Source organism: Fructilactobacillus sp. X7R9C1, assembly GCF_059901005.1.
In genome coordinates this window covers 1-57671 of sequence record NZ_JBWXVG010000001.1, presented here as the reverse complement: position 1 = coordinate 57671, position 57671 = coordinate 1, and the positions used below count along the sequence as shown (strand labels likewise).

The following is a 57671-nucleotide window of genomic DNA, read 5'->3' as shown; positions in this document are numbered from 1 at the left end:
CCATTACGAAGATTGCACCCTTATGGGTATTGACACCGTTAGTCTCCCTAAACATATTTTTTTCAGCTTTAATTCCATCAGGTCGAATCAACTTCAATAATTGACTTAAGTCATCACTTAAAAAATTTTGTCCTCGTAAAAAAGCGGTTTCAAAATAAGGACGCATTGTAATAATGCTGTCAATGAATGTAAAGACATCCATATCAGGATGAGATTTATGAGAAACTGGATCAACCAATCCTGGTTTTGGATTAGAAACAACTTCATCTAACATTGATTCCATCACAGCGTTAACGGTTTTATTTTTTTGACAAATTTTAACTTTCCAATCCATTACCGCATTATTCATATCCGACATTCCTAAAATATATCTCGCTAATTTTTCGTTGCAAATCAGACACGGAATGAGTACGGTTTCTAGCGCATTCTTTAGCATTTCGATCACAAATCAGACATCTTCTGGGTCTCATTTTGACATCAGTCCGGGAGTAATGAGAATGATTATGATCCATTACGTCAATATCAAACAAACGTCCTAAACGATCATGATCTTCAAAATGAATTGCTCGTTTCTTCAAAACAAGCCCATCACCATCAACCACCAAAAACCGTTCTTTTCCCGCATCAGTGTTCCACCCCATTTTATCGATAATTTTCATATTGTACAACTGTGTTTTAAAGAATCGCTTATAGCCAACATCAAATAAGTTCATGATTTGCGGGTTGTTCTTGATGGGACCCGGAATATTTAACTTGATTGACACAATCGTATCCATTGGATACTGCTCCTTTAATCGAGCCTGTAAGTGTGCTCGTCTGTCTTTGTTAGCAAGTACAGCTGGGATTCCCTGCACTTTCCCAGTTAAAAAAATATTATCTTCCAACTTATCAAACTCCTTAAAAAAACGGCTCCATCTGCCTTACAGATAGCACCGTCTTTAAAATTAATCTTTTACTTGTCGAATTGAATCAATGATCGTTCCGTCCCGATACTCAACCAATCCAACCGTCTTATCAGTATACTTCAGTGGTTCTTCTTTGCCAACGATCTTTTCAGCTTTTTCGGCTAATTCTTGGATGCTGTAAACATGCAAACTCGGAACATCCTTAAATTGCTTAATCAGGTCTGGACGATTAGGATTAACGGCGATTCCAAACTCGGTTACTAAGACATCAATCGATTGCCCTGGAGTAACAGCTGTACTAATATGATCTACCACCGTTGGAATGCGACCTCGTACCAGTGGAGCACAGATGATTGTCATCTTAGATGTAGCAGCATCCTGATGTCCACCAACAGCTCCTCTAATTACGCCATCAGAGCCAGTTAACACGTTAACGTTAAAATCAGTATCAATTTCCAAGGCACTTAAGACCGCAATGTCTAACTGAGCGACCATTGATCCTTTATTATCAGGATCAGCATACCATGACGCATCAATTTCCTGTTGGTTTTTGTTGTTCTTCATTGAATCAGCAGCGGCTTTATCAAAGTCTTGAACATCCATTAACTTATCAACTAATCCCTCTTCAAGCAAATCAACCATTGGTTTAGTAATTCCACCCAAACCAAACGAGGCATGAAGATGATTATCAAGCATTGCTTGTCTTAAGTAACGAGTAACAGCAAGGGCAGCTCCACCAGAACCAGTCTGAAATGAGAAACCATCTTTAAAGTATGGTGAATTAACAATCACTTGATTGACCGCTCTAGCGATGGTCAAATCTTTTGGATCCTTAGTGAAACGAGTAGCGCCAGAGCCAATCTTATTAGGATCACCAACTTTATCCACCTTAACGACATAATCGACTTGTGTTTGTCGAATTGAGGCAGGGGTGTTGGGATAGTCCACCACATTATCTGTTAATAAAACGACTTTATTAGCATAAGCTGCGTCCATTAACGCATACCCTAGTGAACCAAATGCGGCGGGACCTTCCATTCCATTAGCGTTACCACAACGGTCTGAATTAGGAACCCCTAAAAAGGCAACATCAATTTTGATATCACCGTTTTCAATAGCACGAGCACGGCCTCCATGGGATCTGAAAATCACTGGATTTTTAAGAATTCCATGAGAAACTTCGTCACCCAATGAGCCACGCATTCCGGATGTGGTGATGTTAGTAACGGTTCCATTCTTGATGGCTTTAATTGCCATATCATTCATGACGCCAGTCAATGAAGAAGGTGCTAAAGTTAGATCTTTAATTCCAAGGTCCATGATCGCCTTCATCACAAGATTAAAGATGTAATCACCATTACGTAAATGGTGATGAAATGAGATGGTCATCCCATCCCTCACGTTATCTTTAACAACCTGCTTTAAATCATCCTTTAATTTATCATGTCCATCTTGAACCTGGACTTTAGGAGCCGTTCTTTGAAAGACCGGGTTACCAATCCTAGTGGTTTCAAATGGTTTAAAGTGCAGTTCATTCATTAATTTATCGGGTAAATTACGACCTAATTTATTTTCCAATGTAATGACCCTCCTTATCAATCAAGCCAGAAGCTTTAGCTAGTTTCATAACTCTTTCAGCTCTGAGTGCAACTGGTCTATCAACCATCTGTCCGTTCATTGAGATAACTCCTGAGCCAGCTTTTCTTGCTTTTTCAATCGCAGCAAGTACATTCTCGGCGTTCTTAATTTCTTCTTCACTTGGAGCATATACTTGGTTAACTAAAGGAATTTGGCGTGGATTAATAACTGATTTTCCGTCGTAACCCAACTCATGAATATACTCGGTTTCTGCCAAGAATCCCTTCACATTATCCACATCGGTGTAAACCGTATCAAAAGCGGCGATGCCAGCGGCTCTAGCTGCATTTAAAATCATATTTCTAGCAAACTGTAGTTCTAAACCATTTGGATAACGGTGTGTTTTTAAATCCGTTGTGTAATCTTCCGCCGATAAAGCAATCCCAATCATACGATCAGAGGCTTTAGCAATCTCAAGTACATTCATGACACCTTCAGCGCTCTCAATTGCGGCCATTAAATGAGTGGTTCCAACTGGAATGTTGAACTCCTTTTCAGCGTCAACAACTAGACTCTCCATCTCTTCAACCATTGCCGCACTTTCAGTTTTAGGAATTCTAATGACATCGATGCCAGCCTTAACCATCATTTTGACGTCAGCTTCAAAGAAGTCAGTGTCAAGTCCATTAGTTCTAACAACTAATTCTGCATCACCATAATCAACCGTTTTTAAAGCCTCATAAACTAAGTTTCTTGCAGAATCTTTTTCCGCTAACGAAACTGAGTCTTCAAGATCAAACATAATTGAATCGGCGCCATAGATCCCAGCATCTTTGATCATCCCTGGATTGTTACCTGGAACAAACATCATCGTTCTTCTGAGTCGTTCACCATTTTCAGCCATTATAGTGCCTCCCATGCTGGTTGTTCGCTGTCGCCCATGGCCCGTTGAATTGCGGTAATCGTTCGAGCTTTAATTACACAATCTAAAGCTCCCTGGTCAACTGCCTTAATATTGACATTATCTAATTCAAACTTGTTAACAACTTCCTTAATGGTAGCAATAATATCATCACCAAACCGTTTCTTAACATCAGATTCAAGATTAATTTGGATTCCGTTAGTACCCTTACTGACTGTGATCTGAATGTCAGAAGATTCCAGCGTTCCATCCATTGCCGTTTTATTAATTCCCATTGATCTTCATTCCCTTCTTAATTCTTTCCTGTAACGAATCCATATGTTTGGTAATAAACTCGTAAGTTGTTTTTGGGACAATCCCTTTAATTGATGTTAACTCACCATTCTTAATGGCCATCCGAACCGTTCGGGCCGAAATCACTTTTCCGGCTTCATCCTGATCTCGTTTAATAACTTTAACTTTGATTTCAGGCGGGAGAACCTTTTCTAAAATTTGATTATAGATTGAGGTCGTTTTGGAATTTGGCTCCGTTCCAAGAAACCGAACGTTAATGCCAAGATCTTTGGCAATCCAATCTTTAAAGATTAATGCATCAATGGTTGTCTGATACCGCACCTTGTCTGCTTGCGCCCCCAAAAAATACGAAGGAAAAGTGGCATAACTTACTAAGTAATCGCCACCCGGAACAACCATCACATTCTTTAAGTCAGAAACGCCCTCTTGAACAAGTTTTAATCGTTCTTGTGACGTAAACAGTGATTTATCAGTACTTACAACAAATACGTAAACGTTATCACTAACTTCTGACGCTTTTTCAACCAAATATCTATGACCATCGGTAAAAGGATTAGCATTCATGACAATCCCGGCATTATTATCAGTTTTATTAACTTTAGGCAGACTTTTAAGATAATCAGTAATACTATAATCACCGGTCTCTAAAAAGGCCGCATCATCACTTTGAACGAGTTCCTTAAACCCAACGTGTTCGAAACTTTCCGCATACATTGGCTTTGTAAAGACAAAGACATGAAAGACTCCACGTTGTCCCAAACTTGTTAAAAGATTCGAAATTACCTTGTTAAAATAAACCCCATTTTCAGTGTACTTATGACAAACACCAATGTACTTCAAAATGTTTCCAGAATATGAACCAGTACCAACTAATTTATTCCCATCAAAAAGTCCAACGGTATAATCTAAGGGATCAACCTCATCACCAGAAAAATTGGCGATGCCAAGTGATTTCAAAAAATCTCTCCACTGATTAAATTGGTCAGGAACCTCTAAATTAATTTCTCTAGTCTCAATATTCATATCCTCAATAATCTCCCGTTTCTACTAACCCATGATTAACATAATAATCGGAATTACGATGATAAAGAGGACTGAGGTAGATACAACCACGTTTGTAGCAAACTTAACATCACCATGATAAGTTTGTGCCAAAATTGGCAGAACTGCAAGTGAAGGCGTAGCATCTTGAACAATCAAAGTCTTGGAGAAGGTTGGAACCATTGATGCTCCGAGTTTGAACCCAACAAAAATAATTGCAGCCATGACTAATGGTGAAATCACGAAACGGCCTGCTAAAGTCAAAATGACATCTTTATCAAAATGCATGTTTCTAAGACCAAATGATCTCAACATAATTCCAATATAGATTAATGCAAGTGGGGTAACCAGTGCCCCCAAATCAGTTAAGGTTGTTTGGACAAAATTAACCAATAAATGTTCCTGAAGCCATGGAATATACAAAAATGGAATGGCAACAATGAATCCCCATAATGGAGCCGGAATCAAATGGTGCCAATCAAATTTAGCTTTGGAACCATCTTTAGCGGTTGGATCGTCTGCAGCAATTACCCAAACACCTAAAGTCCAAATAATGATCGTATTTACAATATAGTAAACAAGTAAATAAGGGACTGATATCTCACCAAATAAAGCAACGTTTAAGGGCATTCCAATAAAAACGGTATTAGCACCGTTAATACCGGTCATCATCAGTCCTCTTCGACCCTTTTTAACTCTAAATAACTTAACTTCAATCCATGAAATAACGTAGCCTAAAAGGATAGCAAGCACAACATAGATTAATCCAGTTGACAAATTAGCTAGTTGTTCTGGATGAAAATATTTAAGCATTGCCACAAAAATAGAACATGGTAAAGCAACTTTCATAATAATCTTTGAGATTGAACCGGAAAATGATTCTTTAAACCATCCAAGTCCTTGTGTTACATAACCAACTGCAATCATAATTACAATCGCTAGCACACTCTGGATTGATGTAATAAATATTGCCATAATTGTACCTCTTATCCTTTTTCACCATATTTTATAATTGAATTTGTGACTGTTTTAACAACATTTTCATCAAAAACCCCAGGGACAATTTTATCTGGAGTAGGATCAGGAATCATGCTGGCTAACGCGTCAGCAACGACTTCCTCAATTTGGTATGTAACCTTTTTAATTCCACTCTTTAAAAGTCCTTTGAACAGACCTGGGAAAACCAAAATATTATTAACTTGATTTGGATACTTACTAGATCCAGTCGCAATCACTTTAGCACCACCAGCTTTAGCGTCTTGTGGAAGAATTTCCGGAACTGGATTAGCAAGCGCAAAGACAATCGGATCCTTTGCCATTCTTTTAACTTGACTAGTACTTAAAACATTAGCATCTGACAGACCGATAAAAACATCCTGATCATCAATTACATCATCCAGAGTTTGTCCTTCTTTTCCGTTCAAGGATTGGGCAAGTCCAGTTTGATATGAATTATAGTTCTCACTATTTGGCTTAACCACGCCATCGATATCAACCAAAGTAATATTTTTAATGCCAACGTGCTCCAGCAACGAGGCAGTAGCGACACCAGATGCTCCAACCCCATTGACGACGATCTTTAAATCTTTCAACTCTTTACCAACTACTTTACTAGCGTTGATTAATCCGGCCAAAACTACAATAGCAGTTCCCTCTTGGTCGTCATGATAGACCGGAATATCTAATGTTTTACTCAAGATATCCTCTAACTCAAAGCATTTTGGTGCCGCAATGTCCTCCAAATGGATCCCAGCAAAGGTATCTTGAATACTTTTAATGTGAGTGGCCATTTTCTTGGCATCTTCCTGATCAATGGCAACTGGTAACGCATTAACATTGGCCAAGTCTTTATATAACAAAGCCTTCCCTTCAACAACCGGAAGCCCTGCAGCTGGTCCGATGTTACCTAATCCTAGAACTGCTGAACCATCAGTAACAACAGCAAGCAACTTTCCACTCATTGTGTACTTGTCCTTTAAACTAGGGTCTTTTTCAATGGCCTTGGAAATCTTAGCAACACCAGGTGTGTAAGCTTCACTAAGTTCTTCACGGTTTTTTACAGGAAATTCTGATTCCATTTCTAGCATTCCCGTGTGCTTTTCATGAATGGAATAAATATTATCAGCCACGTAAACCCCTCCAATTGTTTTTATTTTCACGCAGACACGATTGCTCATATCCGCTTACATTGTGATTATATTAACCAAAGTGCGTAAAGTCAACCAAGTTAACACTCTTTAACAAACCCAAATAAAAAACGACCTCATTAAAGTGAGACCGCTATTAAAGGGTTAAGTCTAATAATTCACACGATGATATTTCTTACCATTGTGATTTATTATATTCTTTTCACAAACTTCAACAAAATATCGTTAAACACATCTGGCTGTTCAGCCATAATAATATGCCCCGCATCTTCAACAATCTGATAATGACCATTATGAGCCATCCCAGCTGCAACTTTTGCAAAGTGATAATCAAAAAATGGTGATTTTCTTCCCGCTATAATCATCAATGGAACCTTCAAATCACTCAAAATGTCACGCCAATCTTGAAAAGCATGATCCACTAACAACGAATAGTTTAAGTCGGCGTCATATGGATACTTCTGTTTTAACGATTGAATCTTACTATATAAAAGATCATTAATTTTACTATAAGTCGAACGTCCAAATGGCTGCTTCAAAAGTTCAGGAAAATTACTCCAGTCTAAAGCCTTAAATCCGTATGGCCATGACCGATCCGCAATCATCTTAGGACTCTGATCAACGTCTACAATGGCCTTAATTCCCTTATCAGTAAACAAAGAAACGTACGCAAACATGGTTGCTGCTCCCATTGAATTCCCAAGCAAGATTGGTTCTTTTAATTTTAGTTCATTCTGAATCTCATATAAATCCATCGCATGGCGCGACATTCGTTCATCCTTACTAGTACGCTCAGACATCCCCTGATTTCTAGCATCCACGTTAATAACCCTAAAACCGCTTTCGACTAATTTTTGGACAGTAAAGGTCCAAATCTCTTTATAGCCCCCAATTCCGGTAAGAATCATCACGGGTTGATTGCTTTTATTTCCCTCATCATCATAGTCTAATTCCACATTATCAGAAGTATAAAATTTCATTATCGCTTCACCATTTTCTTTAAGATTTATTTTATATGTTAGCACTTCTCTTACTACTAGATTCGTACCAATACCAAAAATTAATTGGTAGTATAATAACTACGAAAGAAGGGATGATATGAAACGGATTACTTTAACATTTCCAGCACCTGGAAATTCAGATACTAAAACCATTAAAGTTAACGATGACAATCAGTACGTCATGAAATTAACTACCTTAGATAATCTGGCTCCAGATGGCCATTCACTTGAAATTGAATTTCTTCCTAAGACAAGTGAAGATTTTCCAGAACGAGGTACTACCATTTATCTAAATGGTTTTGATAAAACGTTCAAATTGTCAAATGGTGATATTCTAGTAGCAAAAAGTATGTAATAAAAAGGGTCTGTTGATTAAGTCAACGGACCCTTTGGTTTTATTTGTGATCTAACTTATCTTGTGCTTTTTGAGCTGCGACGTTCATGATATTCCATGGACGGTCAAAACCTGGTTGGAAGAAGAAGTCAGCATATGCCAAGTCATCAACAGTCATGTGTTGTTGAATTGCTAATGAAATGGTATTGATATTAGCAGTTACATCTCGTTTCGACATGATTTGAGCACCCTCAACTTCACGAGTCTTTGGATCAAAAGTTAACTTGAAGTAGACTTCTGCATTCAACTTATCATCATGAACAAACGGAGGAACCGCAGTGTCAACAACAAAGACGGATTCAACGTCAACGCCAGCTTTTTCAGCAGTAACGTCCTTAAATCCAGTTGAGGCAAACTTGTAATCAAAAACATGAAGTGCTGATGAACCAGAAACTTCAGTAGTCTTACGCTTCTCATCGTTCAGGTTCATGGCAGCTGAGCGACCTTGACGTCTAGCGTTAGAAGCTAAAGCAATGATTTGCTTCTTGCCAGTAGGTGCGAAAGTAACCTCAGTAGAATCACCAACAGCAAAAATATCAGGTTGATTGGTTCTTTGATATTCATCGGTCTTGATCATGCCCTTTTCGTCAAGATCAACTTTACCTTTAAGCCAATCGGTAGCAGGACGAATTCCGGCAGTTTCAATCACTAGATCAGCATCCCATTGGTCACCATTTGTTGAAATAACTGAAGAAACGTTTTCATCATCGTCACCAACGTATTCTTTAACACTTTGGTTCAATGATAATTTTACGCCGTTCTTTTTAAGTTCAGCTTCAAGAATCTTAGTAAACTCTGGATCCAAGTAAGTAGGAAGAATGGTTTTACCAGTATCAACTAAGGTAACGTGCTTACCAGCCTTAGCGAATGATTCAGCTGCTTCAATCCCAATGTATCCACAACCAACGACCGTGACGTTGTTGATACCTGGAGTAACTTCAGCTTCCTTCAATTTAATGGCCCAATCACGTCCACGCATTGCGTAGATATTACCTAATTCCTTCCCTGGAACTGGAAGTTGGAATGGATTAGCACCAACACTTAAAATTAATTTGTCATATTTTTCAGTGCTCTCTTTGCCATCGTTAACGTTTAAAGCGGTTAATGTGTGAGCTTCAGGATCAATATCAGTGATTTCAGTATTAATGTGAACATTTACACCTAATTTTTCCATGCCTTCTGGAGTTGCATAACTTACAGAGTTAACATCTTTTACGACGTTTTGAAGATATAATTCAATTCCACAAGATAGAAAAGATACAAAGTCTCCCTTTTCGTACCATTCGATGTCAGCATCAGGAAAATCCTTTAAAACTCCTCTGACAGCTTCGAATCCACCATGAGATGATCCAATTACAGCTACTTTCATATCTGCTTCCTCCTTCAATTTTTAAATTGTCGTTCTCTATGAACATTTTTATAGTACCACGCAATTACCTAATGAGACTACAAAATGTTCAATATTTAATAAATTATTTGCACACAATTTGATTGAACTACCCATAAGTTAAGCAATTAATAACCGATAAGATAAGTTACTAATAGTATCCATAGTCATCATCTTTTGGTATCATGACGTATAAATTATTAAGGGATGAATTAAAATGAAAAAAATTTATTTTTTGTGTACGGGAAACTCGTGCCGAAGCCAAATGGCGGAAGGATTTGCCAAAAAATATTTCCCGCAAAACTGGCAAATAAAAAGTGCGGGAGTAAAAACTCATGGTTTAAATCCAGTTGCGGTTAAGGTGATGAAAGAACGTGGAATTGATATTTCTCACAACACATCAAAGCTAATTGATAAAAGTTATTTAGTTAAGTGTGATTTAATCGTTACGCTTTGCGGAGACGCTAAAGATAAGTGTCCAGTTACCCCACAATCAGTTGCAAAAATTCACTGGCCACTTAAAGATCCTGCACAATTTAAGGGATCCAAATCAGAAGTAATTGAAACTTTTAGAAACGTCCGCAATCAGATTGACCAATTAGTAAAACAATTGTCAGTTGATGAGACCAAATAAACTAATTATTACACGACAAAGACCTAGATCAACTACTGCAACTGATCTAGGCCTTATTAAATCTTACGATCACTACACATACTAATACTAATTACAAACGTGAAAACAAGTAGTATTAATACATTTAGTTTATCTTACTGCTCTTTTATCACATGGATAACAAATGAAGATTACGAAACTTTGATATCTAGGTACTTAAAAATTTGCTTCCTAATTCTTTGAGATTTAGGACTCATCTCACCATGAATTGCCCGATTTAATTCAACTGGTGAGACATCAACAATTTTTGACATATCAACTTGAGTCAAGTCCTTGTTAATTAAAGCAACTTTGATCTTTTTAAATACTCTTTGAGCATTACGTTCCAATTCAACGTTAGCCATTATTGATCCCTCCTTTCACAATTTATTAATTAAGTTATTGACTATGTCTATCCTTTGGAATAAAATGTAAATATGATGAAAATAATGGACTGTATTTAAACTATTTTCTTCGTGGGAACTAGTTTAGATACTTTTAACCATTGATATTATTCTGGACTGACTGATCAATTACTTAACTAAATTAATTATCAATCATATAAAATAAAATGTCAATGATTTTCTCTATTATTTGAAATAACTTTTTTAACCACCAATTTCAGAAAAGGAGAAACAATTTTGACAACAATTGAACGAATAAAGAGACTTTCAAGAATGCGTGGATGGTCACTTCAGTTAGTGGCCCAGAAGGCTGGGATTGGGATTAACAATATTTATACTTGGAACAAGAAAACTCCTAGTACAAAAAGCCTTGGAAAAGTCGCCAAAGTACTTGGAGTGTCGATCGATTACCTATTAGGAAATACTAATCAACTTAACTATCACAATGATAGTACAAGTGCTAAATCAAAAACTAATGAGACAATTGATCTTCCTCTTATTGGCAGCATTGCTTGCGGAAAACCAATCTTTGCTGAACAGAACGTTACCGCGTACTTTCCAACTTTAAAAGAAGGACTGCCAAGTGGTGAGAATTTCTGGTTAAAATGTGACGGAGACTCGATGGCTCCTACCATTCAAAACGGATCGTACGTTTTAATCCATTATCAACCAGAGGTGGAGAATGGTGAAATTGCCGCTGTCCTATTAAACGATAACGACGAAGCTACTCTTAAAAGGATTAGTACTCAAAAAGACCAAACCGTCTTAGTTCCTGATAATAAGGAGTACCCACCGATTATCTTGAATAAAGATAATCCAGGCAAAATCATTGGAAAAGCAATCCGGATGCAATCTGAATTATAAAAGCTCAATAACACAAAAAGACTATCAAAACTTGTAATTTTGGTAGTCTTTTTGTTTTGTAATACTACTTATAAAGGCGAGTACAGGATTTGAACCTGCGCGCCGGCTATAAACCGGTTCGCCGGATTTCGAGTCCGGTGCATTACCACTCTGCCAACTCGCCAAAATTAACACCACTTAAGTATAATCATAAAAGAACCGATAATCAACTTGAGAAGTGTTTTTAATTTAAAACTTAATCATATTTAATCAGACTGAGAATATCATAGTCTTTAATCTTATCGCGACCCTTTAAGTCCATTAATTCGACAATAAAAGCCGTTCCAACTACTACTCCACCAAGATCTTTGACTAACTCAATGGTAGCTTCAATGGTACCACCTGTAGCTAGCAAATCATCAGTCACAAGAACTCTCTGACCTGGTTTAATCGCATCATCATGCAAATAAAGTGATGACTGACCGTATTCCAAACCATATGTAGCTTTGACAGTTTTACCAGGTAACTTCCCTTTTTTTCTTGCAGGAGCAAAACCAATTCCAAGTTCATAGGCAACGGGACATCCCACAATAAAACCACGCGCTTCGGGACCAACAATCATATCAATGTTCTTGCCCTTAGCATAGTTGACAATTTCGTCAGTAGCTTGACGATATGCTTCGCCACTTTCTAGTAATGGAGAAATATCTCGAAAAGTTACACCTGGCTCTGGAAAATTAGGATAACTTGCTACATAATCCTTTAAATTAAGGACCATAAAAAATACTTCCTTTCTTATTATCAGTTCCCAATCTTATTAATTATTTTCACCAAATCACTTGGGGAAACGTTAAAAAGAGCATCTTCCACCTTTAATTGCTCTTCTCGCAATTGGTACGTGGGAGAAGTTGACAAGCTTTGCTTGTTTGGATTACTGATACCATTCAAAATTCCATCCCGAATGGTGATAAATCCCAGTTCATTAAATACCTGCAACATGAAAACCAGAATATTGGTTGGAACCTGCAAATGGTTTGCAACCTCACTAACATTCTTTGAAATTTGCACATTTTTATTAGTTTCAACGAACTTAAATAGTTTAGCATACTGTGAACGTTCTGGCATCCCTAAATTTAAAATATGATTCTTTTTATATAAATACAATATAATTTCAGGATTTTGGAAATGATTAACAACGCTTTTTAATTCACCAAGTGTTTCAGGACAATCAACAAGATAAACTACCCCATTCGTAATATCTTTTTTAACACCCGAAGCAAGCATAGCTTTAGAATTTTTACCAACATATGATTTTAATTGTTGATACAAGTTACGATGAAAGAAAATATACGTTCCCTCATTTACAAACATTGACTTAGTTAAGGTAGTGGTCCGTTTGTCAATAACAACGGTTCCGTCAACTTTAAGATCATCAACCATCAACTGAAGATTAGTACGACCCTTCCACTCATTTTCATTCAAGGTCGCTGCTACGTTAATATTAGCTGACAATTTAGAAACTTCAGTAGCAACATCACCCATCCCAAAGTCAATTGCAGAAATCCGTGAATGATTGCCAACAGCTTGAAATTTAAGGTGATCATGGGCTTTCCCAATTGCCTGAACATTAGTTAAAGCAATCGGATCAATATCAAATCGGGGGCATTCATTATCAGTCCCAAATGGACTCAAAGTTTGAATTTGTTGAAATAACTTTTGATCAATTTCATCTGGAGTAACTTTAAAATCAATTTTTAAAGTTGGCTTTTGTGATAAATCAACCTGCTGTTTTGCTGCTGACCGTTCAAACCGCGCAGCTAGTGTTTTTAAATTATCAGCTGGAACCGTTAATCCAACTGCCATCGCATGTCCGCCAAATGCATCCATCAGATCGCGTTCACTATCTAAGGCTTTAAAAAGATCAAATCCTTTGACACTTCTTCCGGATCCCTTGGCGATCTTATTTTGGTCATCAACACTGACAACAACCGTCGGCTTATGAAATTTATCTTTAACTCGACTAGCTGCAATACCTAAAACTCCAGTATGCCAATCCTTTCCCACAATTAAAAGGGTTTCTCTCTTCTTATTCTCAGGTGAATCAGCTTGAGCGATTGCCTCGTCCGTAATTGAACTAACTAGTAACTTCCTCTGATCATTTTTTTGCTCAGTCTTCTTAGCGAGTTCATTAGCTTGATCGTCGTCAACCGTAGTAAGCAAATCAACTCCCATATTGGCGTCACCCATCCGTCCAAGTGCATTCAATCTAGGAGCAATGTTAAACCCAATGTCCTGTTCATCAACTTTTCCCAAATCAATTCCAGATCGTTTAATAAGGGCTTTTAAGCCAGGTCGCACCGTCAAATGAATGACATTTAATCCAAACTGAACGAGTGCCCGATTCTCTCCGGTTAACGATACTAAGTCAGCAACCGTCCCGATTGCAGCTAAATCTAGTTTATCTTGAGGAATTTCATCCATTAATGCCGTCGCCAACTTAAAAGCTACTCCAGCTCCAGAAAGATACTGAAACGGATATTTAGGATCGCCCAACTGAGCGTGAACGATTGCATAGGCGTTTGGCAACTTTTCTGGTAATTCGTGATGATCGGTAATAATCACATCACAACTCAATTTATTAGCTTCCTCAATTGCATCAAAGCCAGCAACTCCATTATCAACAGTAACAATTAACGAAGTTCTACTATCAATAATTTTTTGAAAAGCCTTCACATTTGGACCGTATCCATCTTTAAACCGATTAGGAATATAATAACGAACTTCCGCTCCCATCTCGACTAGCGTTTCATATAAAATGGCGGTACTAGTAAGTCCGTCAGCATCATAATCCCCATAAACGGTAATTTGTTCACCGTTTTCAACTGCCAATTCAATCCGATCAACCGCTTTTTGCATATCATGCATTAAAAAGGGATCGTTTAAGTCACTAGTATCCGGGTTTAAGTAATGTTGAATCTTATCGACATTATCATAACCACGTTCAAACAGTAAGCTAACAACTAACGGTTCAAGTCCCAAATCATTAGCTAGTTGATTAACAGCATCTTGGTTAAGATTATTTTGTTTTAGCTCCCAATTATACTTTGAAGAAAGCAAATATGGATCCTCTTTTCACTATTTTTCGTTGTCCTTTTGCTGTTTATTAATTACATCTTCAACGTTTCGATTATCTTGATTAACCTTTTGTTTACTAATTGAATTCTTTAACTGCATCTTTAGAGAATCAATTTGTTTATTTAAATCATTAATTTGTCCCTTTAATCCATCAATGGTTTTCTGTGAATCACGATTTTCTTTTTTCCGTTTGGAACCATTTTTAAATGAACTGATCATTGATAATAAAAACATGATTAAAGCCCCAATTAGTAATGTCAATAATAAGACCAAGATTAACGGCATTTTAACCGTCGTAAAACCAAAGTTAATTTCCGCACTTCCCATATTTAACAAAACAAAAATAGCGACAATCACAATCAAGACCATGCTTAAAATCATTGAAACTTGTTTTTTCATTGAACATTCTCCTCTCCCTTATTAAAGGGAATATCAATAAAATCAAAATCTTTAACTACCTTGGTATTTGGAAAAACTTGTTGAGCCTGCCTCTGTAACTCATGAGCCATTTTAGCAGTATACCTTGCAGAAATGTGCGTTAATAATAATCGTTTTACGTTGGCATCCCTGGCGGTATTAGCAGCCTGGATGTTCGTAGAATGATAGTAATTGTGAGCTAATTTTGCTTCGCCCTTTCCAAACGTACTTTCATGAACTAAAATGTCAGCATTTTGCGCTAACTTATTGATGGTATCAACTTTTCTCGTATCCCCTAAAATGGTAACAATTCTCCCCTTTTGGGAATTACCAATGTAGTCCTTACCATTAATGACTCTCCCGTCACTAAGTTTAACCGTCTTACCTTCCTTAAGCTTTCCGTACAGTGGACCAGACGGAATATTATCCTCCTGCAATTTATCAACAAGCAGTTCACCCGGATGATCATGTTCAACAATTCGAAAACCCCAACTTTGAACTTGATGATCAAGCTTTTCCGCATAAACTGTAAACTTTTTACCGTCAAAAATCTTACCAGGCTGGTCCAACTCTACGTATTTTATTTTATACCCTAACTTAGTCTGCGTCACTTGCAAACTAGTCTGAACGTAATTTTTGATTCCAAAGGGGCCATAAATGGTAACCGGATCATCTCCGCCTTGAAACGAACGACTTGATAATAATCCCGGAAGACCATAGATATGATCACCATGAAGGTGGGTAATAAAAATCTTATTAATTTTTCGCGGTTTTAACGTTGATCGCAAGATTTGTTGTTGAGTACCTTCCCCCGCATCAAACAACCACACGGAATTAATCTCATCCAACAATCTTAAAGCGACACTAGAAACGTTTCGAAACTTACCAGGAACTCCCGCACCAGTTCCAAAAAACTCTAATTGCATATCCTATCGTTCCTTTTTTGACACTCAAATTTTTACACTCGTGAAGAATTACTATACAATTGTAGCATACCACATTAGCAATAATAAGCTGAATCTAGGTGATAACTTTGAGATTAAACGAATTTTACGTCTCATCCGAAGATTTAAATAATTCATATAAAATATACGTTGAAATTAATAAGGTTATTTTACCAGTTTTTGACATTGAATTTTCGCAAAATAAAATTTTATTAGTACCAAGCAAAAACAAACGGTCACTAACCTTGAATCAATTTAATACCCGAACAAGAGAACTTGATGATCATCTATCACTTTTTTGTAAAACAATTGAAACTCCAAAACTATTCGGTTATCGTTTAAAAAATGATGAGCTTATTTTTGGATAATAAAAGACGATACCACAAGTATCGTCTTTTATATTATTCAACATATGAAAAGGTAAAGTCCAAAATTGATACCAGATCGCCATTCTTAGCGCCGGCATCCCGTAGTGCTTGATCAACACCCATTCCACGTAATTTTCGAGCTAATCTTAACACACCTTGTTCATGTTCAGTATTAGCCATTTGAATTACTCGTTCAATCTGATGTCCAGACAGAACCCAAGTTCCATCTTCATCTTTTGTCAAAGTAAACGGCTTTTCATCCTCATCAGGACGGTAAATGACTTCTTTAGAATCATTAAGCTCGTTAGCACCCACAATTGGAAACTTTGGTGCCTTATCAAGTTCACTACTCGTTTCTCGAATGAGATCATTAAGCCCTGAATGAGTAATGGAAGAAATGGGAATAATTTTGCCATTAACGTGGTCATTATGTTCAGCTAATTCACGTTTAAACAACTTAAGATTTTCAGCCGAATCCGGCATATCCATTTTAGAAGCAACGATGATTTGGGGACGTTTCAAAAGACTTTCATCAAAATTAGCCAGTTCATGATTGATTTTTTCATAGTCATCATACGGATCACGTCCCTCAACTCCACTCATATCAACAACATGGAGGATAACTCGAGTTCTTTGAATGTGTCTTAAAAATTCAAAACCTAATCCCACACCTTTGGAAGCTCCCTCAATCAGTCCAGGCAAATCAGCAATCACAAAGTCACTTCCATCATGATTTCGTACAATCCCCAGATTAGGAACAATGGTCGTAAAGTGATATTGAGCTACTTTTGGTTTTGACGAAGTAATTGCACTTAATAACGTGGATTTACCAGCCGATGGAAAACCGACTAAACCAACATCAGCTAATAATCTTAACTGAAGTTCGATCTCCATTTCTTGACCTGGTGCCCCATTTTCAGCAATTTCTGGCGCAGAATTTTTAGGGGTAGCAAAGTGAACGTTTCCTCTTCCTCCACGACCACCCTTTACAACTACAACTTCATCGTTTGCTTTAGTCAAATCCGCAATTGGCTCGCCGGTCTCTGAGTTATAAATCGTGGTGCCATCGGGGACATTTACTACCAAATCCGGTGCACTTGCACCCGTCATCTTTTTGTTAGCACCATTCCCACCGTTTTTGGCTTTAAATTGTTTTTTATACTTAAAATCCATTAAAGTTGACATTCCAGTATCAACTTTGAAAACAACATTACCACCATGGCCACCATCACCACCAGAAGGTCCACCATTTGGTACATATTTTTCCCGACGAAATCCGACCATTCCGTCTCCACCTTTACCGGCCTTAACTTTAAATTTTACTTGATCTACAAACATAATTTCTCCATTTTCATATTAGTTTTTCATCATCTTGGCCACTGGTGCAACGTTCTCAAAGGTCAATTTTACCGTCTGAGCAACCTTCTTTGAAATGCCAACTGCTTGAATGTCTTCGACACTAGCATCCGCAATGTTTTTGGTGGAACCAAATTTTCGCAAAAGTTTATTTCTAGTTTTGGGTCCCACTCCCTTAATACTATCTAATCTAGAAGTCATCGAATTCTTATTATGGAGTTGATGATGATAGTTAATTGCAAAGCGATGCACTTCGTCTTGAACCCTTTGAACTAGATAAAAAGCTTGGCTTTTCGGATTTAAATTAACGTGATGATCATTACTTCCGTAAAGCAAATCAGCCGTCTTATGTTTCTCATTTTTCACCATTCCAGCTACTGGAATGTGCAGATTAAGTTCATTTTCCAAAACATCGGTAACGGCATTCATCTGAATCTCGCCTCCGTCCATTAGGATCAAATCTGGCATTTCAGCGTGTTCCTTTAATAAACGTGTGTAGCGCCTTCTAATCACTTCGCGCGTGCTGGCTGCCTCATCGGCATGATCAACGGTTCTTAACTTATATTTTCGGTACTTCTTCTTATTCGGTTTCCCATCTTCAAATACTACCATAGCAGAAACCAAATCAGCACCCGAAATATGGGAATGATCAAAAGCTTCGATTCGTTCGAGATGACCAATTCCTAAAGCGTCGCCCAATTCATCCATTGCTCCGGTAGTCTTTTTGCGATCCATTTCCATTAACTTAAACTGTTCGTTTAAAACCAATCGCGCATTATGCTCTGCCATGTCCAAAAGGGCTTTCTTCTGACCACGTTGAGGGGTTCTAACTGGCACTCCGATCATCTTCGAAAGAACATCATGGTCGATTGAGTTAGGTACCAAAATTTCTTTGGGTGGAATCCGATCAGAATCGTTATAAAATTGAACAATATAGCTAGTCATCTCTTCATTGGCGGTACTGATAATCGGAAACAATTTTTTCTCACGTTTCATTAAACGTGCCTGCCGAATAAAGAAAACTTGTACAGAAAGCCATCCCTTATCAGCATAAAAATTAAACACATCTCGTGGAGTATTGTCATGTGAAATGATTTTTTGTTTCTCAACGGTCGCATCAATGTAATGCAGTTGATCGCGCAATTCAGCTGCCCGCTCATACTCCATGTTATTTGAAGCCGTATTCATTCGTTTAGTCAGTAGTTGTCTAGCAGGTCCCACACTACCGTTTAAAAATGACTTGATCTTCTTGATTTGAGCATCGTACTCTGACTTAGGTACTTTCTTAAAGCAAGCTCCCAAGCACTGTCCCATGTGGTAGTACAAACAAGCTCGTTTTTGATACCCATTACAACGTCTGAGTGGATACATCTTTTGTAAGAAATTCAAGGTTTCATCTGCAGCATAGACGTTTGGATATGGTCCAAAATAATATCCACCATCATTTTTAACGGTATTAGTAATCAACATTCGGGGATCACGTTCATTAGTAATTTTAATGTAAGGATACCCACTGTGTCCTTGCTTTAAACGAACGTTATAATAAGGCCGATGCTTCTGAATCAAAGTGATTTCAAGCAAAAATGCTTCTTTGTCATTTGAAGTAATGATTGTCTCAAAATCAGCAATGTTTCGCACTAATTTGGCTCGTCTCCCATACTGAGTACTCTTGAAATAAGAGCGAACTCGATTCTTTAGGTTTTTTGCCTTACCAATATAAATAATTTTGCCATCTTTATCTTTCATAATGTAACAACCGGGTTGATCCGGAAGTAACGTTAACTTTCGTTCAATTAAATCAGATGCCATAAACTCCCTCCTTTCCGATAAATACTACTGTTACAATTATAATGAATTAGTTACAGTTTGTATAACAAACTGACATGGAATGATTTTTTTGCTATGATGAGTTTAAAGGAGCGATCGATATGGGACTAAAAATTAGAAGAAATGAAGATCTTGATGCCATGTTCAGTAAATTCGCTAAAGAGAATCCGAAAGATCCTAACCGTACCAAGTTTTTGAATCATAAAAACAAAGAAGACCAGCGCGAATCAAAAAAGAATAAAATATTAGATCAAGACAAAACCAAATAAACACAAAATCAGCTGTTCTCACAGCTGATTTTTTATTACTTAATTTGTTGCTCAATCCAGTTCCAAATTTGATCTGCTCCGACCTTGGTTTTAGCAGAGAACATTATCAGCGGTTCATCTGCTTCAAGCTCCAGCCCTTTTCGCAACGTCTGTTCTTGTTTCTTGATCTTACTTTTAGAAATTTTATCAACCTTAGTCGCTACATAAAGCACGGGAATTCCATAATACTCTAACCAATCACGCATCTGAATATCGTACTCACTCGGGGCGTGTCTACCATCAATTAAATTGATCACTCCCCGGAGCTGTTCACGTTGCGTTAGATAAGTCTCAATCATTTGAGCCCATTTTTCCCGTTCTGTTTTAGAAACCTTCGCATAGCCATATCCTGGAACGTCAACAAAATAGAGTTCATCGTTAACGCGATAAAAATTCAAAGTTTGAGTTTTTCCCGGTTGGCCAGACGTATGAGCGTAATCCTTCCGGTTAATCAACACATTCGTTAGTGAAGACTTGCCAACGTTAGATCGACCCAAAAAGCCAATTTCTGGATATCCAGTAGTGGGATACTGTTTGGGATCAACTGCACTCATTACAAGTTCAACATCATTTACGTCCATTATTATCTCCGTTTAATTACTTTGTTTCGCTTTTTAAGACCATCTTTGGTTCTTTACCACTATTTACTGAATCTGGGGTAACAATCACTTCTTTAACGTCATCACGACTTGGAAGTGAATACATAATATCTCTCATCACACTTTCAATCATAGAACGAAGACCACGAGCACCCGTATTTCTAGCAATGGCTTTTTTTGCCATGGCCTTAAGTGCAGCGTCTTCAAATTTAAGTTGGACACCCTCGAGTGATAAAAGCTTTTGGTATTGTTTTACTAACGCATTTTTAGGTTGAGTCAGAATTTTGACCAGATCATTTTCACTTAACTTATTCAAAGCGGTCAAAATTGGAAGACGACCGATAAACTCTGGAATTAATCCAAAATTCATCAGGTCTTCAGGAATTACTTTTTGCATAATATCTTCATCAGCAACGTCTTGGGTCTCATGATTATCAACCCCAAAACCAATTGTCTTATCACCTAAGCGTCGTCTAACAATATCTTGAATTCCATCAAAAGCCCCACCAACAATAAACAGAATATTCTTCGTATTAATCTTAATAAACTCTTGGCTCGGGTTCTTTCTACCACCCTTTGGTGGAACATTAGCGGTAGTTCCCTCTAAAATCTTTAACAGAGCTTGTTGGACACCTTCACCAGATACATCTCTTGTGATTGAAACATTTTCGGCTTTTTTAGCAATTTTATCAATCTCGTCAATATAAATGATTCCCTTTTCAGCCCGATCAACGTCATAGTCAGCGTTCTGTGAGAGTTTCAAAAGAATATTTTCAACATCTTCTCCAACATATCCAGCTTCAGTCAACGTCGTAGCGTCAGCAATTGCAAAGGGAACGTTTAAAATTTTAGCAAGTGTTTGGGCCAGATAAGTCTTCCCCGATCCAGTTGGTCCAATCATCGCAATATTACTTTTCTGAATCTGAGCATCATCATAAGCATGTCGTTCTTGGTTACCATCTTCACTTTCATCATTATCTTCAGAATCATTCAAAGCCTTAATTCTCATATAATGATTAAAGACAGCCACCGCTAGCGTTTTTTTGGCTTCATCTTGACCAATCACATACTCATCAAGTTTTTTAACAATTTCACTTGGGGTAAGCACATTGATGTCTTCAGCATTGGTCTTGTTTAATTCATCACTCATGATCTGTTCACACAAATCGATACATTCATTACAAATATATACACCGGGTCCAGCAACAATTTTTTTTACTTGGTCCTGTGACTTTCCACAAAAGGAGCAAGTAATGGTCTCATTTTGATTTGAATCATCATACATGGTATCTCTCCTTTTTGTTAATTCGTTGTTAATTCGTCTCGTTGCCTGCAATTTGAAACTATACCATACTAATAGAACCTTTTAAAATAATTTGCTCTACAAAAAAAGACCCGCTCTAACAAGCGGATCCCATCTTGTATAAATTATTTCTTATTTTCTTTACTGGAATCCTTTTTTTCAGAAGCCTTCTTGGTAGTTGATTTTGGTTCTTCTTTAGCACTGTCAACCACAATGTCAACGGCTTTTTGAATACCAATATCATGTTTTAACATGTCATCAGATAATGCATTACGAACGGCTGTTTCTTCCATTCCGTATTGTTTAGCGAGGTTGCTAACTTCTTTTTGAATGTCTTCTTCACTAGGATCAATCTTTTCAGCTTTAACAATTGCTTCTAAGACCAAATTAGTTTTAACTCGACGATCTGCACCATCAGCAAATTGCTTCTTTAAGTCCTCTGGCTTAGTACCAGTGAGTTTGTAGTACATTTCAGCGTTAATACCCTGCTGCTGCATTCCAGCTAAGTACTGGTCCATCTGACGTTGAACGTCATCATTAATCATAACTTCTGGAATATCTTTAACACTAGCATTATCTACTGCTTCACTAATAGCCGTATTTTCCTTGGCATCGTGAGCGGCTGATTCTTTTTGTTCCTTAAGTTCTTTTTTAACTTTGTCTTCCAATTCAGAAAGAGTATCAACATCTTCATCAACATCTTTAGCAAAGTCATCATCAAGCTTAGGAAGTTGTTTCTCTTTAACTTCATGGAGTTTAACCTTAAAGGTAGCTTCTTTGCCAGCTAATGACTTTTCTTGATAATCCTTAGGGAAGGTAACTTTTACTTCGACATCATCGCCAGCCTTTTTTCCAATCAATTGATCTTCAAATCCTGGAATGAATGATCCTGAACCAAGTTCAAGAGAATAGTTATTTGCTTTTCCACCTTCAAAAGGCTTGCCATCAACAAATCCCTCAAAATCAATGGTAACAGTGTCACCTTTTTTGGCAGGACGATCAACTAGAACAAGTTCAGCTTGAGATTGACGCATTTTATCAATCTTAGCATCAACGTCTTTCTTGTAAACTCGAGTACTTTCCTTTGGAACGCTTAGTCCTTTGTATTGACCAAGTTTAACATCAGGTTTGACACTAACAGTAGCCTTTAAGACCCAAGGCTTCCCTTTTTCAATTGAATCAACACTAACGTCAGGTTGACCAACGGGTTCAATGCCAGCGTCTTTAATTGCTTCACTGTAAGCATCTGGTAATAACAAATTCAAAGCATCTTGGTATAAAGCTTCTTCACCATACATTTGGTTAAATACTTGTCTTGAAACTTTACCCTTACGGAATCCAGGAACTTTAATATTTTTCTTATTCTTTTTGAAAGCTCGATCTAATCCTTCTTTAATCTTATCAAGACCAATTTCAAAAGTTAATTCCCCATCATTGGTACCCTTTTTCTTCCAATCTGCCATAACATTTCCTCCAACATGAAAAATATTTACACACTTTTCCAAGTAATAGTATTCAAATAATATTCTAACTTAAGCGTCCTCAAAAGTAAACAGCGACGCTAAAACGGCCATAGCAATAAAAAAAGAGATTGAAGACATTGTCTTCAATCTCTAAATAAAAATACTAATTAATCATCGATTTCGGTAACAACACCGGCACCAACGGTATGTCCACCTTCACGAATAGTGAACTTAGTACCCTTTTCAATGGCAACTGGCTTAGTTAAGTCAACGTGGAAAGTAACGTTGTCTCCAGGCATTACCATTTCAGTTCCCTTGTCTAATTCGATAACACCAGTAACATCAGTGGTGTGGAAGTAGAATTGAGGACGATAGTTTGAGAAGAATGGAGTATGACGTCCACCTTCTTCTTTGGTTAAGATATAAACTTGACCAGTGAACTTCTTGTGGGTTTGAATTGAACCAGGTGCTGCAAGAACTTGTCCACGAACAACTTGGTCACGATCAATACCACGAAGTAATGCACCGATGTTGTCACCGGCTTCACCCTTGTCAAGAGTCTTTCTGAACATTTCAAGACCAGTAACAGTAGTCTTCAATGTGTCAGGAACTAAACCAACAATTTCAACTTCGTCGCCGACTTTGATGCTACCACGGTCAATACGGCCAGAAGCAACAGTTCCACGACCAGTGATGGTAAATACATCTTCAACAGGCATTAAGAATGGCTTGTCGTCATCACGTTCTGGAGTTGGAATGTATTCATCAACAACATCCATTAATTTCATGATGTTTTCTTCTTGTTCTTTGTCACCTTGAAGTGCTTTCAAAGCTGAACCACGAACAACCGGAACATCGTCACCATTGTAACCATATTCTGAAAGCAACTCACGAATTTCCATTTCAACTAAGTCGATCAACTCGTCGTCATCAACCATGTCAGTCTTGTTCAAGAAGACAACAATGTGGTCAACACCAACTTGTCTAGCAAGCAAAATGTGTTCACGAGTTTGTGGCATAGGACCATCAGTTGCGGCAACAACAAGAATGGCACCATCCATTTGAGCAGCACCAGTGATCATGTTCTTAACGTAGTCAGCATGTCCTGGGGCGTCAATATGTGCATAATGACGCTTTTCAGTTTCGTATTCAACGTGGGCAGTATTAATAGTAATACCACGTTCCTTTTCTTCTGGTGCAGCATCGATATCAGCAAAGTCTTCAGCCTTAGCCAAGCCTTTTTCTGATAATACTTTAGTGATTGCTGCAGTTAAAGTAGTCTTCCCGTGGTCAATATGGCCGATAGTACCAATATTAACGTGGGGCTTTGTTCTTTCATAATGTTCTTTTGCCATTTATGAAACCCTCCTGTCATTTTCGTAAGACAAACATCAGCAAAACGCCAATGTCTCTTTATCATTAATTATACTACATTTCCCCTAAAAGGCAAAATTACCACCCTTTTGGGAATTCACTTTCATATTATATCCACTGACAAATTATTTGTAAACCAGATATAGACAATTTCTTAAATTACTTTAGTAATAAATTCATGATTTTATCAATTTTCACTAACCAATGATCAATTGATCCCATTTTTTCATCATCCACTACCATATTCGGATTAATGATATGTCGATGAATAGCGGTTACCCATTCATCAGGTTCCTTAATCACATTATCAATAAACGGATACAAAATTTGAGCATCATATTCGGCCGCGTTAGAAATTTGCTGATAACGAATTGGATCATTTTGTCCGTAGCGTTCCCTAATTTCCTTTTGCATTGCTTGATACGCACTAGAATCCAATTCATCAACAAGCTGTGATGGTGTTAAAGTATACGTTTTTCCATCCATCCAAATATATTTAACTGGTTTATCATACTTTAACTTAGCTAAATTATTAAGTAACTGATTTCTCCATACTGGATTGACGTCTGGATCTACTAGGTTAAACTGTGCACCCTTCAAATATTGCTTATACGGGAGTTCTTCAGCCTTTTCCATTATGTCGCGCTGCTTGATTCCCGTTTGTCCACCCATGTGCATAAAATGCTTCAAGTTGGCCCGGTTAGATTCAGCCTGCTCAGAGTCATTGATTCTCTCTAAAGATTCGATTTTGCCTTTGACATCATCCTTATCTAATACATCAATTGAATCAACAATTATTCGTAATGGGATAAACTTCCGGTTTTTTAAGTAAATATTTATTAATAATTTAACGTCATTTTCAACAAAATAATTAAAGTTATCTTCTAATAATCGATATGATTCAACGTACTTTTTTTCATTAAAGAGCGAGTGTCCCAACAAATCAATCACATTGTAATCGTCAACTTCATCATACAAAGCCAACAATTCCTGTGAACTTTTCTGATAATGTTTTTTCCTAAAGTCTGTTTGTGCTTTTTTTAATCTTGCCTTTTGATGATCATTCAATCTATTATCCTCACATAAGAAAACAAAAAAATTGAGCCGGGGCTCAACTTCTTTAGTCTTCTTGATCGTTTTTATTGTTAGCTTTTTTTCTTCTATGGTGTTGATTGACTTCCATAATAACTGGAAGAATCACTGGTCTTCTCCCAGTTTTTTTGTATAGAAATTGTCCAAGGTCTTCTCTAACATCCTGTTTTAAATGACCCCAGTCAAACTCCTTGTTATTAAGGTTATTCTGGACTGCTTCAGATACAATAGCAGCTGCTTCTTTAAGCAAGGATTTATCAGAATTAACGTAAACAAATCCCCGAGCCATGATTTTGGGCTCTGAAATAATTTTTTTCTTCTTGCGGTCGATAGTAACAACTGCCACGAAGACACCATCTTCCGATAACACTTTTCGATCTCGTAATACAATGTTTCCAATGTCTCCGACACCAATCCCATCAATCATGGTGTCAGAAGCTGGGACAGCTTCTGACAAAAACATGTTTTCACCATCAAACTCAATTACATCACCTTTAGCGGGTAAAATAACGTGTGATGGTTTCATCCCAACTTCCTCAGCTAGCTCTTTTTGTGCTTCCATTAATCGATACTCACCTTGGATTGGAATTAAGTAATCAGGATGAATTAAATTAAGGAGCAGTTGAAGATCATGCTTGCTGGCATCCCCTGAAATATTCTTTTCATCAGCAATGCTCATGACCTCTCCACCAGCTTTATAGATCATATCGCGAGTCTTAGCCCATGGAGTGTCCATTGCACGGGATGGACTGGTAGCAATCAAGACCAGGTCACCTGGCTGAATATCAACGTCTCTGTCTCGGTTATCAGCCATTCTTTGAAGTGATTCCATTGGTTCACCGTTCTTACCGGTTTGTAGAATCAAAACTTCATGCGGATTCATTTGCTCTAACTCTTTTGCAGATTCAATAAACAAATCGTCAGAAGGTAACGTTAACTTGCCAAGTTTCAACGCAGTATCAATAACCTCTTCTAGACCCTTACTGGTTAGATAAACTCTCCTACCTGACTTAGACGCAGCGTTTAATACTTCTTGAATTCTTAAAATATTATTAGCAAGACAGGCAACGATCACACGACCCTTCTGATAGTGAAAGGTTTCATAGAGATAGTCTCTGATCTCTTTCTCGTCAGTACTCTCTTCCGGATTGTCAGCATTTCTTGAGTCACTTAAAAGTGCCAATACGTGTTCTTTACCAATATCAGTAAGAGCTGAATAATCCGTTTTGTACCCGTCAGCAGCAGTCTGATCAAACTTAAAATCACCAGTATAAACAATGTTTCCGAGTTCAGTACTAATCACGATCCCAACTGAGTCAGGAATTGAATGGGTAGTATCAAAGAAACTAACCGTGCCATCCTCAAATACAATTTCGCTTTTACTATTAATGACGTGAAAATCATTAAATTTCTTAGTCTTCTTATTATCGGCAACCGCCAACTTTGCCAAACCAATCGTTAACTCCGTTCCAAACACGGGAACGTTAAATTCACTTAAAAAATATGGAAGTGCACCAATTGCATCTGCGTGACCGTGGGTAAGAAAAACCCCGACAATTTTATCGGCGTTATCCCTTAAATACGAAAAATCTGGGATTACAAAATCAATTCCTAACATTTCGTTTTGAGGGTATTTTAGTCCACAATCCAAAATAAAAATACTATTATCATTAATTTCAATGGCATAAAGATCCTTGCCATTTTCTCTCACTCCACCCAGTGGAATGATTTTGATGTTCTTTTTCATAATTACTTGTTCCTCTCAAAAAATTACTTACGATTAAAATTAACTATTTTATGCGAAGCTTGGCCTCTAAGCGCTCATGATATCTGTTAACAGTGTAACATATTTATATTAAGCACTAAATTATTTATGTATAAAAAAAGAGCGGAAAAAATCCGCCCTATTAAAATCAAGATTAACGACGTAATCCTAATTCCTTGATTAATTTACGATAACTTTGTACATCATTGTTACGTAAGTAAGCAAGAAGATTTCTTCTGTGACCGATCTTCTTCATAAGTCCACGTTGTGAATGAAAATCCTTTTTGTGGGTCTTCATGTGTCCATTAATTTCATTAATATCAGCAGTCAGTACAGCAATTTGTACTTCTGTCGAGCCCGTGTCACCATCGTGTTGAGCAAACTTTTTAATAATATCGTTCTTTTGTTCTTTAGTTAAAGCCATTATTACATTCCACCTTTCTAATCTAATCCCTCAATCTGAGTAATACGTCAGTGACTCGCAAAACTAAGATTAAGTTACTTATTTAATATAACCTAAAAGAAAGCGTTATTCAAGTTATCATTAAAAAATTAGTCTTGTTTTTAGTGCTATTGCAATTAATCAATGGATTTTGTATAATTAGGAACGTCAAAAGATGTGAATAATTGAATTTATTTCACAAGGTGGAGGTGAACTTAATGCCAGTAATTAAATCTGCTATCGAACGTATGCGAACTAACGAAGAAGCTAGAAAGAAAAACGCATCTCAAAAGAACGAAATGAGAAGTGCAATCAAAAAATTCGAAAAAGCTGAAGCTTCTGGTGCCGATGATTTAGATAGTGTATACCGCAGTGCTGTTGCAGCAATTGACCATGCAAAATCTAAGGGTCTTATCAAAGCTAATAACGCTAACCGTAAGAAGTCTCATTTAGCAAATAAACTTGCTAAAAACGATAACTAAAAAAAGAATCCGATTAATCGGATTCTTTTTTTATACTCTGATTTAGTTTAACGGCAAACATTTCAAACAACAATTCTGGATCAATACTCGTACTTTTCAGTTGCTCTTCAATTTCTACCAAACTAATATATGCATCTCGTAGATATTCTCTAGGATACTTGCGATTGTTCCTGATTGCTAATTTTACTCGATACGGATGGACCCGTAAAGAACTTGCTAAATTCCCCTGACTATAGCCAAAATAATCTAAAATTTTAACTTGCAGTAATAATCTGAACTGACTAACTAAAATTGCATTGATTTGAATTGGCTCATGCTTCTGAGAAATTAAATCATGATAAAACTCGATTGCTTGCGTTGTTTTACCACTCATTAAATAATTAATTAAATCAAAAACGTTTTGATCCATCGATTTTGATACTAACGAATCGACCGCATCAAGCGTTATTTTTTTATCATTGATTTTGTATAAAAATAGTTTATCTAATTCATTCATAACACTAGCCAAATTACCCGAAGTTCGAGAAAGAAGTTCTTCAAGTGCATTTCGATCGATCGAATATCCACTGTTCTTAATCTTACTTTGCACTAACTGCTTAATTTCCCTTTCAGAAAACCGATTTAAGTCGATTACTTCCGCACGTTTTAAAAGCTCCTTACTAACCTTTTTTCTAGCATCTAACTTTTGATATGGAGCAAAAAAAGCCAAAGTTGTTTCATCAGGAGCATTCTTCAAATAATTTATGAGTTCTTCTGAATGATGAACGGTTTTGCTTTTATTTTTTTCACCGGTTAAAAAATACGGATTCTTAATGAAGACTAGTCGTTTTTTCCCAAAAAAAGGAATTGACATCGCATCATTTAGTGCAACGGAAAGCGATGTTTCTTCCATATCATAAGTAGCAAAATTCATTGTCCGTTCATCATTTGGGATCAGAGACTTTAGTTTCTTTTGAATTATATCGATCCAATAATCATCATTTCCAAGGATTAAATAAATTGATTTAGGATCACTATCAATCTGATTAACTTGTTCTACGACACTCAACGACGTGCCACCTTCCACTTTGTTTCAAATTTTCCAATTTTGTTATTATTTTTGAATTTATATCTAATCATACCATTCTTTTTGGTACTGATAATTGCAACATGTTGTTGGTTCATTGTATCAATAGTTTCCTGATTTGGATGATTATAACGATTATGACGACCCGCAGATATCAGAGCAACTTTAGGATTAATTGCCCTGATAAATCTAGGATCGGATGAAGTCTTACTTCCGTGATGACCTAGCTTGATCACATCAACTCGCAAATCAGGATATTTTTGGATAATCTTAAGTTCTTCCTCTCGGTTCAAATCACCCATAAAAATCCACTTCAAACCGCCAATTTTACCAAAAAGTACCATGGAATCTTGATTTTCACCAGACCCACTTTTCATCGGATGAACAACTTGAAATGGGGAATTTTTAATTCGATTTCCAGTCTTGGCATCAAGCAACTGAAACTGTCCTTGATACGGTCTAATTCGCCTTAAAAAGCTTTGATTATTAGTCATCCCCCACGGAACATAAACCCGATCAACCTTCATTTTACTTAAGAAGGCCGGCAAATCACCAACATGATCAGCATCTTGATGACTTAAACAAACATTATCAAGTTTTGAAATCCCAATGCTTTTTAAATATTGGATTGAAGTATCATTGGCTTGATAAATTTTGGCCCGCTTCTGTTTGCCAAAGAAATTAGGCTTTCCGCCAGTGTCAATCAACGTAATCGAACGATTAAATGGCTCTCTAACAAGAAAACTATCCCCTTGACCAACATCAAATGCATCAACTTCTCCATTCATTGGAAAATGAATCATCACAAAACCAATGCTAAAAAATAACACTAAAAGAATCATTCGCTTCATAGTTACTTTTTCAATGAGTAGTAAAGAAATTATTACCATTAATAAAACGATCCATACGTTTAGTTTCCCGATCACCAAATTTCCTGGAAGCCTTGAAAGAAAATTTAAAAGCTGGTCAAATGTCTTTAAGGTTGTATCAATTAATGAAACAATCAAATCAAATTTTAAAAATGACAGCAAATATCCAATTAACACAATCGGAAATATAAAGGTTGAAAAGAAAGGGACAAATAACAGATTGGCAAATAAAGATAATGCATGCCATTCATACATATGGTACAAAATAATTGGCACGCTAATTAAGTTAAGTAGGATAGTTTGTTTTAAAAACCCACAGTTTTTCGTCAGGATTAACCCAAGTGATAATAAATATGAAAGCTGACATCCAAACTGAAAAATAAACAATGGATTAATCAGCAAGTTGATCATCACCGCACTGGACCAGATATCTAAGGGAGATATGTCAAGATACACTTTATCTAGACCCAAGCGTTCTTCGGCCATTATAATTGCCCGAAGTAAACTAGCTCCTGCACCAGCAATTACAAAGTAAAATGGAAGAAAAATGATTAAGAATGAATTAACCTGCTCCCTTCTCAATCGCAAAGTCGTCATAATCCACGTAATCAAACCAATTAAATAATAAACGTGCATCCCCGAAATTGTGAATAAGTGGATGAGGCCCAAGCGTTGGACCCCGGTCAGTTCTTCTCTAAAATCACTACTCCGACTTCCATAAATGATACCCAAAACGTACATCCGTAGATGTTTAGGTAATTGATCACACGTTTTAATCATTTGAAACCTTAAGTCGTGAACCCGATCACCTAAACCTTGATTGCTACAAATCTGACGGTATTTAATTTGATCACATTTAATTTCACTCACAATTCCCTTAGCGCGATTAAAACTCTTGGAGTCAAATTGAGCAAAATTGGGTGGTGAATCAATCAAACTAAGTTGGCCATCAATAATAAATTCGCTGGTGTGATTAAGATGAAGCAAAGCATCTTTTTCACTCTTATTTTTTACAAACCCATAAATTAATACCCGCTGTTTTAGCCGGGGAATTTCTACAACTCCACTATACGTATCTCCATGAAGCTGTAATTCATCTGGATGGACCTTAGCTATCCAAGTCGAAGTCGTTTCTGTCTTAGGTATCACCCTAACTTGTCGGTTAATGTGATTTTGCCAAATTCCAAAAAATATCAGTGGAATTAGCAGTGAGATGACACTTTTTGAAAAGAAACGGGGAATTCTTAAAAGAAAGATACGAATCAACCATAAAATTAATAAAACAATTCCAATTACGTGATTTCCAAAAAATGCGAATGCACCAAGCACCCACAAAATGGATGTAAAAACCAAAAAATTCTTTTTAATTATTTATCGACGGATAAGAATGATTCAAACGGTAGATTATTAACATCATTTTGATTAACATCAACTTTTTCTAAAGAGACATGTTTCATGTCCAATAACTTTTTAGCATACTCACTGTTATGATAATTTCTTAAATACTTGATTTTAATGATCCCGGCCTGAAGTAACATCTTTGTACACTGCAAACAAGGTACATCAGTGACGTATAACTCAGCATTATCAGTTGACTCACCAAACTTAGCACATTGTAGAATGGCATTCATCTCGGCGTGGATTGTTCTTTGACAATGACCATCTACTAAATAACACCCTTCGTCAATACAATGGACATCTCCTGATACTGAACCGTTATATCCACAAGCAATTACTCGCTTATTTTGCACCAATACCGCACCGACAGATCGTCGATTGCATGTACTTCTGGACGCAACTAACATCGCTTGCAACATGAAATATTGGTCCCACGGAATCCTCTTCTTTTTCATAACTGTCATCACCTTCACTAGAATAGTTAAATCTAGTATACCAATATTTATCTATCACAGTTGCTTCAAACAGTAATCGAACTTTTCAAATTTGCAACGGTCTTATCACCAAATCCAGGAACGTTTTTCAAGTCCTCAGGCTTTTTAAATGGGCCACTTTGTTTCCGATAAGCAATTATTTTATCAGCCTTCTTATCACCAATCCCATTTAGCTGTTGAAGTTTAGCTTTATCTGCTTCATTAATATTAACCTTTCCGCTATCAGAACCCTTATCACTTCCAGCCGAATTGCCTGATGAATCACTAGCAACTTGATTGGTCTTTGGTAATCCATTAATTTCTCCACGAATTGGGACATAAACAACCTGTTGATCAGACAATTTTTGCGCCAAATTAATGTGTTTAGCATCCGCTGAACGATTAAAACCACCTGCTAATTCAACTGCATCAGAAACACGCATGTTTTTACCAACCTGATAAACTCCTGGTTTATTAACTGCTCCCTTTACATCAACATACACTTGTTGGTGATCATCATTCCCATTGCCTGCCGAATTCTCTGCGGTTGATTTAGTAACGTTTTTTCTGCGATTTGCTTTGGCTGTTGTTTGCAAATTAGTACGTGGTGCCTGCCCGCTACTATTTTGAGATGCAAAAACACAATATCCCAGCAGTCCCACCACAATAATTATCAATCCTCCAATAATTCTGTACTTGTATTCCTCAATAAATTCATATAGCTTATCCATCTTTCTCTCCTTTCACATTTAAATACGAAAAAAACACAGCTTTTAGCTGTGTTTTTGATTTAAATAATTCAAAGCGTCATCAAAAGATGTGACCGGAACAATTTTCATTTTAGGGGCATACCTTTTGGCAGTTGCTTTAGCCACTTGGTAATTAGTCTTATGACCTTGCTCCATTCTTAAAATTGGCTCAGTCGGTTTAACGTATGGACAAAAGAAAACCTGTGCGCCACTCTTATTAGCAGCAATTATTTTCTTATCCACTCCACCAATTTCGCCCACTTGACCATTGGCGGCAATCGTCCCAGTTCCTGCAATTCGTTTGTAATCGTAATTCGTATGTTTTAATTCACTATATACTTGAAGGGCAAACATCAGACCACCAGAGGGTCCACCAATTTTTCCTGGGTTAATATTGGCCTTAGGATCAGTTTTAACACTCATATCATCAATCATTCCGATTCCAATCCCATAAAACCCCTTGACCAGTTGTTTCTTTGTGCCGATCGCCTGTTTATCTTTTCCATTCCGTTTAAAAGTAATTTTAAGTTGCGCATGCTTGGGTAAACTTTGAATGTACTTTACATATTCGGGACCCTTATATAATTTTTTCCCATTTATTGATTCAACTAAATCACCAGGCTTCAATTTATTGGCGAAATCAGATTGTGGATAAACGTTTAATACGTACACACCATGATAACTTTGCTTAATTTTACCATGAGCTTTGTGGTAGCCAACATAAATTGCATTATTGATAGCCGTCTTCATATAAATATCTTGTACGTTATCATACTCTTGATTACTTTGATTTCCCATCACATCTGACGTTTTCTCAATTGAAACATGGGGATTCACTTTTGAATACAAGTAAGTGATTGGTCTAGCCTGCGACATTGAAACTGCAGTGATCATAAACTTATTCTTCTTATTTGGTTTAATTCCTTGAATTTTAACCATTGATTGAATGTTAACGGCTTCACCAGGCGCTTCAATCAAAGCATTAAGCGGCCAAAAAAGGAACCACAATATAAAAATAATGATCCCTAGGAAAATCAAAAAATATCGGTTATGTTTAATCCATTTCCAGATTGTCTTCACTGATTTCTCTTCTCCTTTAATGCCTCACACACAACGTTAGGAACAAATTTTGATACATCTCCACCAAAATGATTAATCTCTTTAACCATTGAAGACGAAATCAATTCATAATCATGGTTGGCAAACAACAACACGGTCTCAATTTGCGAATCCAACATTTGGTTTAAACTAGCAATTTCCTGTTCGTTTTCAAAGTCTTTAGTATCCCGAATCCCTCGGATCAGGATATTGGCATGTTCTGCTTTTAAGAAATCAACCGTTAAATTAGAATAGACCTTAACAGTAACGTTTGAATAGCCAGCCACACACGTTTCAACCATTTCTTTCCGTTCTTTAGGGGTAAACAACCCCACTTTACTCGAATTGTCGCCAATGGCAACGACAACTTCGTCAAATAGTTGCGTTGCTCGCTTAATAATATTCAAATGTCCATTGGTAATGGGGTCAAAGCTACCCGGATAAATGGCTTTTTTCATAATTTTTCCCTTTATATTAAAATTTGATAGATTGATATCACCGTTAAACCATAATCTTTTTGTTTAATGAGGCGATAGTTTTTAACATCATCAGACATATCAGTTTGATTGTCAGTCTCACAGATTACCATCCCATTATGACTTAACAAACCACTATTGCTAATTTCTTCTAGTTGTTTAACCATCTGTTGCTTTTTATATGGGGGATCCAAGAAAATATAGTCAAAGAAATGACCTTCTTCTTTCAATTTAACCAGTGCTGATTCGGCATTCATCTTCCACACAGAAAAATCAGCAGCATTCGGATCAATCGCAACGTTCTGTTTAATAGTTTTATACGCAGCATACTGTTTATCAACTAAAACGGCATGATCCATTCCCCTAGAAATGGCCTCAAGGGAGACGGCTCCTGATCCGGCATATAAATCCAGAAAACTACCGCCATCAAAGTATGGTCCGATCATGTTAAATAACGCTTCTCGCACTTTGTCGGTTGTTGGGCGCGTCCGATTCCCAGGGACTGGTTTAATTTTACGTCCTCCAAATTTTCCTGAAATTATTCTCATTTTTGTTTCCTACTCTTCAACGTTATTTTCAGCATTAATCTCACCAAAAGTAAGTGCCAAGTCAACGGTTTTAGAGACACCAACCTTTTTAACAAACCTAAGTTTACTAATTTCTTGGATAGTCGTATCTAAATCAGAACTATCAACAAAAATAATAACATAATGCATCTTTTTCGATACAAATCGAATATCACCAAATCTCTTTAGGTTTTTAATTTGACGAATCGAGTATGTTGAAACAATCAATTCCGTTCGGTCAGTTAATTTGGCCATGATTTCACCTTACTTCACTTTTTTATTACTACGTTCTCTTTTTTCTACTCTACTAATATAAAGGACTAGTCCAAGACAAATGGAAAGTGCCGTTATACTTGAACCCCCGTAACTGATAAATGGAAGTGCAACTCCAGTTAAAGGAATCATACCAACCGCACCACCAGCATTGAATAGAGTCTGAATAAAAATGTAGGCAGCAGTTCCATAACAAATCGTACTATAAAAAGTATCGTTAGTTCGACTGCCAACTGCGATAATTCTTAAAACGAGATACAACAAGAGTCCCAAAACGACTAAAATACCAACGATCCCAAGTTCTTCGCCAATAACTGCAATTATAAAATCAGTATTTGGCTCTGACAAGTAACCCATCTTTTGAATACCGTTACCAATCCCGACACCAAACCAACCACCGTTACTAATTGCATAATAAGAATTCACCAATTGATGCCCGGTAGTCTGAATGTACTTAAAGGGGTCGGAAAAACTAATTAATCGTTGAAACTGGTAACTATGAAGATGATCTAAAATTCCATCAAAGGGTTTAATCCAAATCCTAAAACCTAAAATAAAGATGCCAATTACAACAATCCAAATTCTTGAAGCCTTAAAGTTACTTCCGGCTGCCAGAATCATCATTAAAATAATGAATAAGTTAATTGCAAAACCACCGGTATCAGGTTGGAAGAAAATTAAAACGAGCATGATAATTGGAAGTAGGCTTGGCTTAGAAACAGTTCTAAACTCTTTAAATAACCCAACGTTCTTAAAGAATGGTCTTTCGTGTGCTAAAACATTTGCGTAATACAAGATGAATAACGGCTTACAAAATTCAGCCGGTTGAATACTAACTGGTCCAATTCTGATCCATCCGGCTGCCCCATTCGTACTAGTACCAAAAAACTTCAAAAACACTAAAACAACGGCCATAAAAACCATTGCTAACACATAGAACTTTAAGTTACCCTCAAGCAATTTACTTCTTAGCCTTGAAAAAAACAACAGAACAATAAAACCAACAAACACAAATATCGATTGCAGAATCAGATAACGAAACGCCATATTAGTATGAGCGCTTAACCCTTCACTAGATGAAAAGACCATGACGATCCCAATCAAACTCAGTAATAGGTATGGCACCATAATGTACCAGTCTAGCTGTTTTAAGTATTTAATCATATTAATCTCCAACTGAATATGTAAAATTCATGAATTAATACCTTTCATTATACTAGTATCACCAAATAAAAAAAGACTATTTAACAATGGTTAAATAGTCTTAATTATTTTAATTAATTGTGACGGCGCTTCTTAGCTGCCTTTTCACGTTCATTAGTATTTAAAATTCTCTTTCTTAATCTGATATGATCTGGAGTAACCTCACAAAGTTCATCCTCGTTTAGGAATTCAAGTGATTCTTCAAGAGTCATATGAACTGGTTCCTTAACCTTCGCAATATCTTCGGATCCAGCTGCACGAACGTTGGTTTGATTACGACCACGAGTAATATTAACCGAAATATCATTATCTCGTGCGTTTTCACCAACAATCATACCCTCATAAACATCGGTACCAGGATCAGTGAAAATCTTACCACGGTCTTGAACGGCCATGATGGCATAAGTAGTCACCTTACCTGAATTAATTGAAACTAAGGTTCCGTTACGACGACCAGGATTCCAATTTTTGATGGCTGGAAGATATTGACTGAATGAATGGTTCATGATTCCGTATCCACGAGTCAATGATAAAAATTGAGTGCTGTACCCAATCAAACCACGTGATGGAACTAAGAAAGTCATTCGAACCTGACCATTTCCAACGTTTTCCATGTTTTTCATTTCACCCTTACGTTGTGACAAGGTATCAATGATTGAACCAGAATATTCTTCTGGGGTATCAATCTGAACGGATTCAAATGGTTCACACTTAACTCCGTCAACATCCTTGTAGATAACTTCAGGACGGGAAACTTGAAGTTCGTAACCTTCACGACGCAAAGTTTCAATCAAGATTGAAAGGTGAAGTTCACCACGTCCGGAAACAACCCATGCACCAGGATCATCAGTGTCTTCAACTCGAAGAGAAACATCCGTATGAAGTTCCTTCTTCAAACGATCACCAAGTTGACGAGCAGTGAGATACTTACCGTCTTGACCAACAAATGGTGAAGTATTGGTTCCAAAAGTCATTCGAAGGGTTGGTTCGTCAATTCTCAAAACAGGAAGTGGTTCCTGCTTATCAGGACTAACAACGGTTTCACCAACGTTAATGTCTTCCATTCCAGAGACAGCAATTAAATCTCCGGCCTTAGCCTCATTGATCTCAACTTTTTGAAGACCAATGAATCCCATCAATTTAGTAACACGAAACTTCTGAGTGCTCCCATCAAGTTTCATGAGAACAACATTATCCCCAACCTTGATCTTACCTCTGAAGACACGGCCAATACCAATTCGACCAACGAAATCGTTATAATCAAGCATTGCAACTTGGAATTGTAATGGATCGTCTGAATTATCGATTGGTGAAGGGATGTTTTTGATAATGGTATCAAAAACCGGCTTCATAGTGTGTTCCTGCTTTGAAACGTCAGGATCATAACTTGAAGTTCCGTTCATAGCAGAGGCATAAACCACTGGGAATTCCAGTTGTTCTTCATCAGCACCTAATTCAATGAATAAATCAAGAACTTCATCAACAACTGCTTCAGGTCTTGCACCAGGTTTATCAACTTTGTTGATTACAACGATTGGAGTCAAATGTTGTTCCAAAGCCTTCTTTAAAACAAAACGGGTCTGTGGCATTGTTCCTTCAGCTGCATCAACAACCAAAAGGACACCATCAACCATTCGCATGATACGCTCAACTTCTCCACCAAAGTCGGCATGTCCTGGAGTATCCAAAATGTTAATTTGCTTGTCGCCATATTTAACGGCAGTATTTTTTGACAGAATGGTAATTCCACGCTCACGTTCAATCGCGTTAGAATCTAACGCACGATCTTGAATCTCAGTGTGATCATTCAATGTGTCAGATTGTTTTAATAATTCATTAACCAAGGTCGTCTTACCGTGATCGACATGGGCAATGATGGCAATGTTTCTAATATCGTCTCTTGTTTTCAAAAATGTTTCCTCCTCAAAAAAGCAATTCAAAAATTTGCAATTTGATAAGTTAATAACCCAACTTCGATAAAAAAGCTGTGAATCCATCACAGCTTTTGATTAACGCTTCGTCGAAATTTTCAGAATATCTTTTTGCGCCTTTTTTGTCGCTAACAAAACTGTGTTTGATAATAGCATATTTATGGGCTTGCCGTCAATAGTAGAAACGGTCATCCCAAGCGTTTCAGCAAGAACACGACCAGCAGCAATATCCCAAGGCCTTAAATGCGAAATATAACCGATTGTCTCCCCGCAAAGAGCAGCAACGATTTCGATCCCAGCACTACCATAAATTCGATAACCAGAACTAGCCTCTGCAATTTCTTGCATATGATAAACATCCCTAATAACAAGCGGACCACTCATTCCAATCAACCCATTTTCAAGAGAACCGTTAACTGGAGGATTCATTGTCTCAGAATTAACATAGATACCAATATCAGGGCCACCATGATACAACTTGTTATTTATAACATCATAAATGAACCCGAGGGTTGGTACGCCATCGACATAATAGGCAATCATCATTGCGAAGTGATTACGTTGCTTTACAAAATTCATCGTTCCATCGATTGGATCTACAATCCAAACCCGTCCGTTTAAATTGTCAATTTTGTCACCTAAGCCCTCTTCACCGAGAACTTTACTGTCAGGTTTAAGTGCTTTTAGCTGTTTTACAAAAAACTTTTCGTTGTCTTTATCAATGTTTGTAACTAAATCTTTCCTTCCAGTTTTTTCATCTACGTCTAAATGACCATTTAATCTTTCCATGACAAACGCACGTGCGGTTTTTAAGATTTGGCAAACATCTTGATCAATTTTATTTAAATCATCTACTGTTGTGATGGAAATCATTCCTTTCGCTTAATGGTCTTTAAATCCGAGTTTCCTTTTGCTAATTTAATAACATGGTATACATCTAAACCAGACTGCTTTTCAAAATCTCTTTGTAAATTATTTTGTTCGACTCTTGCCGGATTAATCTCACAGAAGCGTCGATAACTATCCATTAGCTTCTTTCGATTAACTCCCTTATTATAAGCCATTTCAATATTTTCAAAGAAATGACAAACATCAATTAATTCTTTTCGACTCCAATCATCAACAATGGGATAAGAATAACTATCATTAGTTTTTCGAGGCATTTTTTCCTCCATTAATCACGGCTGCAATAATATTATTGGCCCATTCAACGTCTGAGTTTAACTTTTTTTGTTCGTCCTCTGAAAGCTGAAGTCGAATCGATTGAGCTGCTCCATTTCGATTAATTAGTTTGGGGCTAACATCCAGCTTTAGCTCATCTTTTTCTTTATCAACATTTACAACTGAACAAATTAACGATTGACCCTCATACATTGAAACAAGTAATCTAACAATAGCTTTACTTTGGATCATTTCATTAATAACGACCCCTTGATCATCAATCACTTCCTGAACTTGAGTAATGATGTCACTACTGTAGTTGTTACTATCATCAGCCAGGTATGAAAGCAAGGTTGCAGGACCAATGTAAACCCTACTCCAGGCGACTAAATTATTAGTATTTAATCCTAAGACATTGACATTAATATCATCAGCACTAACGTCAAAATTCCTCTGGAGTTCATTCTTCAGTAGCATTTCTTGGGGAAGAGTTCCAACACCAATGATATTTTGATTATCAAGTCCAGAAAAACTTGCTGCAAAATACGTAAAAACTTCATCATGTGGGGCATCAATCACTATTTTACCGCGAAATCCATTTGAGACACAGTCATTGATTAAATTCCTTAGTTTATCAATTTCCGGTCTCAAGTCTTCTGCAATTTGAGTAGCATCCGTCAACTTGGGATTATAGAAATCAATGTTTGGCAAATACAATAATGCATCGAAATTATTTAATTCTGGCTTACTTGCAATCTGGATTGACAAGTTATGACACATCTTACTAGAAAAGACGGTTGATCGAACTTGTTCACTGTCGTCTACTTGGATAGTAACGGGAAAGTCTAAAACAATTAAAGCGTTCAAAAGTGATAAGATCCTGGTTATGCTTCCTTTAATTAATATTTTTGGTTGCATTCCAATTCCTCCATTCTTTGTTTTTAAAGAATTTATTAATTTTTTGCTTGTTAATAAAATACCATTTCAAATTTCTTTTTGCACATAAGAGTAAATTAAAATACTGAAATACCATGAAATTAACTGGTTTTGCGATTTATGATAAAATAACTGGTAGAAGTTGACATGAATTAGGAGGTAAACCGTTATGTACTTAATGAAAGACATAACTCGAGAGGGAAATCCTGTGTTACGGGAACAAAGTCAACCCGTTAAATTTCCACTTAGCGATGAAGATCGTAAATTAGGCGAAAAAATGATGAATTACTTGGAAGTTAGTCAGGATCCTGAACAATGTAACAAATACCATTTGCGAGCAGGAGTTGGTTTGGCAGCTCCACAAGTTGGACAATCCAAATCAATGGCTGCTGTTTTAACCCCACCAGAAGGCGAAAACCAAAAATCGCCCTTCAAGGCAATTATGATAAATCCAGTTATTATCTCAAACTCCGTTCAACGTGGGGCATTAACTGAAGGTGAAGGATGCTTATCGGTCGATCGTGATGTCCCTGGTTTTGTTCCGAGGGCAGACCGTGTTACGATTAAATATCAAGATTTGAACGGTAAAGTTCATCAAGTCAGGTTAAAACACTACCCAGCCATCATTGCTCAACATGAAATTGATCATCTTCACGGAACTCTGTTTTACGATCATATCGACAAAGATGATCCATTTTCCAAAACCGAAGATGAAGTATTTTTTGATTAATATTGTTTTTTTGTGGGAGACGTTACTACGTCTCCCTTTCTTTTTCATTTAACTTATCCAAATCACTTAAATATTCATGAGTTGCAGGATTAATAACATTGGCTACATCAAAAACCATTACGCTTTTGTTCAACCAACAGTCAGTCACAATCAACGTTTTTTTATGATTGGAATCAATAAAACCATCTGAAATGGCATATTCAGATAGTTTTTGATTAAAAAGGTCCCGTAAGAGATCCGCATCATCATAGCCCTCTTTTACAACGCAACGATATTCAAAAACCATCACTCCCCTACCCCAGAAATCAGACAGTACTTGTGACCCAACGTAACTTTGCACAATTTCACGTTTGTCTTCAACCTCAAAGTATTTGACCACTTTATAGATTTCGCCATCAACGCTATGCTTCATTTTTAACTGATACCTTTTGGTTGGTAGAGTGACAAAAAAATAGTGCAAACAGTTATAAATTAAAAAAGCAACGACAATTGCAACGACCAATTCTAAAAATATTTTCACTGTTCTTCTCCCATTATTGATTATTAGGTAAATTTATAGATCAATTCTAACATGAAACATGTTTGTCGATTCACATGATTCTATACTTATTTACCATAATATGCTAAAATATGATTAATTGTTGCGTTCCTGCAACCTAATGTACGAAAAATAACATTAAATCAACAAAAAAGGAGTAATTATATTGATTTACAAGGTTTTATATCAAGATGAAAATAATTCTAACCCTAAACGTGAAGCAACTAAAACGATTTACTTAGAAGCTAAAACCGTTGCTGACGTTAGAACTAAACTTGAACAACACACAAAGTACAACATTGAATTCATTGAACCGCTCGAAGGGAAGCACCTTGAATTTGAAAAAAATGATCCCGGTTTTAAAATTACGGAGTTTAACTAGTTATGAAGAAATTAAACATCAAAAATAACGAAACTGCTATTTATGGTGTTGGTGGACTCGGAGAAATTGGTAAGAATACTTATGGTGTACAATTCCAGGATGAAATCATCTTAATTGATGCTGGAATCAAGTTCCCAGAAGATGATCAATTGGGAATTGACTATGTCATCCCAGATTATCAGTACTTAATTGATAATAAGGACAAAATTAAGGCACTTGTAATCACCCATGGTCATGAAGATCATATCGGTGGTGTGCCCTTTCTTTTAAAGGTTCTCAACGTTCCAATTTACGCTGGCCCGCTAGCATTAGCATTAATCAAAAACAAATTGGAAGAGCACGGCTTGTTAAAACAGGCTGAACTTCACGAGATTAATGATAAGTCAGTTTTGAAATTCAAAAAGACGAGTGTTTCTTTTTTTAGAACCACTCATTCAATACCAGATACAATGGGAGTCGCTGTTCATACGCCTGACGGTGTCATTGTGGAAACGGGAGATTATAAGTTCGATCTCACGCCTGTCACTAATCAGCCGCCTGATTTACAAGCCATGGCCAAACTGGGTGAGGAAGGTGTACTCTGTTTGATGGCTGACAGTACCAATGCCGAAAAGCCGGTCTGGACTAAGTCAGAAAAATGGGTTGGAAAATCCGTTCGTCATATTTTTGACGAGGTCAAGGGCCGTATTATTTTTGCTACCTTTGCTTCCAACCTCTCAAGAATTAAAACGGCTATTGATACAGCACTAGCTCATGATCGTAAAATTGCTGTATTTGGTAGAAGTATGGAAGCAGCCATTGTCAATGGTAGAAAGCTTGGTTACCTAGACGTTCCTGACAGTGCCTTCGTCGATGCTCAAGAGTTAAAGCACTTACCGGCAGATAAGGTTATGATCCTGTGTACCGGCTCTCAAGGTGAACCCATGGCTGCTTTGGCTCGAATTGCTAACGGAACTCACCGACAAATTTCGATTCAACCAGGTGATACGGTTGTCTTTTCAAGTAACCCAATTCCAGGTAACACATTAAGTGTCAACCGGGTCATTAATGAGCTTGAAGAAGACGGCGCTAAAGTCATCCACGGTAAGATTAATAACATTCATACTTCTGGACACGGTGGCCAAGAAGAAGAAAAACTAATGCTTCGTTTAATGAAGCCAAAGTTCTTTGTTCCGATCCATGGGGAATACCGAATGTTAAAGATCCACACTAAACTTGCGCAAGAATGTGGGGTCCCTGCCGACCATTGTTTTATCCTAAAAAATGGCGAAGTACTTGCTTTAACAAAAGATAGTGCTCGTGTTGCTGGATACTTCAATGCTGGTGATGTTTATATTGATGGCAATGGCGTTGGAAATATTGGAGACAAAGTCCTAAGAGATCGTCAACTTCTTTCAGAAGAAGGTTTAGTAGTGGTGGTTGCTACCATCAACTTAAAGAACCAGGAAATCCAATCTGGTCCTGACCTTCTCTCACGTGGATTCGTTTATATGCGCGAATCAGGTGAATTACTTGATGAAGGACGAAAGTTAGTCTTTAGAACCATCCGTCGTGCCATGAAGAATAAAAATGCAGACGAAAAATCAATTAGTAAAGCAATTGTCAATGATTTATCAAACTTCTTATATGAAAAAACACAAAGAAGTCCCCTAATCTTGCCAATGCTAATCATGAACAATTAACAATAAGGGCTGAATCCAATTGTTTGGATTTCAGCCCTTATTTTAGTCTCATATATTATTATTAGTCTTAATAACAAAAAGGTACGCTTAGTAAGCATACCTTTTTTAATTATTTATACTTAACGATTTTGTCAATTTCATCTAATTCATCTTGAGTAAAGTCAAGATTATCTAATGCCTTCAGGTTATCATCTAAATGATCGACTTTTGACGCACCAGTGACCACACTGGCAATCGTTGGATCGTGTAATAGCCATGCTAATGACATTTGGGCAAGTGTCTGGTCACGATTCTGTGCAATATCGTTTAATTTATTTAGTTTATTAACAGCACTTTCATCACCATTAGCCAAAATAAACTTGTTAGTCTTATGCAATTTAATGTTACTTGGAATTCCCTTTAGATACTTACTAGTCAAAAGGCCCTCTGCCAAAGGACCGTAAGCAATAAAGCCATCATGATTATCTGCTAAGGTCTTAAGGGTCCCATCATCTTCAGGCTCTCGATTAAGCATATTATATGAACTCTGGTTAACTACAAACGGAGTCTTCAGTTCCTTAAATAATTTAATCATTTCAGCAGTCTGATGGCCATCATAATTAGAAATTCCAATGTAAAGTGCTTTACCTGCACGAACTAATCCATCAAGGGCTTCAGCAGTCTCTTCTAATCGAGTATTAGGATCAAATCGATGGGTATAATAAATATCCACATAATCAAGTCCCATTCTTTGAAGACTTTGATCTAGCGCAGTAACGAGGGTCTTCTTTGAAGAATAGTTACCATAAACACCTGGCCACATATGAAATCCAGCTTTAGTGGTGATAATTAATTCATCACGGTAAGGCTTTAAATCGCGTCGATAAACTTGGCCAAACATTCTTTCAGCAGCACCTGAACCGGGCCCATAGTTATTAGCTAGATCAAAGCTAAAGATTCCCTTGTTGAAAGCATGGAGCATTACCTTTTCACTATCTTTAAAATTAGCATCGTCACCGAAGCTGTGCCACATTCCAAATGATAATGCGGGTAACTGCAGTCCCGTTGTTCCTGCACGTCTTACTTTCATATTATCGTAACGATCATCTTTTGCTCTAAATACCATTAGAATCCCTCCAAATTTATATTACTTAAACAATTTACTTGTTGATTGTTCGTTCTCAATTAATTTTAAGGCATCACCAATCAGCTTGCCAACTGAAACGATCACCATTTTGTCAACTCTCTTATTCTGTGGAACGACAATGGAATCGGAAACGATCACCTGTTTAATGGCTGGATCGGAAAGATTTTGTCTCGCTTCTTCAGTAAGAACCGGATGAGTAGCAACTACATAAACCGCTTTTGCTCCCGCATTCATAATCGCTTGAGCAGTGATTTTCATCTTCTCACCCGTCACAATCATATCATCAACAACAATTGCCTTTTTACCCTTTACATCACCAATAATCGTACTAGGAACCTGACTTAGATCCTCAGGATTTCGATTATCAACAATTGCAATCGGAAGGTTCAAGTAGCCAGCCATTCCTCGTGCCTTGGCGACACTATTATAATCGGGTGAAACCACAACGGCGTCATTACTAATATCATGTTCTTTTAGGTAATTACCCATTAACTCAAGTGACCGCAAGTGATCCACTGGGATATCAAAAAATCCCTGAATTTGTGCCGCATGCAAATCAAGAGTAATGACTCGATCTACCGCACTAGATTCAAGAAAAGTAGCAATTAATTTTGCAGTAATTGGTTCTCTTGAACGCGCTTTTCGGTCAGATCTTGAATATCCATAGTACGGGATTACCACGTTAATAGTATGGGGACTAGTTCTTCGAACCGCATCAATCATAATCATCAGTTCCATCAAATTATCATTAACAGGATCAGAAAGCGATTGAACGATGTACACATCATCTCCACGAATACTTTCATCAATTGAAATTTGAATTTCACCATCACTAAAATGATTGATGGTTGCTTTACCAAGGTCCATTCCACTATATTCAGAAATCTTTTCTGCTAACGGACGATTCGAATTCAACGCAAATATCTTTGCCGACTTTTTTTCTTTTTTTGTTTTCACCATCAAGTTTCCCCTCATAACCAACTAATTACTACCTACATTATAATCGAATTTAATTCATTTATCATTATTAAAATTTTGAGGGGTAATTCCCTGCATCCCAATCATGGGATCAATTGTATTTTCAATAATCTGATCCTCCGATAAAATAAAATCTGAGGGAGTTTTCTTTTTAAAAGTCGGTCTACCCTTTTTTGAATTTCCAATTACCTTTGGAGTAAACTCTTCGTCAATCACGTATTGTAACCGTTGCTTCAAAGTCGTTTTCCGATTAACCGATTCATTTTCAATACATTCTTCAAATGAATTTGGATCTCCAATCATAATCAACATTTTCGAAGCTCTAGTAACTGCAGTATACAATAAATTCCTTTTAAGCATCCTCTTATACTGAGGAACAATCGGTAAGATAACCATTTCAAACTCACTACCCTGAGCTTTATGAATCGAGGTACAGTAGGCAAGTGTTAACTGATTCCAGTCATTTCGAGTATAGGTAACCTCATTTTGATCAAACGCAATGACCAGTTTATCTAGATAATGCTTATTATCGCTATTAACTTCAATTCCAACGACTTTACCAATATCACCGTTAAAAATGTTATTCTCAGGGACATTTACAAGTTGAAGAACCTTATCGCCAATTCGATAAGTGGTTCCCCTAAAGTCAACTTCTTTCTGAGAGTCAGCCGTTTTAGGATTCATAATGTTTTGAATCTCAACGTTTAAACGATCAATCCCTGCAGTTCCACGATACATTGGAGCCAGTACTTGTACATCTGTAGAACTAAATCCTTTCGTTTTGGCCTTATTAACAATCTGCTTAATTACCGAATCAACTTGTTGGGTATTACAATTAATAAAGCTACGATCCCTTTGGTTTTTTAAAAGTGTTTTGGGCATCTCACCATTCTTGATATCATGGGCTAATTCTACAATGGTTGATCCGTCATTTTGACGGTGAATTTGGTTTAATTCCACGCTAGGAATTGTGTGAGAACGGAGTAAATCATAAAAAACCTGACCGGGACCAACCGACGGTAACTGATCTTTATCACCAACAAAGATCACCTTCATACCGTTTGGAACCGCCTGGCATAAAATTTTAAATAAGTCTGTATCCACCATCGACATTTCATCAACGATTAACAAACCACCCTCCAAATCATTGGCAGCTTCTTCATCGCCATGACCAGTAAGACCTAGCAAGCGATGAATGGTACTGGCAGGAATTTTAGTTGACTCACTCATTTTCTTGGCAGCTCGCCCAGTAGGAGCTGCTAATAATACCGGATATGCTTGTTCTTTATAGTCATTAATATCTAAAGATAAATCATTAGCTTTGGCAAACGTTCTAACAATTCCGTTGATAATAGTCGTTTTCCCAGTTCCAGGACCACCAGTAAGCAAAAATGCAGGGTTTATCATTGCTTCATTAATGGCTTTTTTCTGAGAGTCGTCATACTCAATTCCGACCTCACTCTCAACTTTGCCAATTATCTTAGAAAAATCATTAGGTTGATCCTCCCCCTTTTTGCCACCCTGCTCAATTCGCTTGATGTTTTCAGCAATGCGTATCTCGTCATCGTATAGATTTTTTAAATAAATTTTATCTTCATCAACGACAATTTTTTGGTCTTTAGCTAAATCATATAATTCTTCACCTAACTTCTTATCGTCAATACTCTGCGTTCGATCGGTTTCAAGAATTCGAGTGCTTTCTTGCATCAATTCTCTAGTGTCAGAATACGTATTACCACTTTTAATGGATAAAGAGTCAAGAGCTGTCAGTAATCCGGCACGCAACCGTCCTTTATCGTTGTAATCTACTCCAACCTTATTCGCAATTCGATCAGCACGCTTAAAGCTAATTCCAGAAATATCTTCAACGAGTTGGTAAGGATTATTCTTAATGACTTCTAAAGCCTGCTCTTTATACTTTTTAAAGATGGCAGAAGCTAAGCTACTGCCGAAGCCATAACTATTCAGCCCAACGATGGTTTGTTCAACCCCATTATTTTCGTGAATTGCTTTTGTAATTACATCCTTTTGCTTCTTGGTTAATCCAACTGAATTTAAAACCGCCGGGTTTTCTAAAACCTTCTCAATTAAATTCGTTCCCAATTTGCTAACAACTTTTTCGGCAGTCTTCGGCCCGATACCAGTAAATTCATCACTTGATAAATAATTAACCAAACCCTTTTTGGAAGTTTGACCAACCCGCTCGTAATTTTCAGCTTGAAATTGCTTTCCATACTTAGGATGGTCAACCAACTTCCCAATAAAACGATAGGTGACATCATCACTAATATCCGCAAAGTTACCAGTGATAACAATTTCATCTTCATGCCAATCTACATTGGTTTCATTAACCTTTACCAGCAAAACTTTGTAGAAACTATCTGAACTTTCAAAAAAAGTTGTCTGAACTTGTCCCTTCACAAATGGTTGCTCGTTTTGAGATGAATTATTCAATTTTTCGTTCGTTTGAAATAAATCCATGGATTCAGACAATTATTTTCTCCTATTTTTTGGAATCATTTGGTTTCGAGTCATCAGGGTGCTCATTTTTTTGTTTATTTAATTGAACGACTTTTTCAATGTCTTTTATCTGACTTTGTTTGGCATCAAAATTTTTCTTATCGTACTTTTCGGCTTTCTTGAAATAATCATCAAATGGTTCACCAATCACCATCGCAATTAATCCCCGATCGAAATTAGCTTTCCCATCATTTGGATTACTTTTTAGAACTCGATCGTAAAAATCGGCTGCTTGATCGAAATCACCAAGTGCCATTAGGCACTCCCCCATCATTCGATTAATTTCAGAATCTTGCTTTGCTAATTCTTGAGCCGTTAATAAAAACACTAAAGCTCTCTTATAGTCCTTTTTCCCCATATAACTTTGAGCCAACATCACGTAAGCGTCTTTTTTTAACTCAGGATCATTCACCTGCTGAAACTGTTGAATGGCTTTTTCATATTCACCAGCAGAATAATATACGTTACCTAAACCATATAACAGCGTGCTTTTTGCTTTTTTATTTGAATCGCCAAATAAACCCAAAGCCTTCATTAATAACTCTTCAGCCTGGGTATAACTTTTAAGCTCAACTAAAAACACACTTAAATCATAGTAAGTTCGGTAGTCCTTGGGGTGATCATCAATATCTTTTACTAACTTATGAAGTGTTTCTTCCGCTTGCTTTTGACGGGGATCTTCCGTTGGTTTATTTTCTCGTCCATTATCTGTCATAGCCATCCTCCTATTACACTAAATCTGATTTTTCAACTTTCCTGTCTAAATAACTGGTGTTATTCCAATCCACCAATCGATACGTTTTTCCATGATTACTAGTTTCAATAACGGTAGTACTTGTATTAGCCAATCCACCACGCTTACGTAAGTCTTTTAGTGGGACCCCTAATAATGAATTAATCAAAGCATTTAGAGCTGCTCCATGACTAACAATTAAAATATTATCGTTACTATTGTAATTTTGCGTAATTTCACCAATTTTACTTTGCATTCGTTTAATTAATGCAGGGAAATCCTCCCCACCAATTGCTTCAGGACGATATTGATCTGGATGGTTACGAAAGGCATCAAATTCTTCTGGGAATTTCTTTTGCACATCAGTAAATTTCATTCCTTCCATCTTACCGAGATGAAACTCTTCCAAGCGACTGTCCAGTGAAATGGAGACTGGAGATTTTAACCATTTTTGAATATGGAAAGCGGTAATTCGTGCTCTTTTGATAGGGCTTGCATAAATATGTGCAAATTGAACACCCGAAAGAAATTTACCCGCTTGATCCATTTCATGGTAACTTTCGTCAAGAAGCGGTGAATCACCTCCGGCACCTTGATACCTACTTTCAAGATTCCATTCGGTCTTCCCATGTCTCACAAAATAAAGTCTCATTTAAATCCCTCACACACATTGATATAGCTTTATTATGCCAGTTTAGAATTAAATTATCAAAAAAGTCCGACTCAAAACGAGTCGAACTTTGTTTAAATATTATACATATTGTAGTTCATGATCATTTTTAAACGCGGCATCAATCGTAGCGGTTCCTAAACATTCTTGACCGTCATAAAAAACCACTGCCTGTCCGGGAGTAATTGACCGAACTGGTTCATCAAAAGTTACCTTAACATGATTATTATCGTCATCAATATGAACGGTAACCCCAGTATCCTTTTGACGATACCTAAACTTAGCCGTGCAGTGAAAATCATTTCCTCGCGTATTGGAATCAATCCAAGAAAGACCAGAAGCAGTTAAATAATCAGCATATAAATGTTCATTGTCATAACCCTTTCCAACGTACAGAATATTCTTAGAAAGATCCTTACCAACAACAAACCAAGGTCGATTATCATAACCATCTCCACCAATACCGAGACCTTTCCTCTGACCAATTGTATAATACATCAGCCCATTATGATGACCCTTAACTTCACCATCAAAGGTCATCATTTTACCTGGTTTAGCAGGAAGATATTTGCTAAGAAAATTATTAAAGTTGTTTGGACCAATGAAACAAACTCCCATTGAATCCTTTTTGTCGGCTACCCAAAGGTTAGCTTCTTTAGCAATTTTTCTAACCTCAGGTTTAGTCATCCCACCAACTGGAAACATTACTCGATCCAGTTGATCCGCTGAAAGTTGACTTAAAAAGTAAGTTTGATCTTTATTAAGATCTGTAGAACGTAATAAGTGGTTGTGTCCCTCTTTATCACGTTTCAACTGAGCATAATGCCCCATTGCAATATAATCGGCACCAAGATCCATTGCATACTCGAGAAAAGCTTTGTACTTAATCTCAGTATTACAAATTACATCAGGATTAGGAGTACGTCCGCGTTTGTATTCCGCTAAGAAATACTTGAAGACTCGGTCCCAATACTCATGTTCAAAGTTAACAGAATAATATGGGATGCCGATTTCGTTAGCAACATGAGCAACGTCCTTGTAGTCTTCAGTAGCGGTACAAACACCATCAGCATCGGTGTCATCCCAGTTCTTCATGAAGACTCCAACCACATCGTATCCCTGTTGTTTTAAGAGGTAGGCGGCAACTGAAGAGTCAACACCACCACTCATACCAACAACAACACGTGTTTTACTGTTATCTTGCATAACATCACCATCATTCTTTAGATTCTGAAAATCTACGATTTGAAGGTCGCAATTCCAGTATTTACTATCATACTCTACTAACTAACATTCCTGCAACTTTTCACTCTTCTACACTTTTTGAAATACTTTTCTTAAAATCATATTCTGCATAATGAAATTAAACTGATCACGTTCTTCTTGATGATTATCATTAGAAAAGATATCCACATCATTCATTTCATTACCATCAACGACTGCCATCTTAAATTCACTCATATCAGAATTAATTGTAATCTTAAGCTTGATCGCCCTTTTATTGAATGGAGACTCTGGGTCAATGGATTTCTTATAGGAAAAATTACCACTTTTAGTGGTGTTAAAACCAAGGTCAAGTAAAGTGTATTGTTTGATTTCTGGGTTTAACTCATATTTGTCAGTTCCACCCTTTAACTGGACTACCTTTGAAAATGCCATTACTTCTTGTTTCCCTTCTTCAAGCGATGAACAATCGCCGTAATCTCAGTAACTAATTTTTGAATGTCTTCATCAGTGGTATATGCCCCAAAACTAACTCGAATGGATTCTGAAAGTCTAGGACTATCTTTTCCAAACATTGCAGTTAAAACATGAGAAGGTTCTAAACTACCAGCGGTACATGCTGATCCACCCGACACGGCAATCCCAGCTAAATCCAAATTAGTCTGCATAACATAGGTAGAAATTCCCTTGATCCAAATGTTTAAGACGTGTGGCAGGGTATTATCACTCATCGATCCGTTTACGTCGATGTCAATCCCGTTATTAGTTAATCCATCAACCACTTCGCGCTTAAATCGCCTAAAATCTTCTCTTCGTTGCTTTTTCTTTTCACTAGGAAGTTTTCTAACGGCCGTCGCAAATCCTGATATTTGGGGAATATTTTCGGTTCCGGCACGTCGTTTGTCTTCCTGATCGCCACCCATAATATAACTGGTAAAATTAATTCCATTTCGTCGATACAAAAAACCAATCATTTTTGGACCATTTAACTTATGAGCCGATGTAGATAGTAAATCAATATGATCCCTTTTGACATCAATATCAAGTAAACCATAAGCTTGCACAGCATCAGTATGAAACCAAGCCTGATGATCTTTAAGTAGTTCCCCAATTTCATGAATCGGATTCTTACTACCCACTTCATTATTTCCCATCATGATTGAAACCAAAATCGTGTCATCATCAAGCGCATTCTTCAGATCAGTTAAAGAAATATTACCTTGCTTGTCAACCGGCAAATAAGTAACTCTAAATCCATGATCTTCTAAATATTTCATTGGTTTTAAAATTGCTTCGTGTTCAATCGAAGTTGTAATAATGTGATTACCAAAACTCTTTCGAGCCTCAGCGGTTCTAATTACTGCCGTGTTATCACTTTCGGTTCCACCACTTGTAAATACGATTTCGTTATCGTCCGCATTAATACTTTTAGCAATCACATGTCGACTATCTTCCAAAATTTCTTTGGATTGTCTCCCAAGCTGATATAGAGTTGAAGCATTTCCAAAATTGTTTTTAAACTTATCATACATATCATCCAGCACTTCGCTGGAGACTGGTGTGGTTGCGGCGTTATCTAAATAGATCTCACCCAATTAAATCATCCCTCTAAGCTTCTTTAGTATTCTTAAATAAATATAATAGCATCTGTGCCGAACGTTTTCCCGCGTCAACAACAAACTCGTCAAAACTCTGATTAGCGTTTTCATCACCAACATCTGACATCGCTCTAATAACGACGTACGGAATATTAAACTGGTGGGCAACTTGTCCTACTGCGGCGCCTTCCATCTCAGCCGATAAGGCGTCTGGAAAGTTTTTCAGAATTTCATCGATCATTTTTTGTCCAGCAATGAATTGATCTCCGGTAACAATCAAACCTCTTTTAGGGTTAATTCCGGTATCTTTTGAAGCATCGGTAATTTTATTAATCCAAGTGTTAGAAGCGTCAAATCGAGCTGGCTGACCGGGTAATTGACCGTATTCATATCCTGCAGCAGTAGCATCAACGTCATGATAAGCAGTTTGAGTAGAGATTACTAAGTCCCCAACGCTCAGTCCTTCCCCAATGCCAGCTGCTGATCCAGAATGAATGATTACATCAACATCAAAATTCTCAAGTAAAAGAGCCGCTGTAATTCCTGCTTCAACTTTGCCAATCCCAGATTTTACTAAGACAACTTTTTGACCATCGATGGTCCCTTCATAAAACTTGATGCCATTAATATCTTTTTCTCTCTCATTTTTTAATGCTAATTTTAAAGATTTAATTTCTTCATCCATTGCACAAATAATTCCAAATGTTTTCATTTTCCCAAATTCTCCTAAATTATCCAACGAATCTCATAATTGCTAGCACGAGCACAATTAATAACAATAATAATAATATAACGACATTCAATCTTCTTCCGAGTCGTTTACGTTTGTACTCAGAAGCATCTTGTCTTTCTCTTTCATATGAGTTCGGTTGATCGGTATAATAATTCCCCGAAGATTCATCGGATTGACCCTTATTAGCACGATGAAACAATCGGTCAAACCAGCTTCGCTTTTTCAAACGGGCATGCCGAGTCTCTTGATTTTCTGATTCATTATCATAACGAGTACGGGGATCTCTTCTCCCGCTATCACCATACATGCGCTGATACTCAGATCTAGTCATTTCAGACCGATCTTTTTCCCTATCATTAACTACCATATATTGACCGCCTATTTCTGCATCAGTTCCCAGTATTGGATTGCCATAATTGTCTTAGCATCAATGATTTTGCCACTTTTCATCATTTGTTTGGCTTCATCTAGCGTATACTCATTAATTTCTAAAAATTCACCAGGATCTCTAGGTAACTTTGTCTTCACTGGGGTTAATCCCTCCACTAAGTACAAATACATATACTCATCAGAAATTCCAACTGATGGATAAAATGAATAAAGCTCTTTAATTTCCTTAGCGTTATATCGAACTTCTTCATTTAATTCCCTTTTAACGGCATGAATCGGTGAATCATTGTCGCGATCATCCAATTTACCTGCAGGGATTTCAATCATCACTTGTTTTGCTGGGGCGCGCCATTGTTTCTCTAAAATCATTTTATTGTCTGAGGTGATTGCAAGCATTGCTACTGATTTACAGTGGTGAATAATCTCTCTAGAGGCCAGCTGTCCATTTGGAAGCTTAACTTGCTGTTCTTCTACTTGAGCAATTGGTCCATTATAAACCGGTTTACTACTAATTACTTTTTCTTCAAAATCCATAATAATCACCTTCCAAAAATAGTTTAACCATAATATAACCCCAATGCAATTGCTTTAATCTTGATGTAAAACCACCTTAGCAGCCTGGAAACCGTGTTGTCCCATGGCTTTTACAAAATCAACTTGATCACCAGGCTTAATTTGCTTTGGATTTCCAGAAATAATTCCAGTAATATGCATGAAAATGTCATCAGAATTAGGAACCTCAATGTACCCAAATCCCTTATCCCTTTCGTAACTTTTAATCGTACCTTTCATTTCGTTTTACCCCTTTGTTAATAAAAAATCGGGATCAAATCCCGATTCCATTACTTTTCTTCAAATCCGTCTGTTGCTGTTTCTGGAAACTCTTCTTTAACAATCTTAGCACAACGACCACAGAACTCTGGGTAATCTTGGTCAGAACCAACATCCTGCTTAATGAGACGACAACGAACACAGGTCTCACCTTTGGCATGCTCTACTTTAATTGCTAAATTATCATCAAATCGATCCGCATCCGAGTCAACTTCATCAATTGATTTAACCTCTAATTGAGAAACCATCAAGATTTGAGCAATATCCACACCTAAATCGTTAAACAGCTTCTTAGTTGCATCATCAACATACAAAGTCAATTTAGCTTCAGACGGTTTACCAATGACTTTACCATCTCGAGCCAGTTCCATGGCTTTCAACACGTTCTTTCTCAACTTCATAAATTGATCCCACTGATGACTAATTTCATCTTCATTGTCAAAGTGCTTAACTTCTGGCATTTCAGCCAACTGAACAAATTCTTCTGGTTCATTTAAGAAATTCCAAATTTCCTCGGTCGTGTGGGGGATGATTGGAGTCATTAATTTCGTTAAAGCAACTAGGACCTCGTATAAAACCGTTTGCATTGAACGGCGTCTGTGACCATTCTTAGGATCAATGTACAAAATATCTTTTGCAAAATCCAAGTAGAAAGCCGACAAATCACTAGTAATAAATGACAGTAACTCCTTGTTAATACTCATGAAATCGTACTTGTTGTAGTCATCTTTAACGTTTTTAATTAATTGATTCAAGCGAAGCATCATGTACTGATCAGCATGGTTCATGTCTTCATACTTAACCGAATCTGATTCTGAATCAAAATCACTTGTATTAGCTAACATATACCGAATTGTATTTCTGATCTTTTTATAACTATCAGAAACGACCTTAAAATTACCCATTGATACCCGTACATCAGCTGAAGTATCAACAGTGGTAACCCACAAACGAACAATGTCAGCTCCCATTTGCTTGATAACATCACTTGGGGCGATCGTATTTCCAAGTGATTTACTCATTTTGTGACCTTTTTTATCCAGGGTAAATCCTTGTGATAAAACATGTTTGTAAGGTGCAATGTCGGCATAGGCAACACTTGTAATCAGACTAGAGTTAAACCAACCACGGTATTGATCGGATCCTTCAACAACGAGATCAGATGGATACGTCAATTCAGGGCGTTCAGCCAAAACGCCCTGATGAGAAGTACCCGAATCGAACCAAACATCCATAATGTCATTTTCTTTGGTAAACTTACCATTTGGTGAATGCTCACTAGTAAATCCGTCTGGTAAAAGATCATTGGCTTCCCTTTCAAACCAAATATCGGAGCCATATTTACCAAACAAACTAGCAACGTGTTCAATCGTCTCATCAGTAATGATTGGTTCTCCATCTTCACCATAGAAAATTGGTAGTGGAACTCCCCAAACTCGCTGTCTAGAAATGACCCAGTCACCACGATCACGAATCATGTTATAGAGTCGCTTTTGTCCCCAATCAGGGTTAAATCCAACCGTATCGATGGCATCCAAGATTTCTTTTCTAATCTTATCAACTGAGGCAAACCACTGTGGGGTAGCACGATAAATGACCGGCTTTTTGGTTCGCCAGTCAAAGGGATAACTATGTTTATAAGGCATGTAATGAATTAACTGTCCCTGTTTTTTTAACTTATCCAAAGCAATTTGGTTAGCATCCTCATAAAAGACGCCTTTAAAATCAGGACCGGCTTCTTTAGTAAGATACCCCTTAGCATTCACGGGTGCAAACACATTCAAGCCGTACTGCATCCCAATGTTATAGTCGTCCTCACCAAACCCAGGAGCAGTGTGAACTAACCCAGTTCCGGAGTCATTAGTAACAAAATCGCCGTTCATTACAACCAATTGACGGTCTTTATCAAACGGATGTTGGGCTTTAATGTTGTTTAAATCCTTCCCTTTGACCGTCTTTAAGGTTTTGATATCTTCCCAGCCGAACATTTCTGCGTCTTTATCAAGCAAATCGGTTCCGATAACATATTTTTTCGGGTCATCATCGTGTTGAATAATCGAATAGTTAAAGTCGGGTTCAACGGTAATTCCCTCAGAACCAGGAATCGTCCAGGGCGTCGTAGTCCAGACAACCATATAAGTATCATCATCTAAAATTCCATTTCCATCAATCACTTTTTCAGCAAAAAATGCCGACGGAGAAGTCACATCATGATACTCAACTTCTGCTTCCGCTAGTGCGGATTCCGATGACCAAGACCAAATTACCGGCTTAAGTCCTTTATAAATCAAGCCTCGATCAGCCATTTTACCAAAAACACGTACTTCAGCCGCTTCATATTCGGGCATTAAAGTAAGGTATGGATTATCCCAGTCCGCTGAAACACCTAAACGTTTGAATTCATCACGCTGTTGGTCAACTTGTTTTAAGGCATAATCGTGACAAAGTTTACGAAAATCATTCGTAGACATCTCTTTGCGATTATAGCCCTTCTTTTTAAGTTGCTGTTCAATTGGTAGTCCATGAGTATCCCATCCCGGAACATAAGGAGCACGGTATCCATTCATGGATTTAAATCGAACAATAATGTCTTTGGTGATTTTATTCATGGCGTGTCCCATATGGATATCACCGTTAGCATACGGAGGTCCATCGTGTAATACAAACGATGGTTTGCCTTCATTCAGTTTTTGCCGTTGTTGATAAAGTTGATTATCTTCCCATACTTTTTCCCGTTCAACCTCTTTAACGGGAAGATTTCCTCTCATTTTAAACTTAGTTTTACCCAAGTTTAGCGTATCCTTAATTCTCATAGTATCCTCCTCAAAATAAAAAGACCTCGCCCTAATAGGGACGAAGTCTTCGTGGTACCACCCAAATTCAAAATTAACAAC

Annotated in this window: 60 protein-coding genes and 1 tRNA gene (1 of these 61 running past the window's edge); 9 read left to right on the top strand and 52 right to left on the bottom strand. The window is 37.2% G+C overall.

Annotated features, from left to right (window positions below; genetic code table 11):
* The 9 genes from citG to AC6UD0_RS00265 form a co-directional block, all read right to left on the bottom strand.
* On the bottom strand, positions 1–349 hold the start of the coding sequence (gene citG / locus AC6UD0_RS00305) for a triphosphoribosyl-dephospho-CoA synthase CitG (RefSeq protein ID WP_500699431.1). The gene continues 539 nt to the left of window position 1, outside the view; 349 of the gene's 888 nt are visible here — the first part of the coding sequence; the start codon lies at positions 347–349; its stop codon lies beyond the left edge, outside the window.
* On the bottom strand, positions 342–884 hold the full coding sequence (gene citX / locus AC6UD0_RS00300; protein ID WP_500707060.1) for a citrate lyase holo-[acyl-carrier protein] synthase: 543 nt from the start codon (positions 882–884) through the stop codon (positions 342–344). Before citX ends, citG begins: the two co-directional genes overlap by 8 nt.
* 60 nt (positions 885–944) lie before the next feature.
* Positions 945–2444: a citrate lyase subunit alpha gene (gene citF / locus AC6UD0_RS00295; protein ID WP_500707931.1), complete on the bottom strand. Its 1500-nt coding sequence runs from the start codon at positions 2442–2444 to the stop codon at positions 945–947.
* Between the two features lie 28 nt (positions 2445–2472).
* The gene (gene citE, locus AC6UD0_RS00290) at positions 2473–3387 is read right to left on the bottom strand and encodes a citrate (pro-3S)-lyase subunit beta (RefSeq protein ID WP_500693864.1); all 915 of its coding nucleotides are present in this window, start codon (positions 3385–3387) and stop codon (positions 2473–2475) included.
* Positions 3387–3680: a citrate lyase acyl carrier protein gene (citD, locus tag AC6UD0_RS00285; RefSeq protein WP_500693865.1), complete on the bottom strand. Its 294-nt coding sequence runs from the start codon at positions 3678–3680 to the stop codon at positions 3387–3389. The genes citE and citD overlap by 1 nt, the downstream gene beginning before the upstream one ends.
* Positions 3670–4722, bottom strand: coding sequence for a [citrate (pro-3S)-lyase] ligase (gene citC / locus AC6UD0_RS00280; protein ID WP_500707782.1), 1053 nt, complete (start codon positions 4720–4722; stop codon positions 3670–3672). Before citC ends, citD begins: the two co-directional genes overlap by 11 nt.
* 24 nt (positions 4723–4746) lie before the next feature.
* Positions 4747–5715, bottom strand: a complete 969-nt coding sequence (locus AC6UD0_RS00275) for an AEC family transporter (protein WP_500707780.1) — start codon at positions 5713–5715, stop codon at positions 4747–4749.
* A gap of 11 nt (positions 5716–5726) precedes the next feature.
* On the bottom strand, positions 5727–6917 hold the full coding sequence (locus AC6UD0_RS00270; RefSeq protein ID WP_500701143.1) for an NAD(P)-dependent malic enzyme: 1191 nt from the start codon (positions 6915–6917) through the stop codon (positions 5727–5729).
* Between the two features lie 161 nt (positions 6918–7078).
* Positions 7079–7867, bottom strand: a complete 789-nt coding sequence (locus AC6UD0_RS00265) for an alpha/beta fold hydrolase (protein WP_500707779.1) — start codon at positions 7865–7867, stop codon at positions 7079–7081.
* 118 nt (positions 7868–7985) lie between these two features.
* Here AC6UD0_RS00265 and AC6UD0_RS00260 point away from each other — a divergent pair, with 118 nt between their 5' ends.
* Complete coding sequence (locus AC6UD0_RS00260) at positions 7986–8243, top strand: hypothetical protein (RefSeq protein WP_500693870.1); 258 nt, start codon at positions 7986–7988, stop codon at positions 8241–8243.
* A gap of 40 nt (positions 8244–8283) precedes the next feature.
* Here AC6UD0_RS00260 and AC6UD0_RS00255 read toward each other — a convergent pair whose 3' ends face one another.
* A complete protein-coding gene (locus tag AC6UD0_RS00255; protein ID WP_500693871.1) occupies positions 8284–9651 on the bottom strand; it encodes an FAD-dependent oxidoreductase in 1368 nt (455 codons plus the stop codon).
* Positions 9652–9886: 235 nt separating this feature from the next.
* Here AC6UD0_RS00255 and arsC point away from each other — a divergent pair, with 235 nt between their 5' ends.
* The gene (gene arsC / locus AC6UD0_RS00250) at positions 9887–10303 is read left to right on the top strand and encodes an arsenate reductase (thioredoxin) (protein ID WP_500699426.1); all 417 of its coding nucleotides are present in this window, start codon (positions 9887–9889) and stop codon (positions 10301–10303) included.
* Positions 10304–10473: 170 nt separating this feature from the next.
* Here arsC and AC6UD0_RS00245 read toward each other — a convergent pair whose 3' ends face one another.
* The gene (locus AC6UD0_RS00245) at positions 10474–10686 is read right to left on the bottom strand and encodes a helix-turn-helix domain-containing protein (protein WP_500693872.1); all 213 of its coding nucleotides are present in this window, start codon (positions 10684–10686) and stop codon (positions 10474–10476) included.
* Between the two features lie 276 nt (positions 10687–10962).
* Here AC6UD0_RS00245 and AC6UD0_RS00240 point away from each other — a divergent pair, with 276 nt between their 5' ends.
* Positions 10963–11589, top strand: coding sequence for a helix-turn-helix domain-containing protein (locus AC6UD0_RS00240; protein ID WP_500695563.1), 627 nt, complete (start codon positions 10963–10965; stop codon positions 11587–11589).
* A gap of 74 nt (positions 11590–11663) precedes the next feature.
* On the opposite strand, the gene AC6UD0_RS00235 is transcribed toward AC6UD0_RS00240, so the two are convergent.
* From AC6UD0_RS00235 to rnz, 5 genes are all read right to left on the bottom strand, one after another.
* Positions 11664–11752, bottom strand: a tRNA-Ser gene (locus AC6UD0_RS00235).
* A 72-nt stretch (positions 11753–11824) separates the two neighbouring features.
* Entirely contained in the window at positions 11825–12346 is a 522-nt protein-coding gene (locus tag AC6UD0_RS00230) for an adenine phosphoribosyltransferase (protein WP_500695562.1), read from the bottom strand.
* Positions 12347–12369: 23 nt separating this feature from the next.
* A complete protein-coding gene (gene recJ / locus AC6UD0_RS00225; protein WP_500707777.1) occupies positions 12370–14685 on the bottom strand; it encodes a single-stranded-DNA-specific exonuclease RecJ in 2316 nt (771 codons plus the stop codon).
* 18 nt (positions 14686–14703) lie between these two features.
* Complete coding sequence (locus tag AC6UD0_RS00220) at positions 14704–15102, bottom strand: LapA family protein (RefSeq protein WP_500693882.1); 399 nt, start codon at positions 15100–15102, stop codon at positions 14704–14706.
* Positions 15099–16046, bottom strand: coding sequence for a ribonuclease Z (rnz, locus tag AC6UD0_RS00215; protein WP_500707776.1), 948 nt, complete (start codon positions 16044–16046; stop codon positions 15099–15101). The genes AC6UD0_RS00220 and rnz overlap by 4 nt, the downstream gene beginning before the upstream one ends.
* Positions 16047–16153: 107 nt before the next feature.
* Here rnz and AC6UD0_RS00210 point away from each other — a divergent pair, with 107 nt between their 5' ends.
* A complete protein-coding gene (locus AC6UD0_RS00210; RefSeq protein WP_500693884.1) occupies positions 16154–16432 on the top strand; it encodes a hypothetical protein in 279 nt (92 codons plus the stop codon).
* 33 nt (positions 16433–16465) lie between these two features.
* On the opposite strand, the gene obgE is transcribed toward AC6UD0_RS00210, so the two are convergent.
* Both obgE and uvrC read right to left on the bottom strand, forming a co-directional pair.
* Positions 16466–17770 carry a GTPase ObgE gene (gene obgE / locus AC6UD0_RS00205; RefSeq protein ID WP_500695559.1) on the bottom strand — a complete coding sequence of 435 codons (1305 nt, stop codon included), beginning with the start codon at positions 17768–17770 and terminating at the stop codon, positions 16466–16468.
* Between the two features lie 18 nt (positions 17771–17788).
* Positions 17789–19597 carry an excinuclease ABC subunit UvrC gene (gene uvrC / locus AC6UD0_RS00200; protein ID WP_500693886.1) on the bottom strand — a complete coding sequence of 603 codons (1809 nt, stop codon included), beginning with the start codon at positions 19595–19597 and terminating at the stop codon, positions 17789–17791.
* A 119-nt stretch (positions 19598–19716) separates the two neighbouring features.
* Here uvrC and AC6UD0_RS00195 point away from each other — a divergent pair, with 119 nt between their 5' ends.
* Positions 19717–19884, top strand: a complete 168-nt coding sequence (locus tag AC6UD0_RS00195) for an SPJ_0845 family protein (RefSeq protein WP_500695557.1) — start codon at positions 19717–19719, stop codon at positions 19882–19884.
* Between the two features lie 35 nt (positions 19885–19919).
* Here AC6UD0_RS00195 and yihA read toward each other — a convergent pair whose 3' ends face one another.
* The 7 genes from yihA to rpsO all read right to left on the bottom strand — a co-directional run bounded on the left by yihA (position 19920) and on the right by rpsO (position 27943).
* Positions 19920–20504: a ribosome biogenesis GTP-binding protein YihA/YsxC gene (yihA, locus tag AC6UD0_RS00190; RefSeq protein WP_500707774.1), complete on the bottom strand. Its 585-nt coding sequence runs from the start codon at positions 20502–20504 to the stop codon at positions 19920–19922.
* Between the two features lie 16 nt (positions 20505–20520).
* A complete protein-coding gene (gene clpX / locus AC6UD0_RS00185) occupies positions 20521–21807 on the bottom strand; it encodes an ATP-dependent Clp protease ATP-binding subunit ClpX (RefSeq protein WP_500707772.1) in 1287 nt (428 codons plus the stop codon).
* A 143-nt stretch (positions 21808–21950) separates the two neighbouring features.
* Positions 21951–23288 (bottom strand): trigger factor, encoded by a 1338-nt coding sequence (tig, locus tag AC6UD0_RS00180; protein ID WP_500696611.1) that lies wholly within the window; start codon positions 23286–23288, stop codon positions 21951–21953.
* 167 nt (positions 23289–23455) lie between these two features.
* Complete coding sequence (tuf, locus tag AC6UD0_RS00175) at positions 23456–24643, bottom strand: elongation factor Tu (protein WP_500693891.1); 1188 nt, start codon at positions 24641–24643, stop codon at positions 23456–23458.
* 178 nt (positions 24644–24821) lie between these two features.
* Positions 24822–25730 carry a hypothetical protein gene (locus AC6UD0_RS00170; protein ID WP_500707771.1) on the bottom strand — a complete coding sequence of 303 codons (909 nt, stop codon included), beginning with the start codon at positions 25728–25730 and terminating at the stop codon, positions 24822–24824.
* A 52-nt stretch (positions 25731–25782) separates the two neighbouring features.
* Positions 25783–27501: a ribonuclease J gene (locus tag AC6UD0_RS00165; protein WP_500707769.1), complete on the bottom strand. Its 1719-nt coding sequence runs from the start codon at positions 27499–27501 to the stop codon at positions 25783–25785.
* Positions 27502–27673: 172 nt separating this feature from the next.
* Positions 27674–27943, bottom strand: a complete 270-nt coding sequence (gene rpsO, locus AC6UD0_RS00160; RefSeq protein ID WP_500693894.1) for a 30S ribosomal protein S15 — start codon at positions 27941–27943, stop codon at positions 27674–27676.
* 236 nt (positions 27944–28179) lie between these two features.
* Here rpsO and rpsT point away from each other — a divergent pair, with 236 nt between their 5' ends.
* On the top strand, positions 28180–28443 hold the full coding sequence (rpsT, locus tag AC6UD0_RS00155; protein ID WP_500695552.1) for a 30S ribosomal protein S20: 264 nt from the start codon (positions 28180–28182) through the stop codon (positions 28441–28443).
* Between the two features lie 13 nt (positions 28444–28456).
* Here the strand turns inward: rpsT and holA are convergent, their stop codons facing one another.
* From holA to AC6UD0_RS00090, 13 genes are all read right to left on the bottom strand, one after another.
* On the bottom strand, positions 28457–29491 hold the full coding sequence (holA, locus tag AC6UD0_RS00150; RefSeq protein WP_500693896.1) for a DNA polymerase III subunit delta: 1035 nt from the start codon (positions 29489–29491) through the stop codon (positions 28457–28459).
* On the bottom strand, positions 29488–31527 hold the full coding sequence (locus AC6UD0_RS00145; protein WP_500707767.1) for a DNA internalization-related competence protein ComEC/Rec2: 2040 nt from the start codon (positions 31525–31527) through the stop codon (positions 29488–29490). Before AC6UD0_RS00145 ends, holA begins: the two co-directional genes overlap by 4 nt.
* Before the next feature lie 218 nt (positions 31528–31745).
* A complete protein-coding gene (locus tag AC6UD0_RS00140) occupies positions 31746–32231 on the bottom strand; it encodes a ComE operon protein 2 (RefSeq protein ID WP_500707765.1) in 486 nt (161 codons plus the stop codon).
* Positions 32232–32296: 65 nt separating this feature from the next.
* Positions 32297–32980: a helix-hairpin-helix domain-containing protein gene (locus AC6UD0_RS00135; RefSeq protein ID WP_500693899.1), complete on the bottom strand. Its 684-nt coding sequence runs from the start codon at positions 32978–32980 to the stop codon at positions 32297–32299.
* 42 nt (positions 32981–33022) lie between these two features.
* Complete coding sequence (locus AC6UD0_RS00130) at positions 33023–34078, bottom strand: SepM family pheromone-processing serine protease (RefSeq protein ID WP_500707052.1); 1056 nt, start codon at positions 34076–34078, stop codon at positions 33023–33025.
* Positions 34075–34554: a pantetheine-phosphate adenylyltransferase gene (coaD, locus tag AC6UD0_RS00125; protein ID WP_500693901.1), complete on the bottom strand. Its 480-nt coding sequence runs from the start codon at positions 34552–34554 to the stop codon at positions 34075–34077. The genes AC6UD0_RS00130 and coaD overlap by 4 nt, the downstream gene beginning before the upstream one ends.
* An 11-nt stretch (positions 34555–34565) precedes the next feature.
* Positions 34566–35120, bottom strand: coding sequence for a 16S rRNA (guanine(966)-N(2))-methyltransferase RsmD (gene rsmD / locus AC6UD0_RS00120; protein ID WP_500693902.1), 555 nt, complete (start codon positions 35118–35120; stop codon positions 34566–34568).
* A 9-nt stretch (positions 35121–35129) separates the two neighbouring features.
* Positions 35130–35393 carry a YlbG family protein gene (locus AC6UD0_RS00115; RefSeq protein WP_500693903.1) on the bottom strand — a complete coding sequence of 88 codons (264 nt, stop codon included), beginning with the start codon at positions 35391–35393 and terminating at the stop codon, positions 35130–35132.
* Positions 35394–35402: 9 nt separating this feature from the next.
* A complete protein-coding gene (locus AC6UD0_RS00110) occupies positions 35403–36575 on the bottom strand; it encodes an FtsW/RodA/SpoVE family cell cycle protein (RefSeq protein WP_500707764.1) in 1173 nt (390 codons plus the stop codon).
* Between the two features lie 113 nt (positions 36576–36688).
* Positions 36689–38524, bottom strand: a complete 1836-nt coding sequence (typA, locus tag AC6UD0_RS00105; RefSeq protein WP_500693905.1) for a translational GTPase TypA — start codon at positions 38522–38524, stop codon at positions 36689–36691.
* 99 nt (positions 38525–38623) lie between these two features.
* Positions 38624–39415 (bottom strand): inositol monophosphatase family protein, encoded by a 792-nt coding sequence (locus AC6UD0_RS00100; protein ID WP_500707929.1) that lies wholly within the window; start codon positions 39413–39415, stop codon positions 38624–38626.
* Positions 39415–39708, bottom strand: coding sequence for a UPF0223 family protein (locus AC6UD0_RS00095; RefSeq protein ID WP_500707763.1), 294 nt, complete (start codon positions 39706–39708; stop codon positions 39415–39417). The genes AC6UD0_RS00100 and AC6UD0_RS00095 overlap by 1 nt, the downstream gene beginning before the upstream one ends.
* Positions 39692–40624 (bottom strand): Rossmann-fold NAD(P)-binding domain-containing protein, encoded by a 933-nt coding sequence (locus AC6UD0_RS00090; protein WP_500707761.1) that lies wholly within the window; start codon positions 40622–40624, stop codon positions 39692–39694. The genes AC6UD0_RS00095 and AC6UD0_RS00090 overlap by 17 nt, the downstream gene beginning before the upstream one ends.
* Positions 40625–40811: 187 nt before the next feature.
* On the opposite strand from AC6UD0_RS00090, the gene def reads away from it, so the two are divergent.
* Positions 40812–41372, top strand: coding sequence for a peptide deformylase (gene def, locus AC6UD0_RS00085; protein WP_500707759.1), 561 nt, complete (start codon positions 40812–40814; stop codon positions 41370–41372).
* A gap of 25 nt (positions 41373–41397) precedes the next feature.
* Here def and AC6UD0_RS00080 read toward each other — a convergent pair whose 3' ends face one another.
* Complete coding sequence (locus AC6UD0_RS00080; RefSeq protein WP_500693909.1) at positions 41398–41892, bottom strand: hypothetical protein; 495 nt, start codon at positions 41890–41892, stop codon at positions 41398–41400.
* 184 nt (positions 41893–42076) lie between these two features.
* On the opposite strand from AC6UD0_RS00080, the gene AC6UD0_RS00075 reads away from it, so the two are divergent.
* Together AC6UD0_RS00075 and rnjA are read left to right on the top strand one after the other, a co-directional pair.
* Positions 42077–42292, top strand: a complete 216-nt coding sequence (locus tag AC6UD0_RS00075) for a DNA-directed RNA polymerase subunit epsilon (protein WP_500693910.1) — start codon at positions 42077–42079, stop codon at positions 42290–42292.
* 2 nt (positions 42293–42294) lie between these two features.
* Complete coding sequence (gene rnjA / locus AC6UD0_RS00070; RefSeq protein WP_500693911.1) at positions 42295–43974, top strand: ribonuclease J1; 1680 nt, start codon at positions 42295–42297, stop codon at positions 43972–43974.
* 109 nt (positions 43975–44083) lie between these two features.
* Here the strand turns inward: rnjA and AC6UD0_RS00065 are convergent, their stop codons facing one another.
* The 13 genes from AC6UD0_RS00065 to ileS all read right to left on the bottom strand — a co-directional run bounded on the left by AC6UD0_RS00065 (position 44084) and on the right by ileS (position 57590).
* Positions 44084–45079 carry an aldo/keto reductase gene (locus tag AC6UD0_RS00065; protein WP_500693912.1) on the bottom strand — a complete coding sequence of 332 codons (996 nt, stop codon included), beginning with the start codon at positions 45077–45079 and terminating at the stop codon, positions 44084–44086.
* A gap of 21 nt (positions 45080–45100) precedes the next feature.
* On the bottom strand, positions 45101–46060 hold the full coding sequence (locus tag AC6UD0_RS00060) for a ribose-phosphate diphosphokinase (RefSeq protein WP_500696602.1): 960 nt from the start codon (positions 46058–46060) through the stop codon (positions 45101–45103).
* A gap of 54 nt (positions 46061–46114) precedes the next feature.
* Entirely contained in the window at positions 46115–48571 is a 2457-nt protein-coding gene (recD2, locus tag AC6UD0_RS00055) for an SF1B family DNA helicase RecD2 (protein WP_500699394.1), read from the bottom strand.
* Between the two features lie 10 nt (positions 48572–48581).
* Positions 48582–49313, bottom strand: coding sequence for a tetratricopeptide repeat protein (locus tag AC6UD0_RS00050; protein WP_500693915.1), 732 nt, complete (start codon positions 49311–49313; stop codon positions 48582–48584).
* Between the two features lie 13 nt (positions 49314–49326).
* Positions 49327–49983 (bottom strand): histidine phosphatase family protein, encoded by a 657-nt coding sequence (locus AC6UD0_RS00045; protein ID WP_500699391.1) that lies wholly within the window; start codon positions 49981–49983, stop codon positions 49327–49329.
* Positions 49984–50082: 99 nt separating this feature from the next.
* Positions 50083–51207 carry a tRNA 2-thiouridine(34) synthase MnmA gene (mnmA, locus tag AC6UD0_RS00040; protein ID WP_500693917.1) on the bottom strand — a complete coding sequence of 375 codons (1125 nt, stop codon included), beginning with the start codon at positions 51205–51207 and terminating at the stop codon, positions 50083–50085.
* Positions 51208–51315: 108 nt separating this feature from the next.
* Positions 51316–51660 carry a DUF1831 domain-containing protein gene (locus tag AC6UD0_RS00035; protein ID WP_500693918.1) on the bottom strand — a complete coding sequence of 115 codons (345 nt, stop codon included), beginning with the start codon at positions 51658–51660 and terminating at the stop codon, positions 51316–51318.
* A complete protein-coding gene (locus tag AC6UD0_RS00030) occupies positions 51660–52820 on the bottom strand; it encodes a cysteine desulfurase family protein (RefSeq protein WP_500699389.1) in 1161 nt (386 codons plus the stop codon). Before AC6UD0_RS00030 ends, AC6UD0_RS00035 begins: the two co-directional genes overlap by 1 nt.
* 13 nt (positions 52821–52833) lie before the next feature.
* Positions 52834–53535, bottom strand: a complete 702-nt coding sequence (locus AC6UD0_RS00025) for a 5'-methylthioadenosine/adenosylhomocysteine nucleosidase (RefSeq protein WP_500699387.1) — start codon at positions 53533–53535, stop codon at positions 52834–52836.
* Between the two features lie 19 nt (positions 53536–53554).
* Positions 53555–53923: a hypothetical protein gene (locus AC6UD0_RS00020; RefSeq protein WP_500699385.1), complete on the bottom strand. Its 369-nt coding sequence runs from the start codon at positions 53921–53923 to the stop codon at positions 53555–53557.
* Between the two features lie 11 nt (positions 53924–53934).
* Positions 53935–54480 carry an NUDIX hydrolase gene (locus AC6UD0_RS00015; RefSeq protein ID WP_500693922.1) on the bottom strand — a complete coding sequence of 182 codons (546 nt, stop codon included), beginning with the start codon at positions 54478–54480 and terminating at the stop codon, positions 53935–53937.
* Positions 54481–54534: 54 nt separating this feature from the next.
* Entirely contained in the window at positions 54535–54738 is a 204-nt protein-coding gene (locus AC6UD0_RS00010) for a cold-shock protein (RefSeq protein ID WP_500693923.1), read from the bottom strand.
* A 50-nt stretch (positions 54739–54788) separates the two neighbouring features.
* The gene (gene ileS, locus AC6UD0_RS00005) at positions 54789–57590 is read right to left on the bottom strand and encodes an isoleucine--tRNA ligase (RefSeq protein ID WP_500707757.1); all 2802 of its coding nucleotides are present in this window, start codon (positions 57588–57590) and stop codon (positions 54789–54791) included.
* Positions 57591–57671: the final 81 nt, after the last annotated feature.

What these genes read in the sequence shown, in the direction of transcription:
- citE (WP_500693864.1), bottom strand. Translation starts at nt 3,387, where the DNA reads ATGGCTGAAAATGGTGAACGACTCAGAAGAACGATGATGTTTGTTCCA.
- AC6UD0_RS00050 (WP_500693915.1), bottom strand. Translation starts at nt 49,313, where the DNA reads ATGACAGATAATGGACGAGAAAATAAACCAACGGAAGATCCCCGTCAA.
- AC6UD0_RS00090 (WP_500707761.1), bottom strand. Translation starts at nt 40,624, where the DNA reads ATGCAACCAAAAATATTAATTAAAGGAAGCATAACCAGGATCTTATCA.
- AC6UD0_RS00265 (WP_500707779.1), bottom strand. Translation starts at nt 7,867, where the DNA reads ATGAAATTTTATACTTCTGATAATGTGGAATTAGACTATGATGATGAG.
- AC6UD0_RS00035 (WP_500693918.1), bottom strand. Translation starts at nt 51,660, where the DNA reads ATGGCATTTTCAAAGGTAGTCCAGTTAAAGGGTGGAACTGACAAATAT.
- AC6UD0_RS00060 (WP_500696602.1), bottom strand. Translation starts at nt 46,060, where the DNA reads ATGGTGAAAACAAAAAAAGAAAAAAAGTCGGCAAAGATATTTGCGTTG.
- AC6UD0_RS00270 (WP_500701143.1), bottom strand. Translation starts at nt 6,917, where the DNA reads ATGAGCAATCGTGTCTGCGTGAAAATAAAAACAATTGGAGGGGTTTAC.
- citF (WP_500707931.1), bottom strand. Translation starts at nt 2,444, where the DNA reads ATGAATGAACTGCACTTTAAACCATTTGAAACCACTAGGATTGGTAAC.
- AC6UD0_RS00095 (WP_500707763.1), bottom strand. Translation starts at nt 39,708, where the DNA reads ATGCCTCGAAAAACTAATGATAGTTATTCTTATCCCATTGTTGATGAT.
- AC6UD0_RS00220 (WP_500693882.1), bottom strand. Translation starts at nt 15,102, where the DNA reads ATGAAAAAACAAGTTTCAATGATTTTAAGCATGGTCTTGATTGTGATT.
- AC6UD0_RS00165 (WP_500707769.1), bottom strand. Translation starts at nt 27,501, where the DNA reads ATGAAAAAGAACATCAAAATCATTCCACTGGGTGGAGTGAGAGAAAAT.
- uvrC (WP_500693886.1), bottom strand. Translation starts at nt 19,597, where the DNA reads ATGGCATCTGATTTAATTGAACGAAAGTTAACGTTACTTCCGGATCAA.
- arsC (WP_500699426.1), top strand. Translation starts at nt 9,887, where the DNA reads ATGAAAAAAATTTATTTTTTGTGTACGGGAAACTCGTGCCGAAGCCAA.
- citC (WP_500707782.1), bottom strand. Translation starts at nt 4,722, where the DNA reads ATGAATATTGAGACTAGAGAAATTAATTTAGAGGTTCCTGACCAATTT.
- yihA (WP_500707774.1), bottom strand. Translation starts at nt 20,504, where the DNA reads ATGGACGTAAATGATGTTGAACTTGTAATGAGTGCAGTTGATCCCAAA.
- coaD (WP_500693901.1), bottom strand. Translation starts at nt 34,554, where the DNA reads ATGAAAAAAGCCATTTATCCGGGTAGCTTTGACCCCATTACCAATGGA.
- def (WP_500707759.1), top strand. Translation starts at nt 40,812, where the DNA reads ATGTACTTAATGAAAGACATAACTCGAGAGGGAAATCCTGTGTTACGG.
- clpX (WP_500707772.1), bottom strand. Translation starts at nt 21,807, where the DNA reads ATGTATGATGATTCAAATCAAAATGAGACCATTACTTGCTCCTTTTGT.
- rnjA (WP_500693911.1), top strand. Translation starts at nt 42,295, where the DNA reads ATGAAGAAATTAAACATCAAAAATAACGAAACTGCTATTTATGGTGTT.
- ileS (WP_500707757.1), bottom strand. Translation starts at nt 57,590, where the DNA reads ATGAGAATTAAGGATACGCTAAACTTGGGTAAAACTAAGTTTAAAATG.
- tig (WP_500696611.1), bottom strand. Translation starts at nt 23,288, where the DNA reads ATGGCAGATTGGAAGAAAAAGGGTACCAATGATGGGGAATTAACTTTT.
- AC6UD0_RS00010 (WP_500693923.1), bottom strand. Translation starts at nt 54,738, where the DNA reads ATGAAAGGTACGATTAAAAGTTACGAAAGGGATAAGGGATTTGGGTAC.
- AC6UD0_RS00020 (WP_500699385.1), bottom strand. Translation starts at nt 53,923, where the DNA reads ATGGTAGTTAATGATAGGGAAAAAGATCGGTCTGAAATGACTAGATCT.
- AC6UD0_RS00015 (WP_500693922.1), bottom strand. Translation starts at nt 54,480, where the DNA reads ATGGATTTTGAAGAAAAAGTAATTAGTAGTAAACCGGTTTATAATGGA.
- AC6UD0_RS00115 (WP_500693903.1), bottom strand. Translation starts at nt 35,393, where the DNA reads ATGGCCAAATTAACTGACCGAACGGAATTGATTGTTTCAACATACTCG.
- rpsO (WP_500693894.1), bottom strand. Translation starts at nt 27,943, where the DNA reads ATGGCTTTAACTAAAGAACAAAAGAACGATATTATTAAAAAGTTTGCT.
- citD (WP_500693865.1), bottom strand. Translation starts at nt 3,680, where the DNA reads ATGGGAATTAATAAAACGGCAATGGATGGAACGCTGGAATCTTCTGAC.
- AC6UD0_RS00230 (WP_500695562.1), bottom strand. Translation starts at nt 12,346, where the DNA reads ATGGTCCTTAATTTAAAGGATTATGTAGCAAGTTATCCTAATTTTCCA.
- AC6UD0_RS00045 (WP_500699391.1), bottom strand. Translation starts at nt 49,983, where the DNA reads ATGAGACTTTATTTTGTGAGACATGGGAAGACCGAATGGAATCTTGAA.
- AC6UD0_RS00110 (WP_500707764.1), bottom strand. Translation starts at nt 36,575, where the DNA reads ATGATTAAATACTTAAAACAGCTAGACTGGTACATTATGGTGCCATAC.
- AC6UD0_RS00025 (WP_500699387.1), bottom strand. Translation starts at nt 53,535, where the DNA reads ATGAAAACATTTGGAATTATTTGTGCAATGGATGAAGAAATTAAATCT.
- AC6UD0_RS00255 (WP_500693871.1), bottom strand. Translation starts at nt 9,651, where the DNA reads ATGAAAGTAGCTGTAATTGGATCATCTCATGGTGGATTCGAAGCTGTC.
- obgE (WP_500695559.1), bottom strand. Translation starts at nt 17,770, where the DNA reads ATGTTTGTAGATCAAGTAAAATTTAAAGTTAAGGCCGGTAAAGGTGGA.
- AC6UD0_RS00140 (WP_500707765.1), bottom strand. Translation starts at nt 32,231, where the DNA reads ATGAAAAAGAAGAGGATTCCGTGGGACCAATATTTCATGTTGCAAGCG.
- rsmD (WP_500693902.1), bottom strand. Translation starts at nt 35,120, where the DNA reads ATGAGAATAATTTCAGGAAAATTTGGAGGACGTAAAATTAAACCAGTC.
- AC6UD0_RS00275 (WP_500707780.1), bottom strand. Translation starts at nt 5,715, where the DNA reads ATGGCAATATTTATTACATCAATCCAGAGTGTGCTAGCGATTGTAATT.
- AC6UD0_RS00195 (WP_500695557.1), top strand. Translation starts at nt 19,717, where the DNA reads ATGGGACTAAAAATTAGAAGAAATGAAGATCTTGATGCCATGTTCAGT.
- rpsT (WP_500695552.1), top strand. Translation starts at nt 28,180, where the DNA reads ATGCCAGTAATTAAATCTGCTATCGAACGTATGCGAACTAACGAAGAA.
- AC6UD0_RS00135 (WP_500693899.1), bottom strand. Translation starts at nt 32,980, where the DNA reads ATGGATAAGCTATATGAATTTATTGAGGAATACAAGTACAGAATTATT.
- rnz (WP_500707776.1), bottom strand. Translation starts at nt 16,046, where the DNA reads ATGCAATTAGAGTTTTTTGGAACTGGTGCGGGAGTTCCTGGTAAGTTT.
- mnmA (WP_500693917.1), bottom strand. Translation starts at nt 51,207, where the DNA reads ATGCAAGATAACAGTAAAACACGTGTTGTTGTTGGTATGAGTGGTGGT.
- tuf (WP_500693891.1), bottom strand. Translation starts at nt 24,643, where the DNA reads ATGGCAAAAGAACATTATGAAAGAACAAAGCCCCACGTTAATATTGGT.
- AC6UD0_RS00260 (WP_500693870.1), top strand. Translation starts at nt 7,986, where the DNA reads ATGAAACGGATTACTTTAACATTTCCAGCACCTGGAAATTCAGATACT.
- AC6UD0_RS00245 (WP_500693872.1), bottom strand. Translation starts at nt 10,686, where the DNA reads ATGGCTAACGTTGAATTGGAACGTAATGCTCAAAGAGTATTTAAAAAG.
- AC6UD0_RS00065 (WP_500693912.1), bottom strand. Translation starts at nt 45,079, where the DNA reads ATGGTATTTAGAGCAAAAGATGATCGTTACGATAATATGAAAGTAAGA.